Consider the following 56101-nt stretch of genomic DNA (forward strand, 5'->3'; position numbering starts at 1 on the left):
AGGACGCGAGGCTTCGACGCCGCTAATCCGCGAGGAGATTTGCCATGGGAGACATTCTACCGGGCGTGCGCAACTAGTTTCCGGGCCGCCGGGTGGCCTGCGTCCGCTCCGCCGTGTCCCCCGTTCGGCTCAGGGCCGCGGCCCGCCTCCTGGGGCGCGTATCAGGATGAAGGGGTTGATACTCACCGCAGGGCGGACACGTGGATGCGAGGCGGTGCGGGATGCAGTTCGACGACAACGCCAATCTGGACACCTCCGAGGTCAAGGACGTGCGCGGCAGTCGCATCCCGGGCGGCCGGGCCACGGTCGGCGGCGGTCTGGTGGGCCTGGTGGCGCTGCTCCTGGGGCTGCTCTTCGGCGTGGGCCCGGAGCAGCTGGGGCTGTCGGAGGGGAGCCCGGACCCGGCGGCGACCTCGTCCTCGGCCGCGCAGGTGCAGCAGGCGTGCCGGACGGGGCAGGACGCGAACACGCGGGAGGACTGCCGGCTGGTGGCGGTGGTCAACAGCACCCAGGACTTCTGGAGGCAGGAGTTCCAAAAGCGCGGGGGCCAGTACCGCCCGGCGTCGACGGTCTTCTTCACCGGCCGCGTGAACACCGCCTGCGGGGCGGCCACCTCGGCGGTCGGGCCCTTCTACTGCCCCGTCGACCGGCAGGTCTACCTGGACCTGGGCTTCTTCGACGAGCTGCGGACCAAGTTCGGGGCGAGCGGCGGGCCCTTCGCCCAGGCGTACGTCGTCGCCCACGAGTACGGGCACCACATCCAGAATCTGCTCGGCACACTCCAGAAGGCCCAGGACGGACAGCAGGGCGCCAACAGCAACGCGGTCAAGGTCGAGCTCCAGGCCGACTGCTACGCCGGGGTGTGGGCGCACAACGCGACGCGGACCCCGGACGAGTCCACGGGCAAGCCGCTGATCACCCAGCTGACCGACCAGGACATCCGTGACGGCCTGGACGCGGCGGCCGCGGTCGGCGACGACCGGATCCAGGAGAAGTTCCAGGGCCGGGTCACCCCGGAGTCCTGGACGCACGGCTCGGCGGAGCAGCGCCAGCAGTGGTTCTACCAGGGGTACCGCACCGGCGACATGGCCCAGTGCAACACCTTCCGCTGACTGTCAGCGGCACCTGCCATGCTGTGTCGTGGGTCACAGTCACGTACTCACGAGAGGGGAGTGAGCGTCATGGCAGGCGTTCCGACCATCTATCCGACGCTGGTCTTCGCCGACGCGAAGGCGGCGATCAAGCTGCTGACCGAGGCGTTCGGATTCACCCAGGTCGCGGTCTACGAGGGTGATGACGGCTCCGTGGTGCACGCGGAGCTCTCGTACGGCAACGGCATGGTGATGCTGGGCAGCAAGGGCAGGGGCGGGGCCTTCGACAAGGCCATGGCGGACGGGGGCCCCTCCGGCGTCTACGTGGTGGTGGAGGACGTCGACGCCCACCACCGGCGGGCCGTGGAGCACGGGGTGGAGATCCTGATGGAGCCCACCGACCAGGACTACGGCTCCCGCGACTACATGGCCCGGGACGGCGAGGGCAACATCTGGAGCTTCGGGACGTACGCGCCGCAGGTCTGACCGATCCGGCGGCGCGTCCGTCCGTACGCCCGTACGCGCTTGCCCGCTTCCTACGCGCCGCCGGTGTGGACCTGGAAGGCGGCGCGGCGTACCGCCTTGGCCAGGGCCGGGTCGGGGTGCGCGGCCGCCAGGGCGACCAGGACCTGCACGGTGCGCGGGTGGCCGACCGCGCGGACCTCGTCCAGCAGCCGCGGGACGGTGGTGCGGACCGCGGAGTCGAGGTGCCGGGCCAGCAGCTCGGCCTCGCCGTGGTCGGCGATGGCCGCGGCGGTGTCCACCCAGAGCCAGGTCGACTCCTCGGCGGTGAGGACGTCCTGGGCGTCGTCGGGGTCCACGCCGTCGTGCTCGGCGAGCCAGAGCAGGGCGTAGGGCCGCAGGGCCGGTTCGCGCACGGTGGCGCGCACCTCGGGCTCGGCGGGGGCGCCGACCACGCGGAGCGCCTCGAAGGCGAGCCCGCGCAGCAGGGCGTCCTCGCCCCGGGCGGCCTGGAGCAGCTCGGCGACGGCGTGGCCGACGGGCCGGGCGGCGAGCCAGGCCTGGTACTCGGCGCGGGCCGGACCGGGGGTGAGGCGGGCGCAGCCGTGCAGCATGGCGGCGGCGGACTGCTCGATGTTCCCGGCCGGGCTCTGCGCGGCCACGCAGATCTGCTCCAGCTTGACCCAGACGGCCCAGCTGCCGAGCGGGGTGAGGGTGGCCCGGGCGGGGCCGAGGGTGACGGCGTCCACGGCGGCGAGTCCGCCGAGCGCCCAGCGCAGCAGGCGGGCGAGCGGGACGGGGGCGGCGGCGCCGGCCGCCCGCTCGGCGTCATCGCCGCCGTCGGCGGCATCGGAGCCGTCGGCCGGGCCGGACGGGCCGGGCACGCCGACCGAGCCGGACACGCCGGACGGTCCGGAGGCGTCGGACGGGGCGTCGTAGGGGACTTCGCACCGTTCGTCGCGCAGCTCGGTGACCCGCTGGCCCAGCAGGTCGAGCAGGTCGGGGACGGTCACGGGACCGGCGGACAGCTGGAGGAGCGACAAGAGCTGCGGCATCGCCTCGACCACCTCGGCGACGACCGCGGGGGCGATGTCGGCGGGGGCCGGGTGGACCAGCGACCAGGCGTCGAAGAGCGCGACCCAGCCGCGCAGTACGGCGGTGTCGTCGCGGTCCCAGGCGCGCAGTCGCCAGCCGGGCCGGGCATGGCCGCCGTGTACCTCCACCAGACCGGCGAGCCGGGCGCGGTCCCAGCCGACCCGGATCTGGCCGTGCGTCAGGCCCAGTTCCCCGGCGGCCCGTTCGACATCGGCGGCGGGCAGCGCGCCCGCCGGGGCGGGCCGCCCGCCGTCGCCCGCGCCGAGGTGCAGCTCGGCCCAGCGGGCCAGCCGTACCGCGTCGGCGAGCGACGCGCGGGCCCGGTTCGCCAGCTCGGCGGTGGCGGGTGTGCCCGCCGGAGGCCGGGAGGCGGGACGGCTGCGCCGGTCGGTCACCGCCTTGCGGGCCGCGGCGACGGACCGCGGGGAGACGAGTCGGAGTCTGGAGTCGCGAGCCAACTGCTCATCAGGCTTTCGGGACGTCACGGAAGCAGTCTCGCCCGTCACTGGCCGAAAGCCCAAACGGAATGGGCCGCTTCCACTGGTCGACACGCGGGCAGACCAGGACAACCCACCCTCCCCGCCCCGCATGTGACAGGGCCTTCACCGCAGCGTCACACACCCCGCCGAGGTCAGCGTCACACGCGGGGTCACATAAGAGGGGTCAGGAACCGGCGCAGCGCCTCCTCGTAGCGCGCCGGGTCGGCGTTCCACATCGCCCCGTGCGGGGCGTCGCGGACGGTCTGCAGGGTGACGAGGTCCGGCCGGGCGTCCGCGAGCCGGCGGGAGGGCTCCCAGGGGGCGAGGGTGTCGTCCGGGCCGTGGAAGATCAGCACGGGCACCTTCAGCGCGGCGGCGTCCGCGCCCGGGGCCCGCCGGTCGGCCGTCCGCAGTCCCGCGCGCCCCTCGGCGGCCCGGATCGCGAGCGGCAGCAGCGGGGCCGGGGTGCGGCGGGCGGCCACGAGCGCGCGCAGCGTGGCGTGCCAGTCGAGCACCGGCGAGTCCAGCACGAGCCCGGCGATCCGGCCGGCCAGCGCCGAGCGCTCGGCGGCATGCAGGGCCATGGCGGCGCCGGTGGACCAGCCGTGCAGGACGACCCGGCGGGCGCCGTAGCGCAGGGCGTAGCGGATGGCGGCGTCCAGGTCCCGCCACTCGGACTCGCCGAGGTGGCCCAGGCCGTCGGGGGAGGCGGGGGCACCGAGGTCGCCCCGGTAGGCCAGGTCGAGGACCGGCAGCCGTTGGCGGTGCAGGAACGGCATGACCACCATGGGGTGCTCCCGGCCGGCGCCGAGCCCGTGCACGGTGATCACCCACGTGTCACGGGCGGCGGGCACGAACCAGGCCGGCAGCGGGCCGAGCTCCCCGGGGACGTCGACGTCGGCGTGGTCGAGCCCGAGGGCGGTGCGCGGGTTGCCGAGGTGGACCTGGGGCGTGAGGGTGACGCGGGTGCCGGGTTCGAGGCTGCCGTGGGTGACGGCGAGCAGCCTGCGCACGACGGTGTCCGGGCCGTGCGGGACGTCGGTGAGGACGGGGCCGACCACCGCGTGCACGCCGGGCGCGGCCAGTCCGTAGGTACCGGGCAGCAGGGAGGCGAGCGAGCGGGTCAGCGCGACCCGGCCGGCGGCGGCGCCGTGGACGCTGAGCCTCGGCCCGCCGGGCAGCGGGCGGCCGGGTTCGGGCCGCAGGGCCGCGTCCGCCGCGTACCGGCCGGCGGCGATCGCGGCCGCCCCGGCTCCCAGGAGCGTCGTCGTGACGGCCGCGGCCGTCACCGTTGCGGTGCGCACCGCTCCAGTGTCGGCGCGCGGGGTCGCGGGGGCCACCGGAGCGCCGCGACGGAGTCGGGGGAACGGCCGATGGAGCGCCTCCTTCCGGCGATAAGCGGAACGAGGGACGGAGCACGCCCGCGGCGAGCGGCCCGAGGAGTGATCTAGGTCTCTTCGGGGTCCCTGGGGAGGTGGTCGAACACGCCGCGCCCGCGACCCGCGGGCGTTCGTTCACCCGCCCTTGACGTGCATTAATCGATATATCTACGCCTGAATCCGGACGAAGGTCGTGATGGCGGGACGGCCCGCTCCACCACACCGCCCATTTCAGTTCACCTTCCGTTCATCCAGGTTGCCTACGGTCCACCTGCCACTGACGTCAAACAGAAGCCTGGGTAAATGGAGCACATAACGCTTCTCCTCGGGATCGTGATCATCACCGCTCTCGTGTTCGACTTCACGAACGGTTTCCACGACACAGCCAACGCGATGGCTACCACCATCTCGACCGGCGCCCTCAAGCCCAAGACGGCGGTGGCCATGTCCGCCGTGCTCAACCTCGTCGGCGCGTTCATGTCCGTGGAGGTCGCCAAGACGATCTCCAAGGGCCTGATCAACGAGGAGGGCATCCAGCCCGAAGTGATCTTCGCGGCCCTGGTCGGCGCGATCCTCTGGAACCTCGTCACCTGGCTGGTGGGGCTCCCCTCCAGCTCGTCCCACGCCCTGATGGGCGGTCTGATCGGTGCCGCGGTCGCCTCCGCCGGCATCGGCGCGGTCAACGGCGGCGTCGTCGTCACCAAGGTGCTGATCCCGGCCGTCGCCGCCCCGATCGTGGCCGGTGTGGCCGCGATGCTGGCCGCCAAGGTCACGTACAAGCTCGGCGGCAAGGTCGGCGAGAAGACCGCCACCAAGGGCTACCGCGCCGGGCAGATCGCCTCGGCCGGTCTCGTCTCCCTCGCGCACGGCACCAACGACGCGCAGAAGACGATGGGCATCATCACCCTCGCGCTCGTCGCGGGCGGCGCCCTGGACTCGGGTGCGAACCCGCCGGTGTGGGTCATCATCTCCGCCGGTCTGGCCATCGCGCTCGGCACCTCCCTCGGCGGCTGGCGCATCATCCGGACCATGGGCAGCGGCCTGACCGACCTGCAGCCGCAGCAGGGCTTCGCCGCCCAGACCTCGGCCGCCAGCGTCATCCTGGCCTCCTCCAGCCTCGGCTTCTCGCTCTCCACCACCCACGCCTGCTCCGGCGCCGTCATGGGCGCGGGCCTCGGCCGCAAGGGCGGTGTGGTCCGCTGGTCCACCGCGACCCGCATGTTCATCGCCTGGGGCCTGACGCTTCCGGCCGCCGCGCTGGTCGCCTCCGGTGCGGAACTGGTCATGCGCAGCGGTGACATCGGCGTCGCCGCCGTCGCGGTCTTCCTCGTCGGCTCCTGCGTCGCCATCTGGGTCATCTCGCGCCGCCAGGTCGTCGACCACCAGAACGTGAACGACGTCCGGTCGGCCGCCGCCGAGGAGCCGGGTGTCGTCACCACGGCCATCGCGGCCGTCACCGTCCCGCCGACCGTCGCCGCCGCCGGCGCTGCCGGTGCTCCCGGTACGACCGCCGCCGTCACGGACGAGGACCTGAAGGCCACCATCCCGGCGGCCGCCCCGACGACCCCGACGGCTCCGGCCGCCGCGGTCTGACCCCGAGAACGACAGAGGATTCAGCGGTATGGAAATCGACTGGGAAGCACTCGGCTCCGTCTTCGGGGTCAGCCTCTCCGCCACCGTCGCCCTCGTGGCCCTGTTCACCCTGGGCCTGGTGGGTCTGTCCAAGCACGAGGCCGCCACCGAGCAGGGCGGCTCCGCGACCCTGGCGCGCAGCGGCGCGTACGCCTGCTTCGCGCTCGTCGCGGCGGCCGTGACGTACGGGATCTACCTGATCGTCGCCTGACGCATTGACCGTCGTCTGACGCACGCTTCGTGCGACCGCTCCCTCCGGTTCTTCCGGGGGGAGCTTTCGCGTGCGCCGGGCGCGGCCTGTGACATGTCTCGCCGCAGGTCAACGGCGAGTTGACGGGCGTTCGCACTGCGTGGTGGACTGCCCGAGCCAGTACGGCGGCATGGAGAGGAAGTCCGGTGCGAATCCGGCGCGGTCCCGCCACTGTCACCGGGGAGCGCCCGCCGCGGCGGGTCCCCGGGAGCCAGGAACTCTCGCCGCCGGACACGTCGAACCAGGGCGCGGACCCTGAGTGAGGACATACCTGCACCATGCGTGCCGACCGCGTCTACGCGTACGGCGCCGCGGCGGGCCTGATCGGCGACCGGATCCTCGGTGATCCGCGCCGAGGGCACCCCGTGGCCGCCTTCGGACGAGCCGCCGCTGCCGTCGAGCGCGCCCTGTGGCGCGACGACCGCGTGCGGGGCGCCGTGCACACCCTGGTGTGCGCGGGGGGCGCTGCCGTCGTCGGTGCGCTGGGCGCCCGCGCCGTGCGCTCCCGGCCCGCTGTGGCCCGTATCGCCCTCACCGCCGCCGCCACCTGGGCCGTCGTGGGCGGCACCTCGCTGGGCCGCGAGGCCCGCGCCATCGGCGGGGCGCTCGCCGCCGGGGACGCCGAGGTGGCCCGCGAGCGGCTGCCGCACCTGTGCGGGCGCGACCCGCACTCCCTGGACGAGCAGCAGATGGCCCGCGCGGTGGTGGAGTCCGTCGCCGAGAACACCTCCGACGCCGTGGTCGGGGCACTGGTCTGGGGCGCCGCCGCCGGAGTCCCCGGGCTGCTGGCGTTCCGCGCCGTGAACACCCTGGACGCGATGGTGGGCCACAAGTCCCCCCGCTACCTGCGCTACGGCTGGGCCTCGGCCCGGCTCGACGATCTCGCGGGCTGGCCGGGGGCGCGCCTGACGGCGCTGGCCGCCGTGGTGGCCGGCCCCGACCGGCGGGGAGCCGTACGGGCCTGGCGCGCGGACGCCGCCGAGCACCCGAGCCCGAACGCCGGGCCGGTGGAGGCCTCGTTCGCGGGGGCGCTCGGCGTCCGGCTGGGCGGGACGCTGGCGTACGGCGGCCGCGTCGAGCACCGGGCCGTGCTGAACGGCGAGGCGGGGCGGCCCGTGGAGGTCGCTGACATCGAGCGGGCGGTGCGGCTGTCGCGGCAGGTGACGTGGCTGGCGCTGGGCACGTGTGTGGCACTGCGGTGTGCGGTGTCACGGTGGGTTGGGAGGGGACGCGCGTGAGCGCCACCAAGCTGGGCGGCGGACTCCTCGTCGCCGGTACGACGTCGGACGCGGGCAAGAGCGTGGTCACGGCCGGCATCTGCCGGTGGCTGGCCCGGCAGGGCGTGAAGGTCGCCCCGTTCAAGGCGCAGAACATGTCGCTGAACTCGTTCGTGACGCGCGAGGGCGCGGAGATCGGGCGGGCACAGGCGATGCAGGCGCAAGCCGCCCGCGTGGAGCCGACGGCGCTGATGAACCCGGTGCTGCTCAAGCCCGGCAGTGACCGCAGCAGCCAGGTGGTGCTGCTGGGCAAGCCGGTGGGCGAGATGAGCGCCCGGGGCTACCACGGCGGCCGCCAGGAGCAGCTGCTCGGCGTCGTCACGGACTGCCTGGAGCAGCTGCGGGGCACGTATGACGCCGTGATCTGCGAGGGGGCGGGCAGTCCGGCCGAGATCAACCTGCGGCGGACGGACATCGTGAACATGGGGATCGCGCGGGCCGCGCGGTTCCCGGTGGTCGTGGTCGGCGACATCGACCGGGGCGGGGTCTTCGCGTCGTTCTTCGGTACGACGGCGCTGCTGTCGCCGCAGGACCAGTCGCTGATCGCGGGCTACCTGGTCAACAAGTTCCGGGGCGACGTCTCGCTGCTGGAGCCCGGCATGGAGATGCTGCGCGGGCTGACGGGGCGGGCCACGTACGGCGTGCTGCCGTTCCGGCACGGCCTCGGCATCGACGAGGAGGACGGGCTCCGGGTCTCCCTGCGGGGCGCGGTCCGCGAGTCGGTGGTGGCGCCGCCGGTCGGCGAGGACGTGCTGCGGGTCGCGGTGTGTGCGGTGCCGCTGATGTCGAACTTCACGGACGTCGACGCGCTCGCGGCGGAGCCGGGGGTCGTGGTGCGGTTCGTGGACCGGGCGGAGGAGCTGGCCGACGCGGACCTGGTCGTCGTCCCGGGGACGCGGGGCACCGTGAGGGCGCTGGAGTGGCTGCGCGAGCGCGGGCTCGCCGATGCCCTGGCGCGGCGGGCCGCCCAGGGCCGCCCGGTGCTGGGCATCTGCGGCGGGTTCCAGGCGCTGGGCGAGCACATCGAGGACGAGGTCGAGTCGCGGGCGGGGTCGGTGGACGGGCTCGGGCTGCTGCCGGTACGGGTCCGCTTCGAGCGGGAGAAGACGCTGGCGCGGCCGGTCGGCTCCGCGCTGGGCGAACCGGTGACGGGGTACGAGATCCACCACGGCGTGGCCGAGGTGCTGGGCGGGGAGCCCTTCCTGGACGGCTGCCGGGTGGGGGCGGTGTGGGGGACGCACTGGCACGGGTCGCTGGAGTCGGACGGCTTCCGGCGGGCGTTCCTCCGGGAGGTGGCGGCGGCGGCCGGGCGCCGCTTCGTGCCTGCTCCCGACACGTCCTTCGGGGCGCTGCGGGAGGAGCAGCTGGACCTGCTGGGCGACCTGATCGAGGAGCACGCCGATACCGCCGGGCTGCTCCGCCTGATCGAGACCGGAGCCCCGTCGGGCCTCCCCTTCCTCCCCCCGGGTGCCCCGTGACGGCCGCGCCCCTGCGGGCGGCCTTCCCCTGCCCGCCCTTCCACGGTTCCCCGGGCTCCGCCCGGACCCGGTCGCCCCGGACCCTGCCCGGACCCGCCACGAGCACGGCGCCGCTGCCGGGGACCGCGGGTGGACGGCCCAACGCGGCGACATCCCCCTGCCGCCCCGCACACCACGCCCAACCCGCGACCGGCACCCGGCCCGCGGCGCGAACCGCCCTGCGGGAACGGCCCCGCGCCGCGGCGATCCGCGTCCGGACCGCGGCGAGCGCCCGGACCGCGCCGAGCGTCCGGACCGCGCCGAGCGTCCGGACCGCGCCGAGCGTCCGGACCGCGCCGAGCGTCCGGACCGCGGGAGTCGGCCCCCGCACGCACACCCGTACCCGCCCAGAAGGAGGCACCGCATGAGCACGCCCTACCCGTTCACCGCAGTGGTCGGCCAGACCGACCTGCGGCTGGCGCTCCTGCTCAACGCCGTGAGCCCAGCGGTCGGCGGCGTGCTCGTGCGCGGCGAGAAGGGGACCGCCAAGTCCACCGCCGTCCGCGCGCTGTCCGCGCTGCTGCCGCAGGTGGACGTCGTACCCGGCTGCCGGTTCAGCTGCGCGCCCGCCGCGCCCGACCCGGCCTGCCCCGACGGCCCCCACGAGAGCGGCCCCGGCACCACGCGCCCCGCGCGCATGGTCGAGTTGCCGGTCGGCGCCTCCGAGGACCGCCTCGTCGGCGCCCTCGACATCGAGCGCGCCCTCGCCGAGGGCGTCAAGGCCTTCGAGCCCGGCCTGCTCGCCGACGCGCACCGGGGGATCCTCTACGTCGACGAGGTCAACCTCCTCCACGACCACCTGATCGACCTGCTCCTCGACGCCGCCGCGATGGGCGCCTCGTACGTCGAGCGCGAGGGCGTCTCCGTCCGGCACGCCGCCCGGTTCCTGCTGGTCGGCACCATGAACCCGGAGGAGGGCGAGCTCCGCCCGCAGCTCCTGGACCGGTTCGGGCTCACCGTCGAGGTGGCCGCCTCCCGCGAGCCCGCGCAACGCGTCGAGGTCGTGCGCCGACGACTCGCCTACGAGGACGATCCGGCGGGCTTCGCGTCCCGGTGGGCCGGGGACGAGCACGAGGTCCGCGCCCGGGTGGTGGCCGCGCGGGCGCTGCTCCCGAAGGTCTCGCTCGGCGACACCGCGCTGCTTCAGATCGCGGCGACCTGCGCCGGGTTCGAGGTCGACGGGATGCGCGCCGACATCGTGATGGCCCGGACCGCGACGGCGCTGGCCGCCTGGGCCGGGCGGACCGACGTGCGCAAGGAGGACGTCCGCCAGGCCGCCCTGCTGGCGCTCCCCCACCGGCGGCGCCGCAACCCGTTCGACGCGCCCGGGCTCGACGAGGACATGCTCGACCGGATCCTCGACGAGTTCCCCGACGAGGAGCCGGAGCCCGAGCCGGACCCCGACCCGGAGCCCGGCTCCGAGGGTCCCGAGGGCCCCGACGACAACGGCCCGGACGACGGCGGGCCCGACGGCGGCCCCGGCGGCCTGCCCCCGCAGGAGGCCGGCCCCGAGGCCCCCGACGCACCCGACGCACCCGAGACCGAGCCGCGGCCCGACCCGGCGGAGGCTCCCGAGCCGCAGCCCTCCGCTCAGGAGAACGGGGGCGCCGGGCCCGAGCAGGCCGCCGTACGCGCCGCCGAGCCGTTCCGGACCAAGATGCTCAGCGTGCCCGGCCTCGGCGAGGGCGCGTCCGGGCGGCGCTCCCGCGCCCGCACCGCCCACGGCCGCACCACCGGCGCCCAGCGCCCGCGCGGGCACCTGACGAAGCTGCACCTGACCGCCACCATCCAGGCCGCCGCCCCGCACCAGAAGGCCCGCGGGCGCAGCGGGCGCGGGCTGGTGGTCCGCAAGGACGACCTCCGGCAGGCCACCCGGGAGGGCCGCGAGGGCAACCTCGTGCTGTTCGTCGTCGACGCCTCCGGCTCGATGGCCGCCCGGCAGCGCATGAGCGCGGTCAAGGGCGCGGTGCTGTCCCTGCTGCTGGACGCCTACCAGCGCCGCGACAAGGTCGGCCTGATCACCTTCCGCGGCGCCGCCGCCGAGCTGGCGCTGCCGCCGACCTCCTCGGTCGACGCCGCCGCGGCCCGGCTGGAGCAGCTGCCGACCGGCGGCCGGACCCCGCTGGCCTCCGGGCTGCTCAAGGCGCACGAGGTGCTGCGGATCGAGCGGCTGCGGGATCCGAGCCGGCGGCCGCTGCTGGTGGTCGTCACCGACGGCCGGGCCACCTCGGCCGGGGCGCTCGGCGGGGATCCCCGTGAGCTCTCCCGGCGCAGCGCCCGCATACTGGCCGCCGAGCACGTCGCCTCGGTGGTCGTCGACTGCGAATCGGGGCCGGTCCGGCTGGGGCTGGCCGGGGCGCTCGCCGCCGACCTCGGCGGGCCCGCCGTCACCCTCGTCGGGCTGCGGGCCGACTCGCTGGCCGGACTAGTGAAGAACGTACGTACCGCAGTGACCTCTCAGTCATCACCCACCAACAGGAGGGCCGCGTAATGCCGCAGGGACAGCCGACCAGCGTTCCGGACGACGGACTCACGACGCGCCAGCGCCGCAACCGCCCGCTCGTCTTCGTCCACACCGGCCCGGGCAAGGGCAAGTCGACGGCGGCCTTCGGGCTGGCGCTGCGCGCGTGGAACCAGGGCTGGCCGATCGGGGTGTTCCAGTTCGTCAAGTCGGCGAAGTGGAAGGTCGGCGAGGAGAACGCGCTCAAGGTGCTGGGCGCCTCCGGCGAGGGCGGCTCGGTCGTCTGGCACAAGATGGGCGAGGGCTGGTCCTGGGTCCAGCGCGACGCGCAGCTCGACAACGAGCAGGCTGCGAAGGAGGGCTGGGAGCAGGTCAAGCGCGACCTGGCCGCCGAGACGCACAAGCTGTACGTGCTGGACGAGTTCGCGTACCCCATGCACTGGGGCTGGATCGACGTGGACGAGGTCATCGAGGTGCTGCGCAACCGTCCGGGTACGCAGCACGTGGTGATCACGGGGCGCAACGCGCCGGAGAAGCTGGTGGAGTTCGCGGACCTGGTCACCGAGATGACCAAGATCAAGCACCCGATGGACGCCGGCCAGAAGGGCCAGAAGGGCATCGAGTGGTGACGTCCGTGAACGTGCCGCGACTGGTCATCGCCGCGCCGTCCTCCGGCAGCGGCAAGACGACCGTCGCGACGGGCCTGATGGCGGCCTTCTCGGAGCGCGGCCTCGCCGTGTCCCCGCACAAGGCCGGGCCCGACTACATCGACCCGGGCTACCACGCGCTGGCCACGGGGCGGCCGGGGCGGAACCTGGACGCCTTCATGTGCGGGCCGGAGCTGATCGCTCCGCTGTTCGCGCACGGGGCGGCGGGGTGTGACCTGGCGGTGGTCGAGGGCGTCATGGGGCTCTACGACGGGGCCGCGGGGCGGGGCGAGCTGGCGTCGACGGCGCAGGTGGCGAAGCTGCTGCGGGCGCCGGTGGTACTGGTCGTCGACGCGTCGTCGCAGTCGCGGTCGGTGGCGGCGCTGGTGCACGGCTTCGCCTCGTTCGACCCACAGGTGCGGCTGGGGGGCGTGATCCTGAACAAGGTCGGCTCCGACCGCCACGAGGCGATGCTGCGGGAGGCGCTGGAGGAGGCCGGGACGCCGGTCCTCGGCGTCCTGCGGCGGGCTCCGCAGGTGGCCGCGCCGTCGCGGCACCTGGGGCTGGTCCCGGTGGCCGAACGGCACACCGACGCCCTGGCCTCGGTGTCGGCACTGGCCGCGCAGGTCCGGGCGGGCTGCGACCTGGACGCCCTGATGGCCCTGGCCCGCACGGCCCCGCCGCTGCACTGCGAGGCCTGGTCCCCCCGTGCGGCCTCGCCGGCGTTCGACACACTGGGGGTACCCCCAGCGGTAGCCGGGGGAGGGCCCGGGGACGGCGCCCCCGGCAACGGCGCGGCACCGGTCATCGCCGTCGCCGGCGGGGCCGCGTTCACGTTCTCCTACGCCGAGCACGTGGAGCTGCTCACCGCCGCCGGGGCGGAGGTCGTCACCTTCGACCCGCTGCGCGACGAGGCGCTCCCCACCGGCACCACCGGCCTGGTGATCGGCGGCGGGTTCCCGGAGATGTACGCACCGGAGCTGTCCGCCAACGAACCGCTCCGCAAGGCCGTCGCAGACTTCGCCGCGGCCGGCGGCCCGGTCGCCGCCGAGTGCGCCGGGCTGCTGTACCTCGCCCGCTCGCTCGACGGCAAGCCGATGTGCGGGGTCCTCGACGCCGACGCCCGGATGTCGGAGCGGCTCACGCTCGGCTACCGCGAGGCGGTGGCGGTGTCCGACAGCCCGCTCGCCGCCACCGGCACCCGGCTGCGCGGGCACGAGTTCCACCGCACGGTGATCGAGCCCGGCTCGGGAGCCGCGCCGGCGTGGGGGTTCACGCATCCCGAACGCCGCGTCGAGGGCTTCGTACAGCAGGGCGTGCACGCCAGCTACCTGCACACGCACTGGGCGGCGGAGCCCTCGGTGGCCCTCCGCTTCACCCGAGCGGCGGCAGCGGCGGCGACGACGGCAACCCGCCCGTGAGCTCAGTCCGCGAGGCCCACCACGAGCCAGATCCCGGCCACCCCGCCCACCGTGCACATCAGCGTGGACAGGGCGGGGTGCTCGTGGTGCGCCTCGGGCAGGATCTCGGCGGCGGCCAGGTACAGCAGGACACCCCCGAAGAAGCCGAGGTACGCCCCGAGGGGTTCCTCCGGAAGGGTGAACAGCAGGGTGGACGCCGCGCCCACCACGGGGGCCGCCGCGTCCGCGAAGAGCATCATCACGGCCTTGCGGCGCTCGTTTCCGTACAGCCGGGTCAGCGTGTACGTGTTGAACCCGTCGGCGAAGTCGTGGGTGATGACGGCCAGCGCGACGGCCACCCCCATCCCGCCGCCGACCTGGAAGGCCGCGCCCAGCGCCACGCCGTCGGCGAGGCTGTGCCCGACCATCGCGGCGGCCGCCGTCAGCCCGACCTGGGGCACCCGGCCCCCGTTCTCGGCGCCGTGCGCGGCCTGACGTACCGCCAGCAGCCGCTCCACCACGTGCGCGACCAGGAACCCGGCCACGAACAGCAGCAGGGCGAGCGGTACGCCGAACACCTCGCGGCCCGCCGCGTGCAGCGACTCCGGCAGCAGGTCGAGGCCGACGACGCCGAGCATCAGCCCGCCGGCGAGGCCCAGCACGAGGTGGCGGCGGTCGGTGACGCGCTGCGCCGTCCACCCGCCCGCCAGGGTCATCAGGAACGCGCCCAACGCCACGATCACGGCCATGTGCCCCTGAATACCGACTGTCGGCCGCGCGCGCACCTCCGCGCGCGGGTGGCGGGACACGAACTGTTGACGAAGGAAGGGTGATCCCGGTGGGCGAGTACACGACGCGGCTGGTGGTCGGGGTCGGTGGCCGCGCGGGGGTCTCGGTGGCGGAGGTGTGCGCGCTGGTCGAGGAGACGCTGCGGGGGGCCGGGCTGCCGGTCGAGGCGGTGACGGCGCTGGCCACGGTGGACTCGAAGGCCGGGGAGCCGGGGATCGCGGGGGCGGCGGAACGTTTCGGCGTGCCGCTGATCGGCTACCGCGCCGAGGAACTGGCCGCGGTGGCCGTACCGCATCCCTCCGACGCCGTACGGGACGCCACCGGGACCCCCTCGGTGGCGGAGGCCGCGGCGCTCGCGGGCGGCGGGGAACTCCTCGTACCCAAGCGGCGGTCGGTGGCGGCGACCTGCGCGGTGGCCACGGCGCACGCGCACGACCTGCGCCACCACGGGGACGCGGAGGTGATGGACGCGGGCGGCGCGCTGGTGGACCTGGCGGTGAACGTGCGGTCGGAGACGCCGCCGGAGTGGCTCAAGCAGCGGATCGCCGCCTCGCTCGGGGACCTGGCCGCGTACCCGGACGGGCGGGCGGCGCGGGCGGCCGTGGCGGCCCGGCACGAGCTCCCGGTCGAGCGGGTGCTGCTGACGGCCGGGGCGGCGGAGGCGTTCGTACTGATCGCGCGGGCCCTGGGGGCCGTACGTCCGGTCGTGGTGCACCCGCAGTTCACGGAACCGGAGTCGGCCCTGCGGGACGCCGGGCACCGGGTACGGCGGGTGCTGTTGAAGGCGGCGGACGGCTTCCGGCTGGACCCGGCGGCGGTACCGGAGGACGCCGACCTGGTGGTGGTCGGGAACCCGACCAACCCGACGTCGGTCCTGCACCCGGCGGCCACGCTGGCCGCCCTGGCCCGGCCGGGCCGGATCCTGGTGGTGGACGAGGCGTTCATGGACGCGGTCCCGGGTGAACGGGAGGCCCTGGCCGGGCGGATGGACGTCCCCGGGCTGGTGGTCCTGCGGAGCCTGACGAAGACGTGGGGGCTGGCGGGGCTGCGGATCGGCTACGTACTGGCCGAGCCGGAGGTGATCGCGAAGCTGGCGGCCGCGCAGCCGCTGTGGCCGGTGTCGACGCCTGCGCTGGTGGCGGCCGAGGCGTGTGTCGCCCCGGCGGCGCTGGCGGAGGCTGAGGCCGCGGCCCGGCGGATCGCGGTGGACCGGGCGCATCTGCTGGCCGGGCTCACGGAGTTCGAGGAGATCACGGTGTCCGGGGTGGCGGAGGGTCCGTTCGTCCTGATCCGGGTGGCGGGCGCCGCGGAGGTACGGACCCGGTTGCGCGCCCTGGGCTTCGCCGTCCGCCGCGGCGACACGTTCCCGGGCCTGGACCGCTCCTGGCTCCGCATCGCGGTCCGAGACCGCGCGACGACGGGCCGCCTCCTCCAGGCCCTCGACCACGCCCTGGCGCTGGCCGCGCGCTGAACCCACCGGGGCCGGCCCCCGCCCTCCCGAACACCCGCGGGCACCAACCCCCGCCCCGGCGCGGCACTGAGCCGACCCCGCGCCGACTGGACGCACCGCCCCTGCCAACGGGTGCCGAACCCCGGCGCCCGAGCCCGGGCCGAGACCAACCGGCCGCGTCCCGCACACGGGTGCCGAACCCCGCGACCGAGGCCTGCGCCCAGCCGACCTGCGCCGAGGCCGGGCCGAGGCCGGGGCCGGGCCGAAGGGCCCTGCTCTGGCGGGCCGCCGAACGGGCGGTTGGGGTGGCGGTGTCGGGGGGCGCGCGGCGGCACGCGAGTCGGGGCGGGTACCGGCGTGGCAGTCGTATTGAGCGATGATCTGACTGGCACGCAGGGCAACACCAGGGGGACAAGACATGAAGGCATCGGCCAAGATAGCCGCGGCCGTGGCCGGGCTGGCGGTCGTGGGCGGCGGGATCTACGCCGTTCCCACGCTGCTCGACGACGGCGGCAAGGGCGCCACACAGCAGCGGCTCCAGGGGAAGGCGGGCGGCAAGACCGGCACCCCCGCGCCCGAGGGCAAGCCGTTCACCCTCGTCGCGACGGGCGACATCATCCCGTACCCCTCGATCATCGAGCGGTCCGCGGCCGACGCGGGCGGCAAGGGGCACGACTTCCGCAAGATACTCGCCGGCGTGAAGCCCATCGTCTCCGCCGCCGACGTGGCGATATGCCACCACGAGATCCCGTACGGGGAACCGGGCGGGCCCTACACCGGCTACCCCACCTTCAAGGCCCCGCACGAGCTGGCCGACGCGCTCAAGGACACCGGGTACGAGAGCTGCTCGACGGCCTCGAACCACACCCTCGACGCCGGTTACGCCGGCCTCGCCCGCACCCTCGACCACCTCGACCGCGTCGGCATCAAGCACGTCGGATCCGCCCGCAGCGCCGCGGAGGCGAAGGCCCCCGCCCTGGTGACCGCGGGCGGCGCGAAGATCGCCCAGCTGTCGTACACGTACGGCACCAACGGCATTCCGCTCCCCCAGGACAAGCCCTGGTCCGTCAACCTGATCGACCAGAAGCGGATCATCGAGGACGCCCGCGCCGCCCGCGCGGCCGGCGCGCAGGTGGTCGTGCTCAGCGTCCACTGGGGCACCGAGTGGCAGACGGCGCCCGACCAGCAGCAGCGCGAGCTGGCGCAGGCGCTGACCGCCTCCAAGGGGGCGGACGGCCTTCCCGACATCGATCTGATCATCGGCACGCACAACCACGTGCCGCAGCCCTACGAGAAGATCAACGGGACCTGGGTCGTCTTCGGCATGGGCGACCAGGTCGCCAGCTTCGTGCCGGCCGACAAGCTCCGCGGCAACCAGTCCTCGATCCCCCGCTTCACCTTCTCCCCGGCGGCCTCGCACCCCGGCCGCTGGGAGGTCACCAAGGCCGAGTACCTGACGCAGTACTCGGACATGGGACCGCCGTTCCGGGTCGTGTGCGCCTCCTGCGCCCCCGGTGACAGCGCCGTCGGCGCCGCCAAGCAGAAGGAGTACGCGGCCATCGACAAGCAGGTCACCATGGCCGTGATGTCACGTGGCGCCGGCGGTCAGGGCCTGGAGCACGCCACCCGCTGACGGGTACGGTCGTCCTACGAGGCGCGGCCGCGCCGGGACACCACCAGCGCGCCCGCGCCGATGCCGAGCAGGACCACCGCGCCGCCCACCATGTACGGGGTGAGGGAACCGCCGCCGGTCTCGGCCAGGTTGGCCTGGGTCACGGCGGTCCCGGCGGTGCCGGAGGCCGTCTGCGGCTTGACGTCGGGCTTCGCGGACGGGTCCGGTTCCGGCGCCTTCGGGGACTCGCAGTGCGCCTCGGCCAGGACGATCTCGCCGTCGACCTCGGCGACGTTCAGGTCCAGCGGGTTCACCGACACCTTGAGCCGGAGCGCGGCCGCGGCGGCCGTGGTCGAGGTGGTCTGCGTACCGGACAGCTCCAGGCTGACCAGGCCGACCTTCGGTACCTCGACCTTGGTCGGGCCGCCGACCGAGAGGGTGACCTTCTTGCCGAGCACGGTCACGGCCCCCAGCGCGTTGGAGCTGGCCTCCGGCTTGCGGCCGGCCTCGCACACCGCCTTGGACGTGACCTTCTCCACCTGGATGAGGGAGAGCAGCGGCAGCCCCGGCACGTGCACCTTGGCGTTGGCGAGGTTCGCCTCCGCCTCGGCGCGCCGCCCGTCCGCCGTGGCCTTGGAGGTGGCCACGTCCGCGCGCAGCACGCTGACCTCCTTCCCTCCCTCGACCCCGTCCAGGGTGACGGTGAGCGCGGTCTTGCGGGCCGTCTCGGGGGCGCTGACCTCGTTGAGTTCGGTCTTCAGCGGGACGTGGACGGTCTTGTTGAGCAAACCGACGTCGAGGTTGGCGCGCAGGACGACGGCCCCGGCCTTGCCCTCGCCCCCGGTGGGGGCGCCTGCGGTGGCGAAGGCGGGCGGCGCGGTGAGCAGGGCGACCGCTCCCGTGGCGAGCAGGGCGGCCGCGGGCATGCGGAAGGTGTTGCTGTTCAAGGTGGTGGAACCCCCGGGAAGATGGGTGCCGTCGCGCCGCCAATGGGGGACATCGCGCGCGCCGACGGCTTCGGCTCCCGGAATCTTTACGCACTGTGAGTGAACGGGCGCGCACATGGCGTGAGTTCACCCCAAAGGGTGGTTTCCGTGCACGAATTCGATTTCATGCACCCCACACGGAACGCGAGTTCCCTCCCGCCACGCAAATGCCGCAGGCGTGAGCGAATTCCGCTCCCGCAAGGGCCCGGCGCGGCCGTTCACAACGACCGTCCGGGCCCTGACGTCACGCCCCGTCAACCCCGCGCTCAGGCGCGGACCTTGCCGCCCACGACAACGCGCAGCGGCTGCGCCAGGCTGCGTACGTCGGCGCGCGGGTCGCTGCCGTAGACCACCAGGTCGGCCGGCGCGCCCTCGGTCAGGCCTGGCCTGCCCAGCCACTCGCGCGCCGCCCAGGCCGTCGCCGAGAGGGCGTCCAGCGGCGGGATCCCGGCCCGCACCAGCTCCGCGACCTCGGCGGCGACCAGCCCGTGCGGCAGGGATCCGCCCGCGTCCGTGCCGACGTACACCGGGATGCCCGCGTCGTAGGCGGCCCGCACCGTGTCGTAGCGGCGCTCGTGGAGCCGTCGCATGTGGGCCGACCAGCCGGGGAACTTCGCCTCGCCACCCGCCGCCAGCTTCGGGAACGTCGCGATGTTCACCAGGGTCGGGACGATCGCCACCCCGCGCTCCGCGAACAGCGGGATGGTGTCCTCGGTGAGACCGGTGGCGTGCTCGACGCAGTCGATGCCCGCCTCGACCAGGTCGCGCAGCGAGTCCTCCGCGAAGCAGTGCGCGGTGACCCGGGCGTCCAGCCGGTGGGCCTCGGCGATGGCCGCCTCGACCTCGGCGCGCGGCCAGCAGGCCGTCAGGTCGCCGGCGTCGCGGTCGATCCAGTCGCCGACCAGCTTCACCCAGCCGTCGCCGCGCCGGGCCTCGCGGCCGACGTACTCGACGAGGTCGGCGGGCTCGATCTCGTGGGCGTAGTTGCGGATGTAGCGGCGGGTGCGCGCGATGTGCCGGCCCGCCCGGATGATCTTCGGCAGGTCCTCGCGGTCGTCGATCCAGCGGGTGTCGGAGGGGGATCCGGCGTCGCGGATCAGCAGGGTGCCGGCGTCGCGGTCGGCGAGGGCCTGCGCCTCGGCGGTCTCGGCGTCGACCGGACCGTGGGCATCCAGTCCCACGTGACAATGCGCGTCGACCAGGCCGGGCAGGACCCAGCCGGTCACCGTGGTGATCTCGTGGGCGGCCGCGCGCGGGCGCTCGTACGAGATCCTGCCGCCCACCACCCAGAGCTCGTCGCGGACCTCGTCGGGCCCGACGAGCACCCGCCCCTTCACGTGCAGCACATCGCTCACATCGCTCATGTCGGCACTGTACGTGCGTGCTCGGTAGGCTCTCCCGGTAACCCCGGGCGAAGAGAGCAGCACCGTGACGCACCCCTTCCTGGACCTCCCGCCGCTGACCGCCGAGCACTTCGCGTCGATCGAGCGGGGAGTCGCCGGCCTGCTCGGGACCGGGCAGGACGTGGTCATCACCCAGGGCGAGGCGCTGCTGCCGCTGGAGGCGTGCATCCGCTCGGGAGCGCGCCCCGGATCGACGGCGCTGAACATCGTCACCGGCCCGTACGGGACCACCTTCGGCAACTGGCTGCGCGACTGCGGGGCCCATGTCGTGGACCTGGCGGTGCCCTTCGACACGGCGGTGAGCGGGGAGCGGGTCGCGCGGGCGCTGGCCGAGCACCCGGAGATCGACTTCGTCTCGCTGGTGCACGCGGAGGCGGCGACCGGGAACACGAACCCGGTCGCGGAGATCGGCGAGGCGGTGCGGGCCCACGGGGCGCTGTTCATGCTGGACGCGGTGGCCTCGGTGGGCGCGGAGCCGCTGCTGCCGGACGCGTGGGGCGTGGACCTGTGCGTGATCGGCGCCCAGAAGGCGATGGGCGGCCCGGCGGGGGTGTCGGCGGTGTCGGTCTCGGAGCGGGCGTGGGCCCGGTTCGCGCAGAACCCGGCCGCGCCCAGGCGCTCGTACCTGTCCCTCCTGGACTGGAAGGAGCGCTGGATCGACGGCGGGCGCACGGCGCTGCTGCATGCCCCTGCGCAGCTGGAGATGCTGGCGCTGGAGGCCTGCCTGGACCGGATCGCGGCCGAGGGGCTGCCGGCCGTGATGGCCCGCCACGCGGCCGCCGCGGCGGCGACCCGGGCGGGCGCGGTGGCGCTGGGCCTCGCCCCGTACGTGGCGCTCGAAGCGGAGGCGGCGCCGGTGGCCACCACGCTGCGGGTGGCGGACGCCTCGCTGGTGGTGGCGAAGGCCCTGTCGGCGGACCCGGCGGCGCCGCTCGCGGCGGGCGGCGGCGCGCTGGCGCGGGAGATGGTCCGGGTCAACCACTACGGTGCGGCGGCGGCGCCGGATTCCGTGCGGTCGGCGCTGACGGCCCTGGCCGCGGCCCTGTCGGCCGACGCCGGCCCGGCGGTGGCCGCGGCGGAGTCGGCGTGGGCGGCGGCCTCCGCCTGACGCCGCCGACGGCCCGGCCCGCCGGGCCCGTCAGGCCGGTGAGGCGTCAGGCCGAACAGTCGGTCAGTCGGTCAGTCGGTCAGTCGGTCAGTCGGTCAGTCGGTCAGTCGGTCAGTCGGTCAGTCAAGCCGAACAGGCCAAACAGGCCGGCCGGTCAGGCCGGTCAGGCCGTCAGCCGGACAGGACGTCCAGCAGGCGGTCCACGTCCGCCTCGGTGTTGTAGAGGTGGAACGAGGCCCGCAGGGCGCCCGCGCGGGCCGCGGTGGCGATGCCGGCCGCGAGCAGCTCGGGCCGGCGCCCGGCCAGGCCCGGGACCGCGACGATCGGGGAGTCGCCCGGCACCGGTTCGTGGCCGAGGCGGGCGAGGCCGGCCCGGTAGCGGGCGGCCAGGGCGGTGTCGTGGGCGTGCACGGCGTCGATGCCGATCCGCTCCAGCAGGGCCAGCGAGGGCGCGGCCGCGTGGTAGGCGAGGAAGGCCGGGGACTCGTCGAACCGGCGCGCCCCAGAGGCCAGTTCCCGCATCGGGCCGTAGGTGGCATCCCAGACGGACTCCGCCGCCACCCAGCCGGCGTGCAGCGGGGTCAGGGTGTGCTGGGCCTCCTCCGAGACGGTGAGGTACGAGGCGCCGCGCGCCCCGAGCAGCCACTTGTACCCGGCGGTGACGGTGTAGGCGTAGGGCGAGGCGTCGAAGGGCAGCCAGCCGGCGGCCTGCGTGGCGTCCACCAGCATCCGGGCCCCGCAGCCGGCCGCCGCGGCGCGGATGGCGGGCAGGTCGGCGGTGCGGCCGTCCGCGGACTGGACGGCGCTGATCGCGACCAGCGCGGTGTCCGGGCCGACGGACGCGGCGACCGCCTCCAGCGGGACGAAGCGCACCTTGAGGTCGCCGCGCACCACGAACGGGTTGATCACCGAGGCGAACTCGCCCTCCGGGCACAGCACTTCGGCGCCGGGCGGGAGCGCGGCCGCGACGAGGCCGACATGGGTGGCGACGGCCGACCCGACGGCCACCCGGTCGGGCGTGACGCCGACCAGCCGGGCGAAGGAATCCCGGGCCAGGCCGACGCGGTCGAAGTCACCGAATCCGGCGTCGGTTCCGGCGCCGGCGGCCTCGGCCAGCGCCCGCACCTCCGCCACGGCGGCGCGCGGGAGGACCCCGCAGCTGGCGGTGTTGAGGTAGGTGGTCGACTGCGCGAACTCGGCACGGGCTGCTTCGGCGAGCGGAAGGATCATGCCGTCAACTCTGCGCCCGGAACGGCCCCCAGTCCACAGGGCCGTTCCGGTCCGTCCGGCGCGCGCCGGCGCCGGACGGGGAGTCAGGCCTGCGGGACCTCGCAGGCCCCGTCGGGCTCGCACGCCTCGGCGCCGGCGGCCGGCTCCTCGACCTCGCGGCCGGCCCAGGCCTGCTCCAGCGCCCGGGTGAACACCTCGGCCGGCTGCCCGCCGGAGATGCCGTAGCGGCGGTCCAGGACGAAGAACGGCACCGCGTTGGCGCCGAGCTCGGCGGCCTCGCGCTCGTCGGCTCGCACCTCGGCGGCGTAGGCGGAGTCGTCGGAGAGGACCGCGCGGGCCTCCGCCTCGTCCAGCCCCGCCTCGACGGCGAGCGCGACCAGCACCTCGGGGTCGAAGACGGAGCGCTCCTCGCCGAAGTTCGCCCGGTACGCGAGGTCGAGCAGCTCCTCCTGGCGGCCGCGGGCGGCGGCCAGGTGCAGCAGCCGGTGGATGTCGAAGGTGTTGCCGTGGTCGCGGCCCTCGGTGCGGTACGTCAGCCCCTCGGCGCGGGCGCTGGCGGCGACGTGCTCCTCCATGCCGCGGGCCTCGTCGAGGGTGCGGCCGTACTTCTTGGCGAGCATCTCCACGACGGGCGCGGCGACGCCCTTGGGGCTGTTCGGGTCGAGCTCGAACGACCGGAAGACGATCTCCACCTGGTCGCGGTGGGCGAACTCGGCGAGCCCCTTGGTGAACCGTGCCTTTCCTACGTAGCACCAGGGGCAGGCGATGTCCGCCCAGATCTCGACGCGCATGTCGGTTCTTCTCTTTCGGTTTCAGGGGGTCGGGGACCAGATCAAACAGTTACCGCTTCAACCACCTGGTGGAGCGTCTCATTCCCCGGACGCCCGCGGCACGCTCAGCCAGAGGGTGAGGTGCGAGCCGGACTTCGCTCCGGCGGGGTCCGCGAGCCAGCCGTGGGCGGCGTAGAACGCCTGGGCGCGCAGGTTGTGCTCGTAGACCTCCAGCCGGACCCGGTCCACCCCGGCCCGGCGCCAGGCGTCGAGGCAGGCCGCGTGCAGGGCGGCGCCGGTGCCGCGGCGCCAGTGGACCGGGTCCACGTGCAGCTGGGTGAGGGTGGTCTCGCCCTCGACGGTGCGGAAGGCGGCGACCCCCGTCAGCTCACCGTCCCGTTCGGCGCAGAGCACCCCGCCGTCGGCGGTGGCGCGGGCGACGGCCCGGGACCAGCCCTCCCGGGTCCGCGCGAGTTCGGCTTCGCCGCTGTAGGCCTCCGCGGGCAGCCGGCCCTGGTAGTAGGTGGCCCGGGCGCGGGTGTGGAGGGCGGCGATGGCGTCGAGGTCTGCGGTTCGCGCGGTCCTGATCATGGAGAGGGAAACGCGCCGGGAACCCCGTTCGGTTCCCGGCGCGTCAGCCGTCAGTTCGAATGCCTACTTCTTCAGCCACGCCGCCATCATCTTCTGGGCGATGGGCGCGGCCAGCTTGCCGCCGCCGATCTCGGAGCGGTCGGTGTCCGAGTTCTCGATCTCGACGGCGACGGCGATCTGCTTGCCGTCGGCCTTGCCGTACGAGGTGAACCAGGCGAGCGGCGGCTTGCTGTTGTTCACACCGCGCTGGGCGGTACCGGTCTTGCCGCCCACCTCGGCGCCCTTCACCTGGGCGGGCTTGCCGCCGCCCTCGGTGGCGACCGTCCGCATGGCGTCCTGGAGCATCGACGCGGTCCGCTCCTTCATGACCTGCTCGGACTTCGGGTCCTTGAAGCTCTCCAGCACGTTCCCGTCGGCATCGGTGACCTCGGAGACCATGTGCGGGGCGACGAGCTTGCCGCCGTTCTCGATCGCGGCCGTCACCATCGCCATCTGGAGCGGGGTCGCCTGCACGTCGAACTGGCCGATACCCGTCTGCGCGACCTGGTCGACGGACATCTTCTGCGACGGGTACTTGCTCGCCGGGTTGGTGCGGACCGGGGTGTCGATCTGTGTGTTGAAGCCGAGCTTCTCCGCCATCGCGCGCATCTTGTCCTGGCCGAGCTTGGAGGCGAGCTCCGCGAACACGTTGTTGCAGGACAGCCGCAGCGCGGTGCGCGGGGACACGTTGTTGCAGGCCGCCGAGCCCGCCTCGCTGGGCAGCAGAGTGCGGGTGCCGGGGATCGTGTACGGGTCGGGGGTGCCCGTGGGCGTGTCGATGTTCGTGACCAGCCCGTTCTCGATGGCCGCCGCCAGAGTGACCAGCTTGAAGGTGGAGCCGGGCGCCTGGGGCTTGCGGAGCGCCACGTTCTCCATGGCCTTGCCCTGGTCGGCGGAGAGCTCCTGCCAGGCCTCCTCGTCGTTGGCCCCGGTGATGCGGCCGGGGTCGTACGAGGAGTTGTTCACGACCGCGAGGATCTCGCCGGTCGCCGGGTCGATGGCCACGGCGGAGCCCTGCTTGCCCTGGAGGGCGTCCCAGGTGGCCTTCTGCACGTCCTTGTCGATGGTGGTCAGCACGTTGCCCGGGTCGGCCCGCTTGTTGGTGAGCGTGTCCATGATGGTCTTGAGCCGGTTGTCGGAGCCGTTGAGGATGTTCTTGTAGACGCCCTCCAGCATCGTCGTGCCGTAGGCCTGCGAGCTGTATCCCGTGATCGGCGCGTAGAGCGGGCCGTCGGTGTACGTCCGCTTGTACCCGAAGTCCTTGCCGCCCGTCTTCGTCGAGCCGGTGATCGCCTCCCCGCCCACGATGATGTTGCCCAGCGGGTTCTCGTACTGCCCGATGAGGTTGCGCCGGTTGTGTTCGTCGTCTGCGAGGGCCTGGCCTTGGTATGCCTGCACCCAGGTGACCCGCACCAAAAGGGCCAGCACCAGAAGCAGACAGAAGACCGACGCACGCCTGATCGTCTTGTTCATCCCCCAGAAGGACGTCCGAGCGGCCCCAGGCGTTCCGCTCTGCCCCGATTGTGGCCGGGTTCTCAGCTTTTCCTCATGATGAAGCCCCCCTCGTAGGCCGCGATGACCGCCTGGGTACGGTCGCGGGAGCCGGTCTTGGCGAGGATCGCGGCGACATGGGTCTTGACGGTCTGCGGGCCGACCCCGAGGCGCTCGCTCAGCTCGTGGTTCGACAGCCCGGTGGCCATCAGGCGCAGGACGTCGGCCTCCCGGTCGGTGAGCCTGGCCGCCCAGGCCGGGGCCGCCGGAGCCCGGTCCGCGGGCGTGTGGGCGGCGGCCAGCGCGCGTACGGCCGCCGGGAAGAGCAGCGAGTCCCCGCGGGCGACGAGGCGGACCGCGCCGGTCAGCTCGTCCGGGTCGGCCCGCTTCAGGAGGAACCCGCAGGCGCCCGCGCGCAGCGCGTCGTACACGTAGGCGTCGTTCTCGAAGGTGGTGACGACCACGATCCGGGGCGGCTCGGCCATGGTGGCGAGGATCTGCTCGGTGGCCCGGATGCCGTCGATCTCCGGCATCCGGACGTCCATCAGCACCACGTCGGGGGCGAGGGAGCGGACCAGGGGGACGGCCTCGGCACCGGAGGCCGCCTCCCCGACGACCTCCAGGTCGGGTTCCGCGTCCAGGATGACCCGCAGGGCGGTACGGACCATCCGCTCGTCGTCGACGAGCACGATCCGCAGCGCCGGCCGCCCGGCCGGCGACCCGGCGGACGGGCCGGGCGCGGCGGACGGGGCGGATCCGATCGGCTCCGCGGGCGCGGTCGGCTCCGCGGGCACGGGGCTCACCGGGCTCATCGGGGCCCTCCTCCGAGCGGGAGGACGGCCAGCAGCCGCCACTGGCCCTCGTGCGGGCCGGCCTCGACGCGGCCGCCGAGCAGCGCGGCCCGCTCGGCGGCGCCGCGCAGCCCCCGGCCGCCGGTGGTGCGGGACTCCCGGTGTTCGGGGCCCCCGGGCAGGTTCGTCATGCTGATCTCCAGTTCACGGTGTCCGTCGCCTTCCGGGCCCTGCCGGACGGCGATCCCCAGGCGGACCGGCCCCGCGCCGTGGCGCAGGGCGTTGCTCAGGCCCTCCTGCACGATCCGGTACGCCTCGCGCGAGGCGATCGCGGGGAGCTGCGCCCAGTCCCCGGCGGGTCCCGGGTCTTGCCGGGCGGTGACGACGGTGCCGCCGGCCCGGGTGCGGGCGAGCAGTCCGTCGAGGTCGGCGGCGAGCGTCGGCGCGGGCGCGGCGTCGGCCCGGGCCGGGTCCCCGTCGCGCAGCAGTCCCAGGACCGCGTCCAGCTCGCCCACCGTCCGGCGGGTGGTGTCCTCGATGGCGGCCAACGCCTCCCGGACGAACTCCGGGTCGCTGTCGAGCACCCGCCGGGCCGCGCTCGCCTGGAGGGTGACGGCGCTCAGCGCGTGCCCGACCGCGTCGTGCAGCTCCCGGGCCAGTCGGTTGCGCACCGCCAGGTCGGCGGCCCGCTCCTCGGCCGCCGCCAGCCGGTCCGCCCCGGTCGGCCCGAGCAGTACCGGGGCCAGCCGGGCCAGCAGCTCCCCCGCCCCGGCGGCGCACAGGGCCACTCCGGCGAGGAGGGCGACCCCGACCAGGGACCCGGCGTAGGGCAGGGTGCCGGGGCCGAACCACTGGCGCCCCAGCGGGGTCTCCTGCAGTGCGCCCACGAACGGCAGGGCGATCAGCACCACCCCCATGGGCGGCACCGCCAGGCTCATCCCGCTGACCAGCGCGCCGATCCCCAGGTGAAGGGTCCACCAGGCGGAGGCCCGCCCCCGCGCCGCCCAGGACCGGGCCGGCCCCTCGGCCAGCAGCTCCCCCGGCACCCCGCACATGGCGCGTACGGCGGCCACCGACATCGGCCGGACCAGTCCGAACACCGCGGTGGCGGCGGCCAGCGGCAGCGAGAGGGCGTAGGAGGCGAGGACCAGCGGGAAGGAGTCCAGGGCGTTGGACCCGGCGATCCCGCCGACCACCACCTGGGAGAGCAGGAAGTAGGGCATCAGCAGGGCCCCGCCGAGTACCAGGTGCACCCAGCGCAGCCGCGCCCGCGCCCCCAGCACCCGGGCCGCCGCCTGCCGCATCACCCCTCGCGGCGCGAGGTGAGGAACCGTGTGAGCACGGCGGCGGCGAGCACTCCGGTGATCATCTGCCCAGCGTAGATCAACTGCACTGCGGCGGAGGGCCGTTCGCCGCCGTCGAGCTGCGGCCCCAGCGAGGCGAGCAGCGGCCACAGCCCCCAGGCCAGGGCAGCCGCCGAGCCGGTCCAGGTGAGGGCCAGCGGCCACCCCGCCCGCCGGTTCCCGCCCCGGGCCAGCAGCACCGCCCCCACGGCGGCACCGAGCGCGCATATCGCGTGCACCCCGGACACCACGCTCATCGCCGTCGATGAGGCGGCCGCCCGCTCAGCGCCCAGCCCGGCCGTCCCGCCGAAGGCCCAGTACGCGTGGACGGCCGCGACCGGCAGGGCGCCCACCGCCGCGGCTCCCGCCACCACCCCCGTGGGTGACGGGAGCCCGCGGCCCAGGACGCCCTGCCACCGCCGGCCCCAGCGCTCGCGCGCATAGGGCACGAACAGGGCGGCCAAGGCGAGTCCTTGGACGGTGAAACCGCCGTAGACGACGGTGAACACCCAGGAGTCGAGGAACGGCCGCGCCGCCTCCCCTCCGGGAACCTCGCCGCCCAGACCCGCCGCCCGTATGAGCAGTTGGGCCGGGAACGCGGTGAGGATCGGGGTGAGCAGCCCGGTGGCGACGAAGGCGGGGACCGTGAGCAGCCAGGGAGGCACCCGCGTCCCCCAGGGTCTGGTGAGGACCAGGACGAGCAGGATCACGCTCGCGTCCATGGCCAGCGTGACCGCGTTGGCCACGGTGAGGAACATCCCCGGCTCCAGCAGCGGGCTGCCCTCGGGAATCCCCACCCGGCTCCCCGCCAGCCAGGCGGACTTGAGCACCAGATAGGGCACGGCGGCGGCCGGCGCCACCACCCGCAGGGCCTTCCGCCAGGCCCCCAGGGCGGGGCCCGACGGCTCCCGGACGCCCGGAGTACCCGACGTGCGCGGACCCGGGGTACCCGCCTTGCGCGGACCCGGAGTGTCCGCCTTGCGCGACATGTGAACGGCTCGTGTGGTCATGCCTCAACGATCCGCTCCGCGGCCTCCCGCCACCTCCCCCTTGAAGGGGAACCGTCTCCCCCACCCGGGGGAGGAACCGCCACCTCCACCGCCTCACATGCGCCGGGTGACGACCGACAGCCGGTCCCGCGCCTCGAACAGCGCCGCCTTGATCGTCTGCTCGTGACCCGGCGTCAGCCGCGCCACCGGCACCGAGCAGCTCACCGCGTCCCGCGCCGGCGTCCGGTACGGCACCGCCACCCCGAAGCAGCGCAGCCCCAGCGTGTTCTCCTCGCGGTCCACGGCGTAGCCCTGTTCCCGCACCAGCGCCAGCTCCTCGATGAGCTGCTCCCGGTCGGTGACGGTGTGCTCGGTGACCGCCTCCAGCCGCCGCGGCAGCAGTCCCCGTACCTCCTCGTCCGTGTGCGTGGCCAACAGCGCCTTGCCGAGCGCCGTCGAGTGCACCGGCAGCCGCCTCCCGACCCGGGTGAAGGGCCTCAGGTAGTGCTGGGACTGGCGGGTGGCCAGGTAGACCACGCTGGTGCCGTCCATCCGGGCCAGGTGGATGGTCTCCGTCGTGTCGTCGGAGAGCCGGTCCAGGGTGGGCCGGGCCGCCGCGACCACCTCGTCCCCGTCGATGTACGAGCTGCCGACCAGCAGGGCCCGTACGCCGATGCCGTAGCGCGTCCCCGACGCGTCGGTCTCCACCCAGCCCAGGTTCACCAGCGTGCGCAGCAGCATGTACAGGCTGGACTTGGGCAGGGCGAGGTCGTGCTGGATGTCGGCCAGGCTGTGCAGCCCCGGCCGCGCCGCGAAGTGCTCCAGCAACAGGACCGTGCGCACGGCCGACTTGACGGCGGCCGGCGCGCCGGGACCCTCCGACTCCGCGGACTCAGCTGTCGTCATTCGCCTCGCTGCCCCTCTTGTCGCTTTGTCGCCATTTCCGGTTCGTGTCCCTTGTCAACCCGGAAGACGCGGAAATAGAGTCCGCGATGGATGTGATCATTCATCCACCGGAACGGCGTTCAGAATACTGAACAACACCGCGCGAGTCAGCGTGGATCCAGGAGGCAGTGCGCCATGACAGCAACACCAGTCTGGAGTGTGGACCCCCGCACCGGGAAGCAGCGCGAACAGGTCGGCCACGAGGCCACCGCCCGCGAGGTGGACGAGGCCGTCCGCGCGGCCCACGCCGCCCGCGGCGCCCTGGCCGACCGCACGGTCCGGGCCGCCTTCCTGCGCACGGCCGCCGAGCTGCTCGACGGGGCCGCCGACCACGTGATCGCGGCCGCCGACGCCGAGACCGCGCTCGGCACCGCCCGTCTCACCGGCGAGCTCGGCCGCACCACCGGTCAGCTGCGGGCCTTCGCCGACATCGTGGACGAGGGCGCGTACCTCGACGTCCGCATCGACCGCGCCGACCCCTCCCTCACCCCGCCGCGCCCGGACCTGCGCCGCTACAAGGTGCCGCTGGGCGTGGTCGCCGTCTACGCCGCCTCGAACTTCCCGCTCGCCTTCTCCGTGCCCGGCGGCGACACCGCCAGCGCCCTCGCCGCCGGCTGCCCGGTGGTCGTCAAGGCGCACCCCGACCACCCGGCCGCCTCCGCGCTGTGCGGCGCGCTGCTGCGCCGGGCCGCCGTCGCCGCCGGGCTCCCGGCCGACGTGGTCGCCGTGGTCCACGGGTTCGACGCCGGGCTGGAGCTGATCCGCCACCCGCTCGTCCGCGCCGCCGGGTTCACCGGCTCCATCCGGGGCGGGCGGGCCCTGTTCGACGCGGCCGCCGCGCGGCCCGTGCCCATCCCCTTCCACGGGGAACTCGGCTCCCTCAACCCCGTCGTGGTCACCCCGGCGGCGGCCGCCGAGCGCGCCGAGGAGATCGGCAGCGGGCTCGCGGGCTCGGTCACCCTCGGCGTCGGCCAGTTCTGCGTCAAGCCCGGCCTGGTCCTGGTCCCCGCGGGCGCGGACGGCGACCGGCTCGCCGAAGCACTGGCCAAGGCCCTCGGGGAGACCGCGCCGGGGGTGCTGCTCGACCACCGGATGCGGGACGACTTCATCGCCGGGGTACGCGAACGCGCCGCGCTGCCGGGCGTCGACGCGCCCGTCGCCCCGGGCCCCGGCGGGGAGCGCACCGTCGGCGCGGGGTTCCTGACGGTGCCGGCCGCCCGCCTGGCCGCGCCGGGAGTCCACGACCTGCTGCTCGAGGAATGCTTCGGCCCGGTGACCGTCCTCGTACGGTACGAAGGCCAGCGCGAGGCGACGGCCCTGCTGGAGCGGCTCCCCGGGAACCTGAGCGCCACGCTGCAACTCTCCGCCGACGAGGCCGAAGGCGCCGCGGCCGGGGCGGCGGAGCTGGTCGAGCGGGTCACGTCGCTGGCCGGGCGGATCGTCGTCAACGGCTGGCCGACCGGCGTCGCGGTGGCCCCGGCCCAGCACCACGGCGGTCCCTACCCGGCGGCGACCTCGCACTCCACCTCGGTCGGCGGGACCGCGATCGAGCGCTGGCTGCGCCCGGTCGCCTACCAGTCCGTGCCGGACGCGCTGCTTCCGGCGGAGCTGCGGGAAGCCGACCCGCTGGGGCTGCCGCGCCGCGTCACGGGCGGCTGACCCCGGAGCCTTCGGCCCCCAGGCCCTGTCAGGCCCTGTCAGGCCGCCCGCCGGTAATTGCGTTGCCCGCCCCGTCCGCCGCGGTGCAGGCTGCCGCCCATGCCGAGACCGCACGGATTCACGTACGAACAGCGCCACGACAACAGCGTGGTCATCACGCACCAGGGGCGCGCCGCCGCCACCCTGCGGGGCGGGCGCGCCGGGAAGTTCCTCGCCGAGGTGGAGTCCGGGGACGCTCAGCTCGTGATGGCCCGCTGGACCGGCGCCTACAAGTTCGGCAACGAGCGGACGGCGAGGAACCACCCCCGCAACCGGCGCTGAAATATCCCGCGAGGGTAAGGGAACGGCAAAGCGCCTCCGGTCGTTCTCCGGGCATGACCGCAATGACCCCTGGTTCCAATCTGCCGCTCAATACCGTCCGTGTGACGGTGGATGTGGCTGCTCCGGTGCGGCTCGACGTGTCGGGGCTTCTCCTCACGGCGGACGGCAAGGTGCGTTCCGACGCCGACTTCATCTTCTACAACCAGCCGTCCGGCCCCGGTGTCAGCCACCGGTCCGGCGGCGGTTCGGCGCCGGACTCGATCACCGTGGACACGGCCGCGCTGCCGCCGGGCATCGAGCGCATCGTGGTCACGGCCAGCCCGGACGCCGCCGGACAGTCCTTCCAGGGCATCGAGCCCACCGCCACCGTGCGTGACGCGGGCAGCGGCGCGGTGATCGCCACCTTCACCCCGCCGAGGCTGGGCACCGAGACGGCGCTCGTCGTCGTCGAGGTCTACCAGCGCGGCGGCGTGTGGAAGGTGCGCGCCGTCGGCCAGGGGTACGCCAACGGCCTGGCCGGCATCGCCACCGACTTCGGGGTCTCCGTCGACGAGGAGCCGGCGCCCACCCCGCCGCCCGTCGCCGCCCCGCAGGCTCCGGCGACGCCCCCCGCCCCCGCCTGGGGCCAGACCCCCTCCGCCCCGGCCGTGCCTCCGCCGCCCGCGGCTCCCCCGGCCACCGCGCCCCTCGGCGCCGGGAAGATCAACCTGGACAAGGGCCGGGTCAACCTCCAGAAGAACCAGACCGTCTCCCTGGTCAAGGGCGGCCGCCCGCTGCTCTCCCAGGTCAAGATGGGCCTGGGCTGGGAGCCGGCGTTCGGCGGCCGCGACATCGACCTCGACGCGTCCGTCATCGCGTACGGCCCGCAGCGCAACCACATCGACAGCTGCTACTTCGGCAAGCTGTCCATCCTCGGCGGAGCCGTCAAGCACTCGGGTGACAACCTGACCGGCGAGGGCGCCGGGGACGACGAGGTGATCGTCGTGGACCTCGGCCGGCTGCCCGCCGAAGCCACCGGCCTGGTCTTCACGGTGAACTCGTTCTCGGGCCAGAAGTTCACCGAGGTCGCCAAGGCCTACTGCCGCCTGATCGACGCGGCGAGCGGCGAGGAGCTGGTGCGCTTCGACCTGACCGGCGCCGAACCGCAGACCGGCGTCATGATGGCGAAGCTGATCAAGCAGTTCTCCGGCGAGTGGGAGATGACGGCCATGGGCGAGTTTGTGAAATCCCGCACAGTGCGGGGCATGGTCAAGCCCGCGGCGCAGGCACTCTGAGCAGGTGGGCGGGCACATGGAGCTACCGTGACCGCTTTCGGGTGAGGCATTCCACCCGGAAACCGGACGTGACTGTCAGTGCCCGCCCTTAGCCTTGAACCATGCAGACCACACTCCAGCCCGCGGGTCCCGCCCGCCCGTCCGCCGCCGAGGCGAACGAGGCGATACGGCACCTTGTCGAGACCCGAGTGGACGACGAGTGGCCTTCGGCGGCGTACGAGTTCCTGCTGGAGGAGTGGGCCGCGGCCTCCCGCCCGGAGGTCTCCGCGGCCCAGTAGGCCGAAGCCGACGCGTCAGTGCGCGCGCCGCCAGGGTCCGGTGATGGCCAGCATGATGCCCGGCTCCTGGATGTTGGCGTACAGGGTGCGCCCGTCCGGGGAGAAGCAGACCCCGGTGAACTCCGAGTACTCGGGCTCCTCGGCCGTCCCGATGTTCAGCTCGTTGCGCGCCAGCGGGTAGGTGCGCCCCGACTCGGTCGCGCCGAACAGGTGCTGGAGCCCGGAGCCGTCCTCCGCGATGACCAGGCCGCCGTACGGCGACACGGTGATGTTGTCGGGGCCGTCGTAGCCGCCGTCCACCGAGGTGTCGGCGTTCACCCCGATCAGGACAGTCAGCCGGACCGTGCGCCGCTTGGGGTCGTAGAACCACACCTGGCCGTCGTGCGCGGCGCCCGGGCTCTCCGCACGGGCGTACGAGGAGACGAAGTAGGCGCCCCCGTCGGCCCACCACATGCCCTCCAGCTTGCGCGCGCGGGTCACGGCGCCGTCCGCGAACTGCTTGCGCACCGGCAGCGTCCGGGCGTCGCGGTCCGTGACCTCCACCCAGTCGACCCCGTAGACGGTGCCGATCTTCGTCGCGCGCGAGAGGTCGTCCACGAACCGGCCCGCACTGTCGAAGCACTTGGCGGCGGCGAGCACGCCGGCGTCGGCGGCGAGGGTACGGAGCTTGCCGCGCCCGTGCCGGAAGCCCTTCGGCGGAGTCCAGCGGTAGAGCAGCCCGTTGGGGCCGGAGGCGTCCTCCGTCAGGTACGCGTGCCCGTGGCGCGGGTCGATGACGACGGCCTCGTGCGCGTACCGCCCGAAGGCCTTGACGGGCTTCGGATCGCGGTTGGCGCGGCGGTCGTGCGGGTCGACCTCGAAGACGTAGCCGTGGTCCTTGGTCATGCCGTTCTTGCCGGCGAGGTCCTCGGTCTCCTCGCAGGTCAGCCAGGTGTCCCAGGGGGTGGCCCCGCCCGCGCAGTTGGTCGAGGTACCGGCCACGCCCACCCATTCGGCGACCTCGCCGCCGCGCCGGACCTCGACGACCGTACAGCCGCCGGACGCCGCCGGGTCGTAGACGAGGCCCCCGGTGAGCGGCACGGGGTGCGCCCAGTCCTTGCGGGGGCCCTTCAGCTCGTGGTTGTTGACGAGGAGGGTGACGCCGCGGTGGCCCTCGAAGGCGGCCGTTCCGTCGTGGTTGGAGGGGGTGCTCTCGCCGGAGTCCAGCTTCGTGACACCGCTGTGCGTGATGACGCGGTACTTGAACCCGGCCGGCAGGGCGAGGATCCCGGCCGGGTCGGGGTGCAGCGGGCCGTAGCCGGGCTCGCAGGGCCGGCCGTGCTCGTCGCGCCGGGCGCTGTCGTCGGCCGCCAGCGCTCCCGGGGCGGTGGCGAGTGCGCCGACCGTTCCGGTGAGCGCGACTCCCGCACCTGCGATGACGGTACGGGCGGTGAAGTCTCTACGGCTGAGCGGCATCGGGATCTCCAGGGGTGGGGAGGTGGTGCGCCGTTGGTGCGGTCGTCGGCGCACACGCTCCCGCCCGCACGTGAACGGCGGCTGAACTACCCAGGAACACGACCGGACCCCTTGCCCGTGCACGGAATGGCCAACTCCGGCGCACGAACGGCGCGTTGTGTACCACCGGGGCGCCGCCCCGGGCGCGGCGCGGGCACCCCCGGGCGCGGCGCGGGCACCCCCGGGCGCGGCGCGGGCACCCCCGGACGCGGCGCGGGCACCCCCGGACGCGGCGCGGGGCACCCCCGGACGCGGTCAGCCCTGCCGGGAGCGCGCCTTGAAGGCCGCCTTGCGGGCCTCCTTCGCCGCCTTCTTGTCGGGGTGCAGCCGGCCCATGGCCTCCAGGACGTACGCCGTCGCGGGGTGCTCCACCCGCCACGCCTGCTCAAAGAACCCGGAGTGGTGCGCCGTCAGGGACGCGATCAGCAGCGGCAGCTCCTCGGTCTCCCCGTCCGCCGCGAGCTGCGCCGCGATGGTGTCGACCGTCAGCCAGAACACCATCTCCGTGTCCGGCGCCGGTACGTCGTGCACCCCGCGCTCCGCCAGCCAGACCCGGGCGAGCCCGCCCAGCTCGGCGTCGTCCAGCACGGCGCGGACGGCCGGCTCGGCCTCCGCTCCGGCGGTGGCGAGGGCCTGCTGGCAGCGCAGCCGGCGCAGCGGGGCGCCCTCGTCGTCGCCGCGGGCGGCGGCCAGCAGCTCGGCGACCGCGGCGGGCAGTTCGCGGCCGGCCAGCCACTGCTCGATCTCGGCCTCGGCGGCGCTCTCGGAGAACCGGGAGACCGCGTCGAGCAGGGCGTCCGCGCCCTTGCCGGCCAGCTCCCCGATGGCCGGGGCCTCGACGCCGGCCTCCAGCATCCGGGCGCGGATCCCGTACAGGCCGAGCGGGGTCAGGCGGACCATCCCGTAGCGGGACACGTCCTCGTCGTCTCCTGCCGCCGCGCCGGAGGGGCCGGCCGCGAGGTCCTCGTCGGCCGCTTCCGCCATCAGCTCCTCGTCGACGGGCCGGAACTCGACCAGGCCGATCGGCTCCAGCTGCCGGAACTGGTCGTCGAGGCGCATCATCGCGTCCGAGACCTGTTCGAGGACCTCGTCGGTGGGCTCGCCCATGCCTTCCGGTACGACCATCGACGCGGCGAGCACGGGCAGCGGGACCGCGCCCTCACCCGCGCCGCCTTCGGAGACGGTGAGCAGGTAGAGGTTGGCGAGCACGCCGTCGAGGAAGTCGGCCTCGCGCTGCGGGTTCCAGTCGAGCCGGTCGAAGTCGATCTCGCCGCCCGCGTCGAGGGCGTCGACGAGGTCGTCAAGATCCGGAACGGCGGCGTCCGCGAGCACGGCTTCCAGGGCCGCCAGCCACAGGCCGAGCACATCGCCGGGCGTGCCCCCGGTGACGAGCGCGAGGTCCTCGCCGGGCGCGGCGGTGCCGTACGCCGCCGCGTCGGAAGGGGCACCCTCCCCCGCGCCGCCGTCCGCGTCCTCTTCGGGTTCCGTGACGTCGACCAGCCCGGTGTCCACGGCGACCCGCCAGGCCTGGCTCGCCCGCACCGCCCCGTCCTCGTCGGCGGGGTCGAGCCCCAGCGCCGCGGCGGCCTCGGGCAGTTGCCCGGGCGCGAGCTCGCCGCCGACCTCGACCCGGGTGCCGGGTCCGGCCCAGCGGGCGAGGCGTACGGCACGGGCGAACAGCGGGGCCCCGAGGGCCTCGCGGGCGAGTTCCGCATCGGAGTGCAGCCGTACCGGCGGCAGCGTGGGGTGCGGCTCTGCGGACATGCGGTTGTTCTCCTCGCGGGGGCGCGGTGCGTCGGGGCGTACAGCGGGGTCGACTCAGAGTAGACGCATTTCGGGCGCCCCTGGCGAGCCATCATCTTTGGTTCATCCCACAGTCACCGGCAGTCTTCCCTGTAGGCCTTGACAACTTTGGTGACACACGGGGAAATTGACGCGCGTAGAACTTTCGGGAGGCCGTGAGACACCCCGGCTTCCTCTTCTTCCCCTCCACACACCGGAGTTCCTGACCATGCGCTCCTCGCATCCCCGTTCCGCCGCCGTCGCGGCCCTCGTCGCCTCCGCGCTGGCCACCGGCCTGCTCGCGGGCTCCGCCGACGCGGCCGAAGGCTCCGTGTCCGCCGATCCGGTACGCATCCACGACATCCAGGGCACCACCCGGATATCCCCGCTCACCGGCAAGCAGGTCGCCGATGTCGAGGGCATCGTCACGGGCGTTCGCACGTACGGCTCGCGCGGCTTCTGGATGCAGGACCCCGACGCCGACGACAACGACGCCACCAGCGAGGGCGTGTTCGTCTTCACCAGCTCGGTCCCGACCGTCGCCGTCGGCGACGCGGTCAAGGTCTCCGGCCTCGTCGGCGAGTACGTGCCCGGCGGCCTCACCTCCGGCAACCAGTCGGTCACCCAGATCTCCAAGCCGGTCGTGACCGTCGTCTCCTCCGGCAACACGCTGCCCGAGGCCGCCGCGATCACCGAGTACACCGTCCCCGCCGAGTACGCCCCGGCGGGCGACCCGGCCGCCGCCGGCAGCATCAACGGCCTGGCCCTGGAGCCCTCGCGCTACGCGCTGGACTTCTACGAGGCCCTGGAGGGAATGAACGTCCGCATCGGCACCTCCCGCGTCGTCGGCGCCACCGACCCGCACGCGGAGCTGTGGGTCACGGTCAAGGGCTGGGAGAACACCGCCAAGCGCGGCGGCACGATCTACGGCTCGTACGAGTCCCAGAACACCGGCCGCCTCCAGATCCAGCAGCTCGCGCCGCTCGCGCAGCAGCCGTTCCCGGTGGCCAACGTCGGCGACAAGCTGACCGGCACCACGGAGGGCCCCCTCGACTTCAACCAGTTCGGCGGCTACACCCTGGTGGCCCGCACCCTCGGCACGGTCAAGGCGGGCACCCTCGCCCCGGAGAAGACCAAGGCGCAGGCGGCGAACGAGCTCGCGGTGGCCACGTACAACGTGGAGAACCTCGACCCGACCGACCCGCAGGAGAAGTTCGACAACCTGGCCAAGGCCGTCGTCGAGAACCTCGCCTCCCCCGACGTCCTGGCCCTGGAGGAGATCCAGGACGACAACGGCGCCAAGAACGACGGCACCGTCTCGGCCGAGCAGACGCTGACGAAGTTCACGGCGGCGATCGCGGCCGCCGGCGGCCCGGCGTACCAGTGGCGGACCGTCAACCCGGAGAACAACAAGGACGGCGGAGAGCCCGGCGGCAACATCCGCCAGGTGTTCCTGTTCAACCCGGAGCGGGTCTCCTTCACCGAGCGCGCCCCCGGCGACGCGGCGACGGCGACCGGTGTGGTCAAGGACCAGGGCAAGGCCGCCCTGACCCACTCCCCCGGCCGGATCGACCCGGCGAACCCGGCCTGGGCGGACAGCCGCAAGCCGCTGGCCGGCGAGTTCGTCTTCCGCGGCAAGACGGTCTTCGTCATCGCCAACCACTTCGGCTCCAAGGGCGGCGACGAGGGCCTGACCTCGCACCACCAGCCGCCGGTGCGCTCCTCCGAGGCCAAGCGGCTGCTCCAGGCGCAGGCCGTGAACGGCTTCGTCAAGGAGCTGCTGGCCGCCGACAAGAAGGCGAACGTCCTCGTCCTCGGCGACATCAACGACTTCGAGTTCTCGGCGACGACGAACGCGCTGGCCGACGGCGGGGCGCTGTACCCGGCGATCAAGTCGCTGCCGAAGGCGGAGCGGTACTCGTACGTCTACCAGGGCAACGCCCAGGTGCTGGACCAGATCCTGACGAGCCCGGCGATCAAGACGTTCACCTACGACAGCGTGCACATCAACGCGGAGTTCTCGGCGCAGAACAGCGACCACGACCCGCAGGTGCTGCGCTTCCGCCCGTAACCGCGGTGCGGACCTGAGCGGCAGGGGGGCCGGACGCCGTCCCGTCCGGCCCCCCTGCCAGACGTCCCGGCCACGCGGGCGGCCTTCCGGCGCGAGTTTCGGGACTTTCGGCCCTGGCGTGACGCTCGACACATCTGCCCCAAAAAGGGCGGTTCTGGTGTTGAGTATCTGCAACGCCCGATCATGTGCCCCCCGTACTCCCCGGAGGACCAGGTGTTCCCATCGATCACCCTCGCCCAGGAAATCGGCCTCGCCGTCCTGTTCGCGGCTGCCCTCGCCTGGGTGCTCGGTCTCGGCCACATGCTGCGGGACAGCCGCTTCCACCGCCCGGAGCCGGTCGCCCCCAAGCGCCTCACGACGATCCCGACGCAGCGCGTCGCGTCCGCGCACCCGATGGAGTCGGTGGAACTCACGGAGGCAGAAGAGCAGGCCTTCGCCTGCCTCGTCCGCTCCCTCCCCCGCGGCTGAGCCCGGCCGGGCGGCCTCAGCGCAGGACGCCCGCCCTGCGGGCCGTGGTGAGCCAGTCCGGGAACTCCTTCATGAGGCAGTCGTACAGCTCGGCGTTCGAGCGGCTGGTCGGGCGCTGGCCCGCGGCGAAGAAGCCCGCGTTGTCGACGGTCCGTCCGTCGAGGGTGTCCAGGCTGCGCAGGAAGCGCAGGTCCCGGCTGGAACCGAAGCCGACGAACTGCCAGAAGATCGGCAGGGAGCTCGACTTGCGCAACAGGTCGCGGGTCTGCCTGCGGTCGAAGGGTTCGCCGTCGGTCTGGAAGATCACGAAGGCGGGGTCGGTGGCTCCGCTGGCCAGGTAGTGGTCGATGACGGACTGCATGGCCGGCGCGTAGCAGGTGCCGCCCCAGTCCAGGCTCCGGTGGAGCCGGTCGATGCGGCCCCGGTAGTTGTCCAGGCTGATGTCGGTGACCAGGTCGACGCGGTTCGAGAAGAACACCAGCGGCACGATGCCGTCGTCGTCCAGGTTCGCGGACAGGCCGAGGGCCTGCTCCGCCAGGTGCTGCATGGTGCCGTTGGCGTAGAAGCCGCCCATGCTTCCCGAGTGGTCCAGGACCAGGTAGACGGCCGCGCGCTGACCCGTCAGGCCCGTCTTGGCCAGGGAGACCTCGGCCGCCTTGTAGAGGCTGACGAGTTCGGGCGCCACGGTCTGGACCTTGTCCAGGCTGATGGCCGGCTTCCGGGCCGGGACCGGGACCTGAGCCGGGGCCTGAGCCTGGGCCGGGACCTGAGCATGCGCCTGCGCCTGTGCCTGCGCCCGCGGCGATCCGCTGACGGCCGCCGCCGGCGTCGCCCCGGTGCCGTCGTCGTCGACCACGACGCCGAAGTCGGTGGCCAGACCCGCCAGCCCCGTGTCCCAGCCCTGGCCGACCGCCCGGACCTTCCACGCGCCCGCGCGCCGGTAGAGCTCGACGAGGATCGCCGCCGTCTCCCCGTCCACGAACGGCGGGGGAACGAAGGCCAGCCGCACGCCCCCGCAGTCGATGTCCACGCGCGGGGTGCTCGCCGCGTCGAACCGGACGTTCGGCAGCCGGGGATCGACGCCGGCGACGACGGCGACGCGGTGCACGCTCGCGGGCACCGCCGCCAGGTCGGCGCTGATGGTCCGCCCCGCCAGCGACACGCCGTCCTGGGCGGGATGGTTGTAGAACACCAAGTCGTGGTCGCCGCGCACCCTGCCGTCCTGCCCGAGGAGCACCGCGCAGACGTCGATCTCCCCGGCCGCCGTGAGGGTCACTCGGCAGAGCCGGTCCGGCAACGGGGCGTTGGCCCCCTTCGACAGCGTCGTTGTCATGCTGACCTCCTGGAACCAAGCAACTTAGGCGACCGCGCACCGGCTTGTCCGGGAGACCGCGATATCCGACGCCCCACGCCCGCCCTCCGGCGCGCCCGAACGGCAACGAGCGCCCTCCCGGCCCGTCTCGGGGCCGCCGGAGGGCGCTCGAAAGCGCGCGGTGGGGCGTCAGTTGTGGCTGTGCAGAACCTCGTTCAGGCCGCCCCAGTTCGCCTTGTACGGGCGAGCTTCGACGGTGCCGGTGACCGAGTTGCGGCGGAAGAGGATGTTGTCGGCGCCGGAGAGCTCCAGGGCCTTGACGACCTGGCCGTCCGGCAGGGTCACCCGGGTACCCGCGGTCACGTACAGGCCCGCCTCGACGACGCACTCGTCGCCCAGCGCGATGCCGACGCCCGCCTCGGCGCCGACCAGGGTGCGCTCGCCGATCGAGATGATCTGCTTGCCGCCGCCCGACAGGGTGCCCATGGTGGACGCGCCGCCGCCGATGTCGGAGCCGTCGCCGACCACGACGCCCGCGGAGATGCGGCCCTCGACCATCGAGGTGCCGAGGGTGCCGGCGTTGAAGTTGACGAAGCCCTCGTGCATGACGGTGGTGCCCTCGGCGAGGTGCGCGCCGAGGCGGACGCGGTCCGCGTCGGCGATGCGCACGCCCTTGGGGGCGACGTAGTCGGTCATGCGCGGGAACTTGTCGATCGAGGTGACCTGGAGGTGCAGACCCTCGGCGCGGGCGTTGAGGCGGACGGTCTCGACCTGGTCGACCGCGACCGGGCCCAGGGAGGTCCAGGCGACGTTGGCCAGCAGGCCGAAGACGCCGTCCAGGTTCTGGCCGTGCGGCTTGACCAGGCGGTGGCTGAGCAGGTGCAGGCGCAGGTACGCGTCGTGCGCGTCGAGCGGCTTGTCCTCCAGGGAGGAGATCACCGTACGGACGGCCACGACCTCGACGCCGCGGACCGCGTCCTGGCGCAGCGCCTTCGCCGCGCCGGCGCCGAGCAGCTCCACGGCCTGTTCGGCGGTGAGGCGCTCGGAGCCGGCCGGGCCGGGCTCGGCGACCAGCTCGGGGGCGGGGAACCAGGTGTCGAGGACGGTGCCGTCGGGGGTGATGGTGGCAAGGCCGGCGGCGACGGCGCCGGTGGTACGCGTAGCAGTCATGCCTGAAACCTAACCGGCGACGGCCCGCGGTCGCGAACCGGTCTCATGTGCCGGTCGCGCCGCGTGTCGGCGCTCTCGTGCCGCCACCCACAGCACCGCCCCGCCGGCCCCCGCCGCCAGCAGCGCGCACAGCGGCCACAGCACGCCGGGCGCGGCGGAGTACAGCGCTCCGCCGAGCGGCGCGCCGAGCACCACACCGCTGACCGAGACGCCGGCGTACAGGCTCTGGAACCGCCCGATGGCGTGCTCGGGGGCCTGGTCGGCGACGTACGCGGTGGCGGTGGTCTTGTAGAGGATCTCGCCGACACTGAGCAGCACCATCATGGCGACGGCCGTGGCGACGCCCACACCGGCGAGCAGCACCGCGTACCCGGCGCCGACGAAGAGCAGCCCGGCGCCGATGACGGGCAGCGGCGGGCGGGTGCGCAGGGCGACGGCGGCGGGCAGTTCCAGGAGCAGGATGACGCCGCCGTTGAGGGCCAGGATCAGGCCGTAGGCGCGGGTGTCGAGGCCGTGGTCGGCGAGGAAGACGGGGAAGGTCGAGTACTGCTGGCGGTAGACGATGTCCACGACAAGAACCGCGCCGAGCAGGACGAGGACGGCGGGCCGGGCACGCAGCGCGGGCCAGACACCGCCGCGGCCGTCGCCCGCGCCCGGGGCGGCGGCGCGCCGGGCGGCGGCGCGGGCCGGGACGACGCGGGCGGTCCACAGGGCGAACAGCAGGGTGCCGAGGCCGTCGGCGACGAAGAGCCAGTCGTACGAGAGGCCGGTGGCGATCAGGCCGCCGAGCGGCGGGCCGAGGGTGAAACCGCCGTTGGAGACGCAGCGGACGACGGCGAAGGCCTGGCGGCGGGCGCCCTCCGGGACGATCACCGCCACCAGGGCGGAGTTGGCGGAGCGGACGACTCCGAGGGCGTACTGGGCCACGGGCAGCGCGAGGTAGAGCGCGGCGGTGGGCAACAGCGGGAGCAGGGTGAGGGCGGCGCCGCCGAGGACGGAGGCGGCCAGGAGTACGCGGCGGTGGCCGTAGCGGTCGCCGTACCAGCCGCCGGTGAAGTTCCCGGCGACCACGCCGATGCCGCCGAGGCCTGTGACCAGGCCGGCCGCCGCGATGCCGAGGCCGCGCGGGCCGGTCAGGTACACGAAGACGAAGACGAAGGTGAAGCTGGCCACGGCGTTGACGAACACGCCGGCCGAGAGGAGCCACACCGCTCTCGGTACGTCCTTGAACCCCTGCAACACGCCCGGCCCCCCAGTCAGTTCCTTTTGGGAACGAACTCTGTCAGCATGGCAGCCCCGGGTCAACGGAGAAGGAGCACCCCCTCATGGCGCAGCGCACTCAGCTCGGCGACGCGGACTGCGCCATCGCGCAGGCCCTCGACGTGGTGGGCGACTGGTGGACGCTGCTGATCGTGCGCGACGCCGCGCGGGGGCTGCGCCGCTTCGAGGAGTTCCAGCGGGAGCTGGGCGTGTCGCGCAAGGTGCTGGCCGAGCGGCTGAAGCTGCTGGTCGAGGCGGGGGTGCTGGCCCGGGAGCCGTACCAGGACCGTCCGGTACGGCACGAGTACCGGCTGACCCCGCGCGGGCGCGGGCTGCTGCCGGTCCTGGTGGCCCTCCAGGACTGGGGGGACGGCTGGATCCTGGGAGAGGGAGAGATGACCGCGACGACGGAAGAGGCCTCACGGGAGGCGGTACGGGTGCACGCGCTGCGGGGTACCCGGGTGCCGGAGCTGCTGCTGCCGGACCGGTTCGGGGAACTGCGCGACCCGGTCGCGCCGGACACGGCGTTCACGGTGCTGTACTGCTTCCCCGGGGCGTACGCGCGGGCGGAGTCCTACCCGCCGGGGTGGGGCGGGATTCCGGGGGCGAAGGGGTGCACGTTCGAGTCGTGCACGTACCGGGACCAGCTCGCGGAGTTCACGGCGGCGGGGGCGACGGTGCACGGTGTCTCGGCGCAGCGGCCGGACGAGCAGCGGGAGTTCGCGGAGGCGGAGCAGCTCCGCTTCCCCCTGCTGTCGGACGCGGAGTTCGCCCTGACGACGGCGCTGCGGCTGCCGACGTTCCGGGTGGCGGGGGTGAGCCGGCTGAAGCGGCTGACGCTGGTGGTGGACCGGGACCGCACGGTCCGCGAGGTCCTCTACCCCGTCCGGGACATCGAGGCCAGCGTCACGACGGCCCTGGCGACCGTCCGCACCGCCGCCTCCGGCCCCGCCGGCGTGTGAGGCGCTGGGGCTCCGGGGGCGACCCCGCGGCGGCGCCGCACCAGGCAGGACCATCGGGTCGACCCCGGTGTCCACGCGGGCCGCACCCGGCCCGGCTCCGGCGCCGCACCAGGCAGGACCATCCTGCGGCCTGAGCGTCTGCGCGCGCCGCGTCCGGAGGCTGCCGCACCCGGCCCGGCTGCGCACCCGGGCCCCGGCGCCGCACCGGGCAGGACCATCCGGCCGGCCTCGGCGTCCGCGCGGGCCGCGCCCGGAGGGCCGCCGCACCCGGCCCGGCGCGCCACCCGGCCCCGACTCGCCACCCGGCCCCGACTCGCCCCCCGGCGCGGCGCGCCCGCGGGCGGCCGCCGGGGTCAGTCCTCCCGTAGGACGCGGGCCAGGATGGTGCGGGCGTAGGACTCGTCATACGGGGCGTCCGTCAGGAGGACCTGGAGGCAGATGCCGTCCATGACCGCCACCAGGGCCCGCGCCGTCACGGGGTCCGTCCACGGCGTGAGGGCCGTCGCCACCGCCTCGCACCACTGCGCCGCCACCGGTCGCAGCGCCGGCCGGCGCAGCGCGGCGAGGTAGAGCTCGTACTCCAGCTCCGCCCGCCCCCGGTCCGCCGACAGCAGGTCACCCAGCAGTCGGGCCAGGGAGCCCGCCAGGTCCTCCCCCGGGGCGGCCGGCAGCGTCACCGCGAACGCCTCGTTCGCCTGGCGCAGCGCCGCCACCAGCAGGTCGTCCAGCGACGTGAAGTGGTACGTCGTCGAGCCCAGCGGGACGTCCGCCTCCGCCGCCACGCTCCGGTGGCTCAACCCCGCGATCCCCTTCGCGCCGACCACCCGGATCGCCGCGTCGATGATCCGCTGCCGCCGCTCGGGGTCGTACCGCCGCGCGGCGCCCGCCGCCCCGGCCGCCGCCATCAGTGCGCACCGCCCAGGTTCAGCAGGACCACCCCCGCGATGACCAGCACCAGCCCCGCGATCTTCGCGGCGGTGGCCGCCTCGCCCATGAAGAGCATGCCGATCGCGGCGATGGCGGCGGTCCCGACCCCCGCCCATATCGCGTACGCGGTGCCGACCGACATCGACTTCAGCGTCTGCGCGAGCAGCGTGAAGGCGATGAGGTAGCCGACCACCGTCCCCAGCGACGGCCACAGCTTCGAGAAGCCGTCGCTGTACTTCATGGCGGTGGTCCCGGCGACCTCGGCGGCGATGGCGGCGGCGAGCAGTGCGTAAGGAGGCATGTGTACAAGGGTACACATCGTTGTGTACGGCCGTACACAACGATTCGGCGTCAGCCGATCGTGAACCAGGCCGCGCGGGCTTTCTTCCACTCCGCGTGCGTCAGGTCCTTCGCCTCGGTCCCGTCCCCGTAGAGGTCCGCCGACCCGCTGTCCGTGACCAGCTGCACCCGCGCGCCCGCGGCCGTCAGGTCCGGCACGTCCACGATGGCCTCCCAGCCACCCGGGTCGGTCGTCCGCAGGTCCGCCCGCTTCACCGGGGCGTGCCCGGCGACCCCGTCCCACGCGTACAGCGCGTACGGGTCGCTGTTGTCGTCCGCGGCCCAGGATCCGGCGAGGATCAGGTACTGCCCGGCCGCGTTCTTGCGGAGGTCGCGGATCGCGAGCCCGCCGAGGTCCAGTTCGACGCCCGCCCCGAAGGTGGCCTGGGCGCCGCTGGAGAGCACCTTGTCGAAGTTGGTCACCGGCACGACCAGCGCCTTGCCGCCCGGCACCGCCGGCGCGAGCGGGGCCCGGAAGCCCAGGTAGGCCGTGGTCGTCGAGCCGGGCGCGAACTCCAGCCCCTCCACGTTGAACCCGTCGATCTGCTTCGGCGCCTCGCCCTCCGCCGTCCCGGCCGCGAAGCCGTAGCGGTTCCCGTTCGCCTTGTCCCAGGCCACCAGGTCGTCGCGGAGCTTCTTGTACGAGCGCCCGTACGCGAGCTGCGTCCCCGACCCGGATCCGCTCACGGTCGTGGTGAACACCGTGTTCCGGGGCGCCTTGTACTCGCCGTCCTTGTTGTTGCCGAGCGAGCCCGTCCAGTAGACGGTGTCGCCGATCCGGGTCGCGCCCTCGATGTCGACTTCCTTGCTGACCCCGAGCTGCGAGCTGAAGTCCCAGGTCTTGACCGGCGCGCCCGAGTTCGAGCGGTCGTACAGCCGCAGCACGTTGGACTCGTCGTCGGCTACGACGGCGTACCCGCCGCCGACGTCCACGGCGGCCGAGGCGTCCGCGGACCCGGTGAGGTAGCGCGCGTCGGCCGGGTTCTGCACGGCGGCCGAGGCCGCGTAGGACAGCGTCTTCGTGGCGGTCTTGTCGCCCAGCCCGGTCACCTTGACGGTGAGGTTCGTGTAGCCGCGCTCGCGCGCCGTGACGGCCAGCCGGCGCACCGCCCCGGTGCCGGTCACGCTCACGTCCCCGGTCCCTGCGACCGAGGCCTTGCTGGACGCCGACGCGCTGACGGTCAGCGCCGAGACGTCCGCCCCGCTCTGGGCCACGGTCACGTTCACGGTGGGGTCCCCGACCGCGCCCACGGCGCCGGAGAGGTAGCCGGCGGACAGCGCGATGGTCGGCGTTCCGTAACTCGCCGCGTGCGCGGGCAGGTTCAGCCCGGCGAGCACCAGTCCCGCGATTCCCACGATCCCCAGCTGCTTCTTCATCGATGTCCTCCACGAATCGAACCGAGCCTGAACGGCCGTCGAGAAGATTCGGCCACCTTGGCCAACTCCCCGTGCACGCCGTCCGTCCGCCGGGCGAACAGCAGGAAGGGCCCCCGGCACGATGCCGGGGGCCCTTCCTGAAGCGGAGCGACTCAGACGTTGAAGCCGAGCGCGCGCAGCTGCTCACGACCGTCGTCCGTGATCTTGTCCGGGCCCCACGGGGGCATCCAGACCCAGTTGATGCGAAGTTCGTTGACGATGCCGTCCGTCGCCGACTTCGCCTGGTCCTCGATGACGTCCGTCAGCGGGCAGGCCGCCGAGGTGAGCGTCATGTCGAGGGTGGCGATGTTCGCGTCGTCGATGTGGATGCCGTAGATCAGGCCCAGGTTGACGACGTCGATGCCCAGCTCGGGGTCGACCACGTCGTAGAGGGCCTCGCGGACCTCCTCCTCGGTGGCCGGCTTGGTGGACGCCTCGGGCGTCGCGTTCTCGGTCATGCCGTCTTCCTCTCCGCGCCGCCCAGCACCTGGGCGGTCGCGTCCTTCCACGCCATCCAGCTCAGGAGAGCACACTTCACGCGCGCCGGATACTTGGAGACGCCGGCGAACGCGATCGCGTCCTCCAGCACCTCCTCCATCGCCTCGTCCGGCTCGACCTTGCCCTTGGACTGCATCAGCTCCAGGAACACGGCCTGGATCTTCTGCGCCTCGGCCAGCTCCTTGCCGACGAGCAGCTCGTTCAGCACGGACGCGCTGGCCTGGCTGATGGAGCAGCCCTGGCCCTCGTACGAGACGTCGGTGAGCGTCTCGCCGTCGTACTTCACGCGCAGCGTGATCTCGTCGCCGCACGTCGGGTTGACGTGGTGCACCTCGGCATCGCCGTCGCGCAGGCCGCGCCCGTGCGGGTGCTTGTAGTGGTCCAGGATCAGTTCCTGGTACATCGAATCCAGCTTCACAGCGTCCTCGTAGTCCTCGTCGCCCTCGTCAGCCGAAGAAGTTCCGTACGTGCTCCAGCCCGTCGATCAGTGCGTCGACCTCCGCCGGTGAGGAGTACAGGTAGAAAGACGCCCGCGTGGTCGCAGGAATTCCGTACCGCAGGCAGACCGGGCGCGCGCAGTGGTGTCCCACGCGGACCGCGATGCCCTGCTCGTCGAGGACCTGGCCCACGTCGTGCGGGTGGATGTCACCGAGCGTGAAGGAGATCGCGGCACCGCGGTCCTCGGCCGTCGTCGGGCCGATGATCCGCAGGTCGGGCACCTCCAGGAGGCGCTTGACCGCGTACTCGGTGATCGCGTGCTCGTGCGCGGCGATCTTGTCCATGCCGATCGAGGTGAGGTAGTCCACGGCCGCCCCGAGGCCGACGGCCTGGGCGATCGGGGGCGTACCGGCCTCGAACTTGTGCGGCGCCGGGGCGTACGTCGAGGAGTGCATCGAGACGGTTTCGATCATCTCGCCGCCGCCCAGGAAGGGCGGCAGGTCCTCGAGCAGCTCCTGGCGGCCCCACAGGACGCCGATGCCGGTCGGGCCGCACATCTTGTGACCGGTGAAGGCCACGAAGTCGGCGCCGAGCGCCTGCACGTCCAGCGGCATGTGCGGAGCGGCCTGCGAGGCGTCGATCAGCACCAGCGCGCCGACCTCCTGCGCGCGCCGGACGATCGCCTCGACCGGGTTGACCGTGCCCATGATGTTGGAGACCAGCGTGAAGGAGACGATCTTCGTCTTCTCCGTGATGACCTCTTCGATGTTGGACAGGTCGAGCCGGCCGTCGTCGGTCAGGCCGAACCACTTCAGCTTCGCCCCGGTGCGCTGCGAGAGCAGCTGCCACGGCACGATGTTGGAGTGGTGCTCCATCTCCGTGATGGCGATCTCGGTCTCGCGGTCGACCCGGTAGGGCTCGTCCGCCCAGCCGAGCATGTTCGCGACCAGGTTGAGCGACTCCGAGGCGTTCTTGGTGAAGATCACCTCGTCGCGGCTCGGCGCGTTGATGAAGGCGGCGACCTTGTCGCGGGCGCCCTCGTACAGCGCCGTGGCCTCCTCGGCGAGCACGTGGACGCCGCGGTGCACGTTGGCGTTGTGCCGCTCGTAGTACTCGTTCAGCGCGTCGAGGACCTGGCGCGGCTTCTGCGAGGTCGCCGCGTTGTCCAGGTAAACGATCTTCTTCCCGTCGTGGACCACACGATCCAGAAGGGGGAAGTCCTTGCGGATCGCCTCGATGTCGAGGAGGCCAGGCAGCTGTGTCACGCGGTCGCGCCACCCTTCACGTACTTGTCGTAACCCTCGGCCTCCAGCTGGTCGGCGAGCTCGGCGCCACCGGACTCGGCGATGCGGCCGTTCGCGAACACGTGCACGAAGTCGGGCTTGATGTAGCGCAGGATGCGCGTGTAGTGGGTGATCAGCAGGGTGCCGACCTCACCGGTCTCGCGGACGCGGTTGACGCCCTCGGAGACGATGCGCAGGGCGTCGACGTCGAGGCCGGAGTCGGTCTCGTCGAGGATCGCGATCTTCGGCTTCAGGAGCTCCAGCTGGAGGATCTCGTGGCGCTTCTTCTCACCGCCGGAGAAGCCCTCGTTGACGTTGCGCTCGGCGAAGGCCGGGTCCATCTGGAGCTGCTCCATGGCGGACTTGACCTCCTTCACCCAGGTACGCAGCTTCGGCGCCTCGCCGCGGATGGCGGTGGCCGACGTACGCAGGAAGTTGGAGACCGAGACGCCGGGGACCTCGACCGGGTACTGCATGGCGAGGAAGACGCCGGCGCGGGCGCGCTCGTCGACGGACATCTCCAGGACGTCCTCGCCGTCGAGGGTCACGGTGCCACCGGTGATGGTGTACTTCGGGTGACCGGCGAGGGAGTACGCCAGGGTGGACTTGCCGGAGCCGTTCGGGCCCATGATGGCGTGCGTCTCACCCTGCTTGACCGTGAGGTCGACACCCTTGAGGATCTCGCGGGCGCCGTTCTCGGCCTCGACGGAGACGTGCAGGTCGTGGATTTCAAGCGTTGCCATGGGTACCTCAGGACTCCTGGGTGAGGGAGACGAGCACGTCGTCCCCTTCGATCTTTACGGGGTATACGGGGACGGGGCGCGTCGCGGGCAGACCGGAAGGCTTGCCGGTGCGCAGGTCGAAGGCCGACCCGTGCAACCAGCACTCGATCATGCAGTCCTCGACCTCACCCTCCGAGAGCGAGACGTTCGCGTGCGAGCAGATGTCGTTGATCGCGAACACCTCCCCCTCGGTGGAGACGATGGACACCGGCGTGCCGTCGATTTCCACCCGCTTGGGGGTGTCCGCCTCAAGCTCGCTCAGCGCACAGACCTTGACGTAATTCATCAGACCGACGCCTGGAGCTCGGTCTCGATCTTCGCGAGCAGGCGCTCCTCGATGTCCGCGACACCGATCTGCTGGACCAGCTCGGCGAAGAAGCCGCGCACGACGAGACGGCGGGCCTCGTCGGCCGGGATGCCGCGAGCCTGGAGGTAGAAGAGCTGCTCGTCGTCGAAGCGGCCGGTCGCCGAGGCGTGGCCGGCGCCGACGATCTCGCCGGTCTCGATCTCGAGGTTCGGCACCGAGTCGACCCGCGCGCCGTCCGTGAGGACGAGGTTGCGGTTCATCTCGTAGGTGTCGGTGCCCTCGGCGCTCTTCTCGATGAGCACGTCACCGATCCAGACGGCGTGGGCCTCCTGGCCCTGGAGCGCGCCCTTGTAGACCACGTTCGACTTGCAGTGCGGGGCGTCGTGCTTGACCAGGAGGCGGTGCTCCTGGTGCTGGCCGGCGTCCGTGAAGTACAGGCCGAACAGCTCGGCCTCGCCGCCGGGGCCCGCGTAGCTGATCCGCGGGTGCAGGCGGACGACGTCGCCGCCGAAGGTGACGACGATCGACTTGAAGGACGCGTCGCGTCCGACCAGGGTGTTGTGCTGGGAGCAGTGGACGGCGGTGTCGTCCCAGTCCTGCACGGACACGACGGTGAGCTTGGCTCCGTCGCCGACCAGGAAGTCGACGTTGGCGGCGCGGACGCCGTCACCGGTGTGGTCGATGACGATGACGGCCTCGGCGAAGGCCTGCACGTCGAAGACGGTGTGGCCGAAGGTGGTGCCGCCCTCGCCGTGCAGCGAGACGCGCACCGGCTCGGTCAGGACCGTCTCCTTGGGCACGGTGACGACCGTGGCCTTGGCGAAGGACGAGAACGCCTGGGCGGCGATCCGGTCCACCGGGGTGCCGGCCTTGCCGATGCGGGCGTCGTCGCGCTCCACCGACTCGACCGTGACGCCCTCGGGCGCGTCGATCTGGGCCTTCATGCTGCCGTTCGCGACCGCGGTGCCGTCGTGGAGGCCACGCAGACGGGCGAGCGGGGTGAACCGCCACTCCTCCTCGCGGCCGTGCGGCACGGGGAAGTCCGCCACGTCGAAGGACGGGGGCGCGCTCATCCGGGTGGCGACGGTGGACTCGGCGGCCACCGCGATCGCGCCGGCGGTGGTCGAACCCACCGGAATGTTCTGAGCCTCAGCCATGGCTGTCGTGTTGCTCTCTTCCTGCGTCAAAGAATTGCTACGGATCCTGGGCGGTCGGGGACTAACCGACCGAGCCCTCCATCTGCAGCTCGATCAGCCGGTTCAGCTCCAGCGCGTACTCCATGGGCAGCTCGCGCGCGATGGGCTCGACGAACCCGCGCACGATCATGGCCATGGCCTCGAACTCGGTCATGCCGCGGCTCATCAGGTAGAAGAGCTGGTCGTCGGAGACCTTGGAGACGGTCGCCTCGTGGCCCATGGACACGTCGTCCTCGCGGACGTCCACGTAGGGGTACGTGTCCGAGCGGGAGATCGTGTCGACCAGGAGCGCGTCACACAGCACGTTGGACTTGGAGCCGTGCGCGCCCTCGCCGATCTCGACCAGGCCTCGGTACGAGGTGCGGCCGCCGCCTCGCGCCACCGACTTGGAGACGATGTTCGAGGAGGTGTTCGGCGCCATGTGGACCATCTTGGAGCCGGCGTCCTGGTGCTGGCCCTCGCCCGCGAAGGCGATGGACAGGGTCTCGCCCTTGGCGTGCTCGCCCATCAGGTAGACGGCCGGGTACTTCATGGTGACCTTGGAACCGATGTTGCCGTCGACCCACTCCATGGTCGCGCCCTCGTACGCCACGGCGCGCTTGGTGACCAGGTTGTAGACGTTGTTCGACCAGTTCTGGATCGTCGTGTAGCGGCAGCGGCCGCCCTTCTTCACGATGATCTCGACCACGGCGCTGTGCAGCGAGTCCGAGGAGTAGATCGGGGCGGTGCAGCCCTCGACGTAGTGGACGTACGCGTCCTCGTCGACGATGATCAGCGTCCGCTCGAACTGGCCCATGTTCTCCGTGTTGATACGGAAGTAGGCCTGGAGCGGGATGTCGACCTTGACGCCCTTGGGCACGTAGATGAACGAGCCGCCCGACCACACGGCGGTGTTCAGCGACGCGAACTTGTTGTCGCCGACCGGGATGACCGTGCCGAAGTACTCCTGGAAGAGCTCCGGGTGCTCCTTGAGCGCGGTGTCCGTGTCGAGGAAGATGACGCCCTGCTCCTCCAGGTCCTCGCGGATCTGGTGGTAGACGACCTCGGACTCGTACTGGGCCGCGACACCGGCGACGAGGCGCTGCTTCTCCGCCTCGGGGATGCCGAGCTTGTCGTACGTGTTCTTGATGTCCTCCGGCAGGTCCTCCCACGAAGCGGCCTGCTTCTCGGTGGAGCGCACGAAGTACTTGATGTTGTCGAAGTCGATGCCGGAGAGGTCGGAGCCCCAGGTCGGCATGGGCTTCTTATCGAAGAGCTTCAGGCCCTTGAGGCGGAGCTTCAGCATCCACTCGGGCTCGTTCTTCTTCGCCGAGATGTCCCGGACGACGTCCTCGGACAGGCCGCGCTTCGCAGCGGCACCGGCCGCGTCGGAGTCGGCCCAGCCGTATTCGTAGGTGCCCAGGCCATCGAGCTCAGGGTGAGCAGTCTCCGTGGTCATGCGGGGTTCCTCCCGGCCGTACTTGCAGATGCTGATGTGTCGGTCTGTGTGGCGCCCGCGCCTCGCGGAATGAACGTCGTGCACACTCCGTCGCCGTGGGCGATGGTGGCGAGACGCTGCACGTGCGTCCCGAGCAGGCGGGAGAAGACCTCGGTCTCCGCCTCGCAGAGCTGCGGGAACTGCTCGGCGACATGTGCGACCGGGCAGTGGTGCTGGCAGAGCTGTTCTCCGCTGTGCGGACCGGGAGCGCTCTTCGCCGTAGCAGCGTACCCGTCCGCGGTCAACGCCTTGGCAAGGGCCTCGGTGCGGTCCGCGGGGGCAGCTGCGGCGATGCTTTCCCGGTAGGTCTCGGCCTGTGCGTCCATCCGCGCCCTGGCGAAGGCGGCCACGGCCGCCTCCCCCTGTTCCCCGCCGCCGGCGGCCTGCGCGATCCAGCGCAGCGCGTCCGCGGCGAGCGAGTCGTAGGACTGGTCGAACGCGTCGCGGCCGCAGTCGGTGAGCGCGAAGACCTTGGCGGGCCGGCCCCGGGTACGCGTGCCGTAGACGCGCTGCTCACGGGGCTCGACCACGGTGTCGGCGACGAGCGTGTCGAGGTGGCGGCGGACGGCGGCCTGGGTGAGGCCGAGACGCGCGGCGAGGTCGGCGACGGTGGAGGGACCGTGGTCCAGGATGGAGCGCGCCACCCGGTTGCGGGTTGACCGCTCCCCGGTAGCGAGTTCCCCCTGGGGGGTCTCGATCATCCGTTCGCCGTATTTCACAACGCCATTGTTGCGTAATTAGTCGAGCCCCGACAAGCCGTGACCGACGCCACTCCTGGTGTCATCCATCACTAAGGGTTACCTAATTTATCGACGCAGAGTTAAGCGGGGGCCAGCATTCCGCACTCGCCCCGGGCCTTGAATGAACCGCGAAATGCCTCCCACCAGCAATCCCCCGCCCGTCGCGGGCTTGGGCGGCATGAACATCAAGTTTCGCAAAAGGTCACGGAAATCGACCGACTCGTCCAGGACCGGCCGACTGAAAAGAGTCTCGGCACCCGGGATCCGGGCCCTCTTCCCGGTCTCCGTAGACTCACCCGCATGAGCAACGACCCCGCCGTGGAGATCCGCGGACTGGTGAAGCGGTACGGCCCCAAGACGGCGGTGGACGGACTGGACCTCACCGTCCGCACCGCCTCGGTCACCGCGGTCCTCGGTCCCAACGGCGCGGGCAAGACCACCACCGTGGAAACCTGCGAGGGCTACCACCGCCCCGACGCCGGCACCGTCCGCGTCCTCGGCCTCGACCCCGTCGCCCAGGCCGAGGCCCTGCGCCCGCGCGTCGGCGTGATGCTCCAGTCCGGAGGGGTCTACTCCGGCGCCCGCGCCGTCGAGATGCTCCGCCACATGGCCAAGCTCTACGCCAACCCGCTGGACGTGGACACCCTGGTGGAACGCCTCGGACTCGGCAGCTGCGGCCGCACCGCCTACCGCAGGCTCTCCGGCGGGCAGCAGCAGCGGCTGGCCCTGGCCATGGCCGTCGTCGGCCGCCCCGAGCTGGTCTTCCTGGACGAGCCGACCGCCGGCCTGGACCCGCAGGCCCGCCGCGGCACCTGGGACCTGGTGCGGGAGCTGCGCGCCGACGGGGTCTGCGTCGTCCTCACCACCCACCACATGGACGAGGCCGAGCAGCTCGCCGACGAGGTCGCGATCATCGACGCCGGCCGGGTCATCGCCCACGGCACCCCCGAGCAGCTGTGCCGGGGCGGCGCCGAGAACACCCTGCGCTTCACCGGCCGCCCCTCCCTCGACCTCGCCTCCCTGCTGAAGGCCCTCCCGGACGGCACCGAGGCCGCCGAGCTCACCGCCGGCGTCTACCGGGTCACCGGCGACGTCCACCCGCAGCTGCTGGCCACCGTCGCCTCCTGGTGCGCGCAGCACGGGGTGATGCCGGACAGCCTCGCCGTGGAGCGGCACACCCTCGAAGACGTCTTCCTCGAACTCACCGGTAAGGAGCTGCGCGCATGAGCGCCGGTACGTTCACCCCCGCCGCGGGGGCCGCGCCCGTGTCCCGCATGATCCTCGCGCAGACGGCCCTGGAAACCCGGATGCTGCTGCGCAACGGGGAGCAGCTGCTGCTCACCGTGATCATCCCGGCGCTGCTGCTGGTGCTGTTCTCCGCCGTCGACATCGTCGACACCGGATCGGAGAAGTCCGTGGACTTCCTCGCGCCCGGCGTCCTCGCCCTCGCCGTGATGTCCACCGCCTTCACCGGCCAGGCCATCGCCACCGGCTTCGACCGCCGCTACGGGGTGCTCAAGCGGCTCGGCGCCTCGCCGCTGCCGCGCTGGGCGCTGATGTCCGCCAAGACCCTGTCGGTGCTGGTCACCGAGGTGCTGCAGATCGCGCTGCTGACGGTGATCGCCTTCGCGCTGGGCTGGTCCCCGCAGGGGAACCCGCTGTCGGTCGCCGTGCTGATCCTGCTCGGCACCGCCGCCTTCTCCGGGCTCGGGCTGCTGATGGCGGGCACCCTCAAGGCCGAGGCCACCCTGGCCGCCGCCAACCTGGTGTTCCTGCTGCTGCTGGTCGGCGGCGGGGTGATCGTGCCGCTGGAGAAGTTCCCCGCGGCGGTGCAGTCCGTACTGGGGCTGCTGCCCATCACGGCGCTGTCCGACGGGCTGCGCGAGGTGCTCCAGCAAGGGGCCGCGCTGCCGTGGGGCGACGCCGCCGTCCTGGCCGGCTGGGCCGTCCTCGGGCTGGGCGCGGCCGCGCGCTTCTTCCGCTGGGAGTGAATCCCTTCCGCTGGGGTCCGCCTTCCCGCGACTATGGACGCCTCCACCCCTGAGGTGGACGACCACGAAGCCGGGGGGCGGGCATGGCGCAGCGGGAAGCCGTTCTACGGCTGGACGAACACTGGGCACGCGTCCGGTCGGGGGCCGCGCACGCCGAGCCCGGTGAGCGCGACCGGCTGCTCGCGGAGCTGATCACCGCCCTGCGGGCGCTGCCCGGGGATCCCGAGTGCGCGGCGCGGCTGGGGCTGCGCCTCGCCGACCAGGCCGCGCTGCGCTTCGCCGCCGGGGACCGCGTCGCCGCCCTCGCCACGATCGAGGAGGCGCTGCGCAGCTCCGAGCGCGCGGCCCCGTACTCCCCGGAGTTCGCCCGCTGGTACGCGCGAGGCCTGATCAACCAGGGCGTCTGGCTGGCCTGGCCGCTCAGCGACGCGGACCGGCTGCCGCGCCATCCGCTGGGCCCGGCCGCCGAGGAGGGGCCGGACGCCATGGAGCGGGCGGCCGGTGAGCGGGCCCGGGACGTGACCCGCGCGGCGGTAGCCCTGTGGCAGTCCCTGGACCAGCACGACCCGGTCAACCGGCGGGGCCTCGCGCAGGCCAAGGTCTTCCTCGGGGACCGGCTGGCGGAGCTGGGCCTCGCCGCCGACGCGGTGGCCTGGGCGGTGGACGCGGAGGCCGATTTCCGCAGGCTGTTGTTCGCGCACCCCGGCTCCGAGGAGTCCCTGGAGGCGGAGGACGCTCTCGACCACATCGGCCGCCAGCTGGAACTGCGGCTGCGCTTCCTCGACTTCGACTCGCTGGTCAGGCTGCGCTCCGAGGGGCTGCTGCCCGAACGGCTGCTCCCACAGGCCGTGGTGGCCGCCCGGATCCGCGGGGTCCCGGAGCCCGAGATCGCCGCGCGGCTGCACCTGGGCGCCGACCAGGTGGCCACGATGCTGGAGGTCACGTCCTGGCTCGCGGTGTGGCGGATCGACGTGCGGGGGCCTGACGGACTGTGGAACACATTGGAACATCCCTGGCATAGCGCAGCAGAAGTGCGAAATGGGTCAGCAGAGGACGTAGCGGGCGAACTGCTGAAGGGGTTCACGGCCTCCCCGGACTGCCCCGGCGCGGGCGGCCATTGGCGGATCCGGATCTGGTGGCAGGAGGAGGGCGATCCCGCGGGCGCCGCGTACCGGCGTGTCATCGGCCCCGACTCTCCCGCGCCGACCCCCTCGTGAAACTTTGCACAAGGCGCCGATTACGATAGGCGCCGTGTTGAACCCCCTCGCATACATCGCCAGCCGCTGGACCCCGTCACCCCGGATCGTCCAGCGGGCCGCGTTCGCCGCGCTCCTGATGAGCGTGGCCATCGTCGTCACCGGCGGCGCGGTGCGGCTGACCGGATCCGGTCTCGGCTGCGACACCTGGCCCAAGTGCACCTCCGACAGCC

The 56101-nt window shown here is 73.2% G+C and carries 52 protein-coding genes and 1 riboswitch (1 of these 53 running past the window's edge); of the genes, 23 read left to right on the top strand and 29 right to left on the bottom strand.

What is annotated here, in order from left to right; genetic code table 11:
* Window positions 1-221: 221 nt before the first annotated feature.
* Both OG982_RS05650 and OG982_RS05655 read left to right on the top strand, forming a co-directional pair.
* Entirely contained in the window at window positions 222-1112 is an 891-nt protein-coding gene (locus tag OG982_RS05650; protein WP_266948006.1) for a neutral zinc metallopeptidase, read from the top strand.
* A gap of 69 nt (window positions 1113-1181) precedes the next feature.
* Window positions 1182-1577: a VOC family protein gene (locus tag OG982_RS05655; RefSeq protein ID WP_266789164.1), complete on the top strand. Its 396-nt coding sequence runs from the start codon at window positions 1182-1184 to the stop codon at window positions 1575-1577.
* 50 nt (window positions 1578-1627) lie between these two features.
* Here OG982_RS05655 and OG982_RS05660 read toward each other — a convergent pair whose 3' ends face one another.
* Entirely contained in the window at window positions 1628-3043 is a 1416-nt protein-coding gene (locus tag OG982_RS05660; RefSeq protein ID WP_266792184.1) for a hypothetical protein, read from the bottom strand.
* A gap of 254 nt (window positions 3044-3297) precedes the next feature.
* Window positions 3298-4431, bottom strand: coding sequence for an alpha/beta hydrolase (locus tag OG982_RS05665; protein WP_266789162.1), 1134 nt, complete (start codon window positions 4429-4431; stop codon window positions 3298-3300).
* A gap of 378 nt (window positions 4432-4809) precedes the next feature.
* Here OG982_RS05665 and OG982_RS05670 point away from each other — a divergent pair, with 378 nt between their 5' ends.
* The 7 genes from OG982_RS05670 to OG982_RS05700 all read left to right on the top strand — a co-directional run bounded on the left by OG982_RS05670 (window position 4810) and on the right by OG982_RS05700 (window position 13711).
* On the top strand, window positions 4810-6099 hold the full coding sequence (locus OG982_RS05670; protein ID WP_266789160.1) for an inorganic phosphate transporter: 1290 nt from the start codon (window positions 4810-4812) through the stop codon (window positions 6097-6099).
* 28 nt (window positions 6100-6127) lie between these two features.
* The gene (locus OG982_RS05675) at window positions 6128-6349 is read left to right on the top strand and encodes a hypothetical protein (protein WP_266789159.1); all 222 of its coding nucleotides are present in this window, start codon (window positions 6128-6130) and stop codon (window positions 6347-6349) included.
* A gap of 173 nt (window positions 6350-6522) precedes the next feature.
* A riboswitch (cobalamin riboswitch) is annotated at window positions 6523-6609 on the top strand.
* Between the two features lie 57 nt (window positions 6610-6666).
* The gene (locus tag OG982_RS05680) at window positions 6667-7626 is read left to right on the top strand and encodes a cobalamin biosynthesis protein (RefSeq protein ID WP_266948008.1); all 960 of its coding nucleotides are present in this window, start codon (window positions 6667-6669) and stop codon (window positions 7624-7626) included.
* An 11-nt stretch (window positions 7627-7637) separates the two neighbouring features.
* A complete protein-coding gene (locus OG982_RS05685; RefSeq protein WP_266792182.1) occupies window positions 7638-9143 on the top strand; it encodes a cobyric acid synthase in 1506 nt (501 codons plus the stop codon).
* A 403-nt stretch (window positions 9144-9546) separates the two neighbouring features.
* Window positions 9547-11673 (top strand): putative cobaltochelatase, encoded by a 2127-nt coding sequence (locus tag OG982_RS05690; protein WP_266948009.1) that lies wholly within the window; start codon window positions 9547-9549, stop codon window positions 11671-11673.
* Complete coding sequence (gene cobO / locus OG982_RS05695; RefSeq protein ID WP_266789153.1) at window positions 11673-12272, top strand: cob(I)yrinic acid a,c-diamide adenosyltransferase; 600 nt, start codon at window positions 11673-11675, stop codon at window positions 12270-12272. The genes OG982_RS05690 and cobO overlap by 1 nt, the downstream gene beginning before the upstream one ends.
* Before the next feature lie 5 nt (window positions 12273-12277).
* Window positions 12278-13711 carry a cobyrinate a,c-diamide synthase gene (locus tag OG982_RS05700; RefSeq protein WP_266948011.1) on the top strand — a complete coding sequence of 478 codons (1434 nt, stop codon included), beginning with the start codon at window positions 12278-12280 and terminating at the stop codon, window positions 13709-13711.
* A gap of 2 nt (window positions 13712-13713) precedes the next feature.
* Here OG982_RS05700 and OG982_RS05705 read toward each other — a convergent pair whose 3' ends face one another.
* A complete protein-coding gene (locus tag OG982_RS05705; protein ID WP_266789149.1) occupies window positions 13714-14439 on the bottom strand; it encodes a ZIP family metal transporter in 726 nt (241 codons plus the stop codon).
* A gap of 89 nt (window positions 14440-14528) precedes the next feature.
* Between OG982_RS05705 and cobC the strand changes: the two genes are divergently transcribed.
* Window positions 14529-15950, top strand: a complete 1422-nt coding sequence (cobC, locus tag OG982_RS05710; protein ID WP_266948013.1) for an Rv2231c family pyridoxal phosphate-dependent protein CobC — start codon at window positions 14529-14531, stop codon at window positions 15948-15950.
* Window positions 15951-16347: 397 nt separating this feature from the next.
* On the top strand, window positions 16348-17562 hold the full coding sequence (locus OG982_RS05715; RefSeq protein WP_266948014.1) for a CapA family protein: 1215 nt from the start codon (window positions 16348-16350) through the stop codon (window positions 17560-17562).
* A gap of 14 nt (window positions 17563-17576) precedes the next feature.
* Here the strand turns inward: OG982_RS05715 and OG982_RS05720 are convergent, their stop codons facing one another.
* Window positions 17577-18488 (bottom strand): SCO1860 family LAETG-anchored protein, encoded by a 912-nt coding sequence (locus OG982_RS05720; RefSeq protein WP_266789143.1) that lies wholly within the window; start codon window positions 18486-18488, stop codon window positions 17577-17579.
* A 305-nt stretch (window positions 18489-18793) separates the two neighbouring features.
* Window positions 18794-19891, bottom strand: a complete 1098-nt coding sequence (locus OG982_RS05725; RefSeq protein WP_266948015.1) for an amidohydrolase family protein — start codon at window positions 19889-19891, stop codon at window positions 18794-18796.
* A 64-nt stretch (window positions 19892-19955) separates the two neighbouring features.
* Here OG982_RS05725 and OG982_RS05730 point away from each other — a divergent pair, with 64 nt between their 5' ends.
* Window positions 19956-21038 (top strand): alanine--glyoxylate aminotransferase family protein, encoded by a 1083-nt coding sequence (locus OG982_RS05730; protein ID WP_266789139.1) that lies wholly within the window; start codon window positions 19956-19958, stop codon window positions 21036-21038.
* Window positions 21039-21209: 171 nt separating this feature from the next.
* Here OG982_RS05730 and OG982_RS05735 read toward each other — a convergent pair whose 3' ends face one another.
* From OG982_RS05735 to OG982_RS05770, 8 genes are all read right to left on the bottom strand, one after another.
* Complete coding sequence (locus OG982_RS05735; protein ID WP_266948016.1) at window positions 21210-22268, bottom strand: aminotransferase class V-fold PLP-dependent enzyme; 1059 nt, start codon at window positions 22266-22268, stop codon at window positions 21210-21212.
* A gap of 83 nt (window positions 22269-22351) precedes the next feature.
* Complete coding sequence (locus tag OG982_RS05740) at window positions 22352-23059, bottom strand: DsbA family oxidoreductase (protein ID WP_266789136.1); 708 nt, start codon at window positions 23057-23059, stop codon at window positions 22352-22354.
* 78 nt (window positions 23060-23137) lie between these two features.
* Window positions 23138-23629, bottom strand: a complete 492-nt coding sequence (locus OG982_RS05745) for a GNAT family N-acetyltransferase (protein WP_266948017.1) — start codon at window positions 23627-23629, stop codon at window positions 23138-23140.
* A 63-nt stretch (window positions 23630-23692) separates the two neighbouring features.
* The gene (locus OG982_RS05750) at window positions 23693-25141 is read right to left on the bottom strand and encodes a penicillin-binding protein 2 (RefSeq protein WP_266948018.1); all 1449 of its coding nucleotides are present in this window, start codon (window positions 25139-25141) and stop codon (window positions 23693-23695) included.
* 62 nt (window positions 25142-25203) lie between these two features.
* Window positions 25204-25857 carry a response regulator transcription factor gene (locus OG982_RS05755; protein ID WP_266792180.1) on the bottom strand — a complete coding sequence of 218 codons (654 nt, stop codon included), beginning with the start codon at window positions 25855-25857 and terminating at the stop codon, window positions 25204-25206.
* A gap of 110 nt (window positions 25858-25967) precedes the next feature.
* Window positions 25968-27254 carry a sensor histidine kinase gene (locus OG982_RS05760; protein ID WP_266789130.1) on the bottom strand — a complete coding sequence of 429 codons (1287 nt, stop codon included), beginning with the start codon at window positions 27252-27254 and terminating at the stop codon, window positions 25968-25970.
* Window positions 27254-28303 carry a hypothetical protein gene (locus OG982_RS05765; RefSeq protein ID WP_266789128.1) on the bottom strand — a complete coding sequence of 350 codons (1050 nt, stop codon included), beginning with the start codon at window positions 28301-28303 and terminating at the stop codon, window positions 27254-27256. Before OG982_RS05765 ends, OG982_RS05760 begins: the two co-directional genes overlap by 1 nt.
* 93 nt (window positions 28304-28396) lie before the next feature.
* Window positions 28397-29188, bottom strand: a complete 792-nt coding sequence (locus OG982_RS05770; protein WP_266789126.1) for an IclR family transcriptional regulator — start codon at window positions 29186-29188, stop codon at window positions 28397-28399.
* Between the two features lie 174 nt (window positions 29189-29362).
* Between OG982_RS05770 and OG982_RS05775 the strand changes: the two genes are divergently transcribed.
* From OG982_RS05775 to OG982_RS05790, 4 genes are all read left to right on the top strand, one after another.
* Window positions 29363-30886: an aldehyde dehydrogenase (NADP(+)) gene (locus OG982_RS05775; RefSeq protein ID WP_266948019.1), complete on the top strand. Its 1524-nt coding sequence runs from the start codon at window positions 29363-29365 to the stop codon at window positions 30884-30886.
* A gap of 99 nt (window positions 30887-30985) precedes the next feature.
* Window positions 30986-31207 (top strand): hypothetical protein, encoded by a 222-nt coding sequence (locus OG982_RS05780; protein WP_266948020.1) that lies wholly within the window; start codon window positions 30986-30988, stop codon window positions 31205-31207.
* Between the two features lie 62 nt (window positions 31208-31269).
* Window positions 31270-32481 carry a TerD family protein gene (locus OG982_RS05785; protein ID WP_266792178.1) on the top strand — a complete coding sequence of 404 codons (1212 nt, stop codon included), beginning with the start codon at window positions 31270-31272 and terminating at the stop codon, window positions 32479-32481.
* 101 nt (window positions 32482-32582) lie between these two features.
* Window positions 32583-32759, top strand: coding sequence for a hypothetical protein (locus OG982_RS05790; RefSeq protein WP_266789120.1), 177 nt, complete (start codon window positions 32583-32585; stop codon window positions 32757-32759).
* Between the two features lie 15 nt (window positions 32760-32774).
* Here the strand turns inward: OG982_RS05790 and OG982_RS05795 are convergent, their stop codons facing one another.
* Both OG982_RS05795 and OG982_RS05800 read right to left on the bottom strand, forming a co-directional pair.
* Window positions 32775-34214: an alkaline phosphatase PhoX gene (locus tag OG982_RS05795; protein ID WP_266948021.1), complete on the bottom strand. Its 1440-nt coding sequence runs from the start codon at window positions 34212-34214 to the stop codon at window positions 32775-32777.
* A 294-nt stretch (window positions 34215-34508) separates the two neighbouring features.
* Complete coding sequence (locus OG982_RS05800; protein WP_266789116.1) at window positions 34509-36017, bottom strand: hypothetical protein; 1509 nt, start codon at window positions 36015-36017, stop codon at window positions 34509-34511.
* A gap of 247 nt (window positions 36018-36264) precedes the next feature.
* Between OG982_RS05800 and OG982_RS05805 the strand changes: the two genes are divergently transcribed.
* Entirely contained in the window at window positions 36265-38106 is a 1842-nt protein-coding gene (locus tag OG982_RS05805; protein WP_266948023.1) for an endonuclease/exonuclease/phosphatase family protein, read from the top strand.
* A gap of 213 nt (window positions 38107-38319) precedes the next feature.
* Window positions 38320-38574 carry a hypothetical protein gene (locus tag OG982_RS05810; protein WP_266789113.1) on the top strand — a complete coding sequence of 85 codons (255 nt, stop codon included), beginning with the start codon at window positions 38320-38322 and terminating at the stop codon, window positions 38572-38574.
* Window positions 38575-38590: 16 nt separating this feature from the next.
* Here the strand turns inward: OG982_RS05810 and OG982_RS05815 are convergent, their stop codons facing one another.
* The 3 genes from OG982_RS05815 to OG982_RS05825 all read right to left on the bottom strand — a co-directional run bounded on the left by OG982_RS05815 (window position 38591) and on the right by OG982_RS05825 (window position 42295).
* Window positions 38591-39907, bottom strand: a complete 1317-nt coding sequence (locus tag OG982_RS05815; RefSeq protein WP_266948024.1) for a VWA domain-containing protein — start codon at window positions 39905-39907, stop codon at window positions 38591-38593.
* Window positions 39908-40075: 168 nt separating this feature from the next.
* A complete protein-coding gene (gene dapD, locus OG982_RS05820) occupies window positions 40076-41056 on the bottom strand; it encodes a 2,3,4,5-tetrahydropyridine-2,6-dicarboxylate N-succinyltransferase (RefSeq protein ID WP_266789110.1) in 981 nt (326 codons plus the stop codon).
* Between the two features lie 9 nt (window positions 41057-41065).
* Window positions 41066-42295: an MFS transporter gene (locus OG982_RS05825; RefSeq protein WP_266792176.1), complete on the bottom strand. Its 1230-nt coding sequence runs from the start codon at window positions 42293-42295 to the stop codon at window positions 41066-41068.
* A gap of 86 nt (window positions 42296-42381) precedes the next feature.
* On the opposite strand from OG982_RS05825, the gene OG982_RS05830 reads away from it, so the two are divergent.
* Window positions 42382-43278, top strand: coding sequence for a winged helix-turn-helix transcriptional regulator (locus OG982_RS05830; protein ID WP_266948025.1), 897 nt, complete (start codon window positions 42382-42384; stop codon window positions 43276-43278).
* A gap of 353 nt (window positions 43279-43631) precedes the next feature.
* On the opposite strand, the gene OG982_RS05835 is transcribed toward OG982_RS05830, so the two are convergent.
* From OG982_RS05835 to OG982_RS05885, 11 genes are all read right to left on the bottom strand, one after another.
* Window positions 43632-44183 carry a TetR/AcrR family transcriptional regulator gene (locus OG982_RS05835; protein ID WP_266789106.1) on the bottom strand — a complete coding sequence of 184 codons (552 nt, stop codon included), beginning with the start codon at window positions 44181-44183 and terminating at the stop codon, window positions 43632-43634.
* On the bottom strand, window positions 44183-44506 hold the full coding sequence (locus OG982_RS05840) for a multidrug efflux SMR transporter (RefSeq protein WP_266789104.1): 324 nt from the start codon (window positions 44504-44506) through the stop codon (window positions 44183-44185). The genes OG982_RS05835 and OG982_RS05840 overlap by 1 nt, the downstream gene beginning before the upstream one ends.
* A gap of 50 nt (window positions 44507-44556) precedes the next feature.
* Entirely contained in the window at window positions 44557-45921 is a 1365-nt protein-coding gene (locus OG982_RS05845; RefSeq protein ID WP_266948026.1) for a hypothetical protein, read from the bottom strand.
* A 152-nt stretch (window positions 45922-46073) separates the two neighbouring features.
* Window positions 46074-46418, bottom strand: coding sequence for a metal-sulfur cluster assembly factor (locus tag OG982_RS05850; protein WP_030027092.1), 345 nt, complete (start codon window positions 46416-46418; stop codon window positions 46074-46076).
* A complete protein-coding gene (gene sufU, locus OG982_RS05855) occupies window positions 46415-46876 on the bottom strand; it encodes a Fe-S cluster assembly sulfur transfer protein SufU (protein ID WP_266789100.1) in 462 nt (153 codons plus the stop codon). Before sufU ends, OG982_RS05850 begins: the two co-directional genes overlap by 4 nt.
* A gap of 28 nt (window positions 46877-46904) precedes the next feature.
* On the bottom strand, window positions 46905-48161 hold the full coding sequence (locus tag OG982_RS05860; protein ID WP_266789098.1) for a cysteine desulfurase: 1257 nt from the start codon (window positions 48159-48161) through the stop codon (window positions 46905-46907).
* Window positions 48158-48922 (bottom strand): Fe-S cluster assembly ATPase SufC, encoded by a 765-nt coding sequence (gene sufC / locus OG982_RS05865; protein WP_053785807.1) that lies wholly within the window; start codon window positions 48920-48922, stop codon window positions 48158-48160. Before sufC ends, OG982_RS05860 begins: the two co-directional genes overlap by 4 nt.
* Window positions 48923-48929: 7 nt before the next feature.
* Window positions 48930-49247, bottom strand: a complete 318-nt coding sequence (locus tag OG982_RS05870) for a bifunctional 3-phenylpropionate/cinnamic acid dioxygenase ferredoxin subunit (RefSeq protein ID WP_266789096.1) — start codon at window positions 49245-49247, stop codon at window positions 48930-48932.
* The gene (gene sufD, locus OG982_RS05875) at window positions 49247-50425 is read right to left on the bottom strand and encodes a Fe-S cluster assembly protein SufD (protein ID WP_266789094.1); all 1179 of its coding nucleotides are present in this window, start codon (window positions 50423-50425) and stop codon (window positions 49247-49249) included. Before sufD ends, OG982_RS05870 begins: the two co-directional genes overlap by 1 nt.
* 61 nt (window positions 50426-50486) lie before the next feature.
* Window positions 50487-51902, bottom strand: coding sequence for a Fe-S cluster assembly protein SufB (gene sufB, locus OG982_RS05880; protein WP_008741052.1), 1416 nt, complete (start codon window positions 51900-51902; stop codon window positions 50487-50489).
* The gene (locus tag OG982_RS05885) at window positions 51899-52642 is read right to left on the bottom strand and encodes a metalloregulator ArsR/SmtB family transcription factor (protein ID WP_266789091.1); all 744 of its coding nucleotides are present in this window, start codon (window positions 52640-52642) and stop codon (window positions 51899-51901) included. The genes sufB and OG982_RS05885 overlap by 4 nt, the downstream gene beginning before the upstream one ends.
* Before the next feature lie 339 nt (window positions 52643-52981).
* Here OG982_RS05885 and OG982_RS05890 point away from each other — a divergent pair, with 339 nt between their 5' ends.
* The 4 genes from OG982_RS05890 to OG982_RS05905 form a co-directional block, all read left to right on the top strand.
* Window positions 52982-53908: an ABC transporter ATP-binding protein gene (locus OG982_RS05890; RefSeq protein WP_266789089.1), complete on the top strand. Its 927-nt coding sequence runs from the start codon at window positions 52982-52984 to the stop codon at window positions 53906-53908.
* Window positions 53905-54672 (top strand): ABC transporter permease, encoded by a 768-nt coding sequence (locus OG982_RS05895; RefSeq protein WP_266948028.1) that lies wholly within the window; start codon window positions 53905-53907, stop codon window positions 54670-54672. The genes OG982_RS05890 and OG982_RS05895 overlap by 4 nt, the downstream gene beginning before the upstream one ends.
* Window positions 54673-54755: 83 nt before the next feature.
* Window positions 54756-55889 carry a hypothetical protein gene (locus tag OG982_RS05900; protein ID WP_266948030.1) on the top strand — a complete coding sequence of 378 codons (1134 nt, stop codon included), beginning with the start codon at window positions 54756-54758 and terminating at the stop codon, window positions 55887-55889.
* A 4-nt stretch (window positions 55890-55893) separates the two neighbouring features.
* Window positions 55894-56101: the start of a heme A synthase gene (locus OG982_RS05905; RefSeq protein WP_266948032.1), read on the top strand. Its footprint extends 785 nt past the window's final position; 208 of the gene's 993 nt are visible here — the first part of the coding sequence; it begins with the start codon at window positions 55894-55896; its stop codon lies beyond the right edge, outside the window.

The organism is Streptomyces sp. NBC_01551 (genome assembly GCF_026339935.1).
In the GTDB taxonomy this organism is placed as follows: Bacteria; Actinomycetota; Actinomycetes; order Streptomycetales; family Streptomycetaceae; genus Streptomyces.

What these genes read in the sequence shown, in the direction of transcription:
- OG982_RS05715 (WP_266948014.1), top strand. Translation starts at nt 16,348, where the DNA reads ATGAAGGCATCGGCCAAGATAGCCGCGGCCGTGGCCGGGCTGGCGGTC.
- OG982_RS05670 (WP_266789160.1), top strand. Translation starts at nt 4,810, where the DNA reads ATGGAGCACATAACGCTTCTCCTCGGGATCGTGATCATCACCGCTCTC.
- sufD (WP_266789094.1), bottom strand. Translation starts at nt 50,425, where the DNA reads ATGGCTGAGGCTCAGAACATTCCGGTGGGTTCGACCACCGCCGGCGCG.
- OG982_RS05690 (WP_266948009.1), top strand. Translation starts at nt 9,547, where the DNA reads ATGAGCACGCCCTACCCGTTCACCGCAGTGGTCGGCCAGACCGACCTG.
- sufC (WP_053785807.1), bottom strand. Translation starts at nt 48,922, where the DNA reads ATGGCAACGCTTGAAATCCACGACCTGCACGTCTCCGTCGAGGCCGAG.
- OG982_RS05835 (WP_266789106.1), bottom strand. Translation starts at nt 44,183, where the DNA reads ATGGCGGCGGCCGGGGCGGCGGGCGCCGCGCGGCGGTACGACCCCGAG.
- OG982_RS05815 (WP_266948024.1), bottom strand. Translation starts at nt 39,907, where the DNA reads ATGACAACGACGCTGTCGAAGGGGGCCAACGCCCCGTTGCCGGACCGG.
- OG982_RS05795 (WP_266948021.1), bottom strand. Translation starts at nt 34,214, where the DNA reads ATGCCGCTCAGCCGTAGAGACTTCACCGCCCGTACCGTCATCGCAGGT.
- OG982_RS05655 (WP_266789164.1), top strand. Translation starts at nt 1,182, where the DNA reads ATGGCAGGCGTTCCGACCATCTATCCGACGCTGGTCTTCGCCGACGCG.
- OG982_RS05775 (WP_266948019.1), top strand. Translation starts at nt 29,363, where the DNA reads ATGACAGCAACACCAGTCTGGAGTGTGGACCCCCGCACCGGGAAGCAG.
- OG982_RS05650 (WP_266948006.1), top strand. Translation starts at nt 222, where the DNA reads ATGCAGTTCGACGACAACGCCAATCTGGACACCTCCGAGGTCAAGGAC.
- OG982_RS05785 (WP_266792178.1), top strand. Translation starts at nt 31,270, where the DNA reads ATGACCCCTGGTTCCAATCTGCCGCTCAATACCGTCCGTGTGACGGTG.
- OG982_RS05745 (WP_266948017.1), bottom strand. Translation starts at nt 23,629, where the DNA reads ATGATCAGGACCGCGCGAACCGCAGACCTCGACGCCATCGCCGCCCTC.
- sufB (WP_008741052.1), bottom strand. Translation starts at nt 51,902, where the DNA reads ATGACCACGGAGACTGCTCACCCTGAGCTCGATGGCCTGGGCACCTAC.
- OG982_RS05805 (WP_266948023.1), top strand. Translation starts at nt 36,265, where the DNA reads ATGCGCTCCTCGCATCCCCGTTCCGCCGCCGTCGCGGCCCTCGTCGCC.
- OG982_RS05725 (WP_266948015.1), bottom strand. Translation starts at nt 19,891, where the DNA reads ATGAGCGATGTGAGCGATGTGCTGCACGTGAAGGGGCGGGTGCTCGTC.
- OG982_RS05675 (WP_266789159.1), top strand. Translation starts at nt 6,128, where the DNA reads ATGGAAATCGACTGGGAAGCACTCGGCTCCGTCTTCGGGGTCAGCCTC.
- OG982_RS05800 (WP_266789116.1), bottom strand. Translation starts at nt 36,017, where the DNA reads ATGTCCGCAGAGCCGCACCCCACGCTGCCGCCGGTACGGCTGCACTCC.
- OG982_RS05840 (WP_266789104.1), bottom strand. Translation starts at nt 44,506, where the DNA reads ATGCCTCCTTACGCACTGCTCGCCGCCGCCATCGCCGCCGAGGTCGCC.
- OG982_RS05850 (WP_030027092.1), bottom strand. Translation starts at nt 46,418, where the DNA reads ATGACCGAGAACGCGACGCCCGAGGCGTCCACCAAGCCGGCCACCGAG.
- OG982_RS05900 (WP_266948030.1), top strand. Translation starts at nt 54,756, where the DNA reads ATGGCGCAGCGGGAAGCCGTTCTACGGCTGGACGAACACTGGGCACGC.
- OG982_RS05780 (WP_266948020.1), top strand. Translation starts at nt 30,986, where the DNA reads ATGCCGAGACCGCACGGATTCACGTACGAACAGCGCCACGACAACAGC.
- cobO (WP_266789153.1), top strand. Translation starts at nt 11,673, where the DNA reads ATGCCGCAGGGACAGCCGACCAGCGTTCCGGACGACGGACTCACGACG.
- OG982_RS05680 (WP_266948008.1), top strand. Translation starts at nt 6,667, where the DNA reads ATGCGTGCCGACCGCGTCTACGCGTACGGCGCCGCGGCGGGCCTGATC.
- OG982_RS05765 (WP_266789128.1), bottom strand. Translation starts at nt 28,303, where the DNA reads ATGACCACACGAGCCGTTCACATGTCGCGCAAGGCGGACACTCCGGGT.
- OG982_RS05845 (WP_266948026.1), bottom strand. Translation starts at nt 45,921, where the DNA reads ATGAAGAAGCAGCTGGGGATCGTGGGAATCGCGGGACTGGTGCTCGCC.
- OG982_RS05790 (WP_266789120.1), top strand. Translation starts at nt 32,583, where the DNA reads ATGCAGACCACACTCCAGCCCGCGGGTCCCGCCCGCCCGTCCGCCGCC.
- OG982_RS05885 (WP_266789091.1), bottom strand. Translation starts at nt 52,642, where the DNA reads ATGATCGAGACCCCCCAGGGGGAACTCGCTACCGGGGAGCGGTCAACC.
- OG982_RS05740 (WP_266789136.1), bottom strand. Translation starts at nt 23,059, where the DNA reads ATGCGCGTCGAGATCTGGGCGGACATCGCCTGCCCCTGGTGCTACGTA.
- dapD (WP_266789110.1), bottom strand. Translation starts at nt 41,056, where the DNA reads ATGACTGCTACGCGTACCACCGGCGCCGTCGCCGCCGGCCTTGCCACC.
- OG982_RS05830 (WP_266948025.1), top strand. Translation starts at nt 42,382, where the DNA reads ATGGCGCAGCGCACTCAGCTCGGCGACGCGGACTGCGCCATCGCGCAG.
- OG982_RS05735 (WP_266948016.1), bottom strand. Translation starts at nt 22,268, where the DNA reads ATGATCCTTCCGCTCGCCGAAGCAGCCCGTGCCGAGTTCGCGCAGTCG.
- OG982_RS05705 (WP_266789149.1), bottom strand. Translation starts at nt 14,439, where the DNA reads ATGGCCGTGATCGTGGCGTTGGGCGCGTTCCTGATGACCCTGGCGGGC.
- OG982_RS05750 (WP_266948018.1), bottom strand. Translation starts at nt 25,141, where the DNA reads ATGAACAAGACGATCAGGCGTGCGTCGGTCTTCTGTCTGCTTCTGGTG.
- OG982_RS05770 (WP_266789126.1), bottom strand. Translation starts at nt 29,188, where the DNA reads ATGACGACAGCTGAGTCCGCGGAGTCGGAGGGTCCCGGCGCGCCGGCC.
- OG982_RS05890 (WP_266789089.1), top strand. Translation starts at nt 52,982, where the DNA reads ATGAGCAACGACCCCGCCGTGGAGATCCGCGGACTGGTGAAGCGGTAC.
- OG982_RS05895 (WP_266948028.1), top strand. Translation starts at nt 53,905, where the DNA reads ATGAGCGCCGGTACGTTCACCCCCGCCGCGGGGGCCGCGCCCGTGTCC.
- OG982_RS05760 (WP_266789130.1), bottom strand. Translation starts at nt 27,254, where the DNA reads ATGCGGCAGGCGGCGGCCCGGGTGCTGGGGGCGCGGGCGCGGCTGCGC.
- OG982_RS05870 (WP_266789096.1), bottom strand. Translation starts at nt 49,247, where the DNA reads ATGAATTACGTCAAGGTCTGTGCGCTGAGCGAGCTTGAGGCGGACACC.